This window comes from Arthrobacter sp. 2RAF22 (assembly GCF_052115325.1).
Taxonomy (GTDB): domain Bacteria; phylum Actinomycetota; class Actinomycetes; order Actinomycetales; family Micrococcaceae; genus Arthrobacter.
Genome location: NZ_JBFRGL010000012.1, coordinates 1 through 56,657, shown reverse-complemented (window position 1 = coordinate 56,657; position 56,657 = coordinate 1). Strand labels below are relative to the sequence as shown.

General features: G+C 64.4%; 54 protein-coding genes (1 of these 54 running past the window's edge). 40 read left to right on the top strand and 14 right to left on the bottom strand.

What is annotated here, in order from left to right:
- The 8 genes from AB4068_RS10975 to AB4068_RS10940 all read left to right on the top strand — a co-directional run.
- Window positions 1-341: the final stretch of a helix-turn-helix domain-containing protein gene (locus AB4068_RS10975; protein WP_253257244.1), read on the top strand. The gene continues 1,195 nt to the left of window position 1, outside the view; 341 of the gene's 1,536 nt are visible here — the last part of the coding sequence; its start codon lies beyond the left edge, outside the window; its stop codon occupies window positions 339-341.
- Window positions 338-793 carry a hypothetical protein gene (locus tag AB4068_RS10970; protein WP_059388418.1) on the top strand — a complete coding sequence of 152 codons (456 nt, stop codon included), beginning with the start codon at window positions 338-340 and terminating at the stop codon, window positions 791-793. The genes AB4068_RS10975 and AB4068_RS10970 overlap by 4 nt, the downstream gene beginning before the upstream one ends.
- A gap of 17 nt (window positions 794-810) precedes the next feature.
- Window positions 811-2,025 carry a metal-dependent hydrolase family protein gene (locus tag AB4068_RS10965; protein WP_059388419.1) on the top strand — a complete coding sequence of 405 codons (1,215 nt, stop codon included), beginning with the start codon at window positions 811-813 and terminating at the stop codon, window positions 2,023-2,025.
- A 75-nt stretch (window positions 2,026-2,100) separates the two neighbouring features.
- Window positions 2,101-2,718 (top strand): alpha/beta hydrolase, encoded by a 618-nt coding sequence (locus tag AB4068_RS10960; RefSeq protein ID WP_307053873.1) that lies wholly within the window; start codon window positions 2,101-2,103, stop codon window positions 2,716-2,718.
- A gap of 154 nt (window positions 2,719-2,872) precedes the next feature.
- Window positions 2,873-3,883, top strand: coding sequence for a LacI family DNA-binding transcriptional regulator (locus AB4068_RS10955; RefSeq protein ID WP_253257245.1), 1,011 nt, complete (start codon window positions 2,873-2,875; stop codon window positions 3,881-3,883).
- A gap of 17 nt (window positions 3,884-3,900) precedes the next feature.
- Window positions 3,901-4,638, top strand: coding sequence for an HAD family hydrolase (locus tag AB4068_RS10950; RefSeq protein ID WP_284764054.1), 738 nt, complete (start codon window positions 3,901-3,903; stop codon window positions 4,636-4,638).
- A 40-nt stretch (window positions 4,639-4,678) separates the two neighbouring features.
- Window positions 4,679-7,069, top strand: coding sequence for a glycoside hydrolase family 65 protein (locus AB4068_RS10945; protein WP_441433381.1), 2,391 nt, complete (start codon window positions 4,679-4,681; stop codon window positions 7,067-7,069).
- A gap of 277 nt (window positions 7,070-7,346) precedes the next feature.
- Window positions 7,347-9,515, top strand: coding sequence for a hypothetical protein (locus AB4068_RS10940; RefSeq protein WP_441433380.1), 2,169 nt, complete (start codon window positions 7,347-7,349; stop codon window positions 9,513-9,515).
- Between the two features lie 18 nt (window positions 9,516-9,533).
- Here the strand turns inward: AB4068_RS10940 and AB4068_RS10935 are convergent, their stop codons facing one another.
- On the bottom strand, window positions 9,534-10,778 hold the full coding sequence (locus AB4068_RS10935) for an FAD-dependent oxidoreductase (protein ID WP_441433379.1): 1,245 nt from the start codon (window positions 10,776-10,778) through the stop codon (window positions 9,534-9,536).
- A 107-nt stretch (window positions 10,779-10,885) separates the two neighbouring features.
- Between AB4068_RS10935 and AB4068_RS10930 the strand changes: the two genes are divergently transcribed.
- The gene (locus tag AB4068_RS10930; protein ID WP_441433378.1) at window positions 10,886-11,362 is read left to right on the top strand and encodes a MarR family transcriptional regulator; all 477 of its coding nucleotides are present in this window, start codon (window positions 10,886-10,888) and stop codon (window positions 11,360-11,362) included.
- Here the strand turns inward: AB4068_RS10930 and AB4068_RS10925 are convergent.
- Window positions 11,305-11,859 (bottom strand): DUF6855 family protein, encoded by a 555-nt coding sequence (locus tag AB4068_RS10925; RefSeq protein WP_441433377.1) that lies wholly within the window; start codon window positions 11,857-11,859, stop codon window positions 11,305-11,307. The genes AB4068_RS10930 and AB4068_RS10925 overlap by 58 nt on opposite strands.
- A 359-nt stretch (window positions 11,860-12,218) precedes the next feature.
- Here AB4068_RS10925 and AB4068_RS10920 point away from each other — a divergent pair, with 359 nt between their 5' ends.
- The 5 genes from AB4068_RS10920 (at window position 12,219) to AB4068_RS10900 (ending at window position 23,489) form a co-directional block, all read left to right on the top strand.
- On the top strand, window positions 12,219-14,465 hold the full coding sequence (locus AB4068_RS10920) for a hypothetical protein (protein ID WP_441433376.1): 2,247 nt from the start codon (window positions 12,219-12,221) through the stop codon (window positions 14,463-14,465).
- Window positions 14,419-15,063 (top strand): hypothetical protein, encoded by a 645-nt coding sequence (locus tag AB4068_RS10915; protein WP_441433375.1) that lies wholly within the window; start codon window positions 14,419-14,421, stop codon window positions 15,061-15,063. Before AB4068_RS10920 ends, AB4068_RS10915 begins: the two co-directional genes overlap by 47 nt.
- On the top strand, window positions 15,060-22,334 hold the full coding sequence (locus tag AB4068_RS10910) for an RHS repeat-associated core domain-containing protein (RefSeq protein ID WP_441433374.1): 7,275 nt from the start codon (window positions 15,060-15,062) through the stop codon (window positions 22,332-22,334). Before AB4068_RS10915 ends, AB4068_RS10910 begins: the two co-directional genes overlap by 4 nt.
- Window positions 22,331-22,852 (top strand): hypothetical protein, encoded by a 522-nt coding sequence (locus tag AB4068_RS10905; protein WP_441433373.1) that lies wholly within the window; start codon window positions 22,331-22,333, stop codon window positions 22,850-22,852. Before AB4068_RS10910 ends, AB4068_RS10905 begins: the two co-directional genes overlap by 4 nt.
- 196 nt (window positions 22,853-23,048) lie before the next feature.
- Window positions 23,049-23,489, top strand: coding sequence for a recombinase family protein (locus AB4068_RS10900; protein WP_441433372.1), 441 nt, complete (start codon window positions 23,049-23,051; stop codon window positions 23,487-23,489).
- 14 nt (window positions 23,490-23,503) lie between these two features.
- Here the strand turns inward: AB4068_RS10900 and AB4068_RS10895 are convergent, their stop codons facing one another.
- Window positions 23,504-24,745, bottom strand: coding sequence for a UPF0158 family protein (locus tag AB4068_RS10895; RefSeq protein WP_441433371.1), 1,242 nt, complete (start codon window positions 24,743-24,745; stop codon window positions 23,504-23,506).
- 187 nt (window positions 24,746-24,932) lie between these two features.
- On the opposite strand from AB4068_RS10895, the gene AB4068_RS10890 reads away from it, so the two are divergent.
- Window positions 24,933-25,604 (top strand): SRPBCC family protein, encoded by a 672-nt coding sequence (locus tag AB4068_RS10890; RefSeq protein WP_441433370.1) that lies wholly within the window; start codon window positions 24,933-24,935, stop codon window positions 25,602-25,604.
- A 202-nt stretch (window positions 25,605-25,806) separates the two neighbouring features.
- A complete protein-coding gene (locus AB4068_RS10885) occupies window positions 25,807-26,223 on the top strand; it encodes a hypothetical protein (RefSeq protein ID WP_441433369.1) in 417 nt (138 codons plus the stop codon).
- A 48-nt stretch (window positions 26,224-26,271) separates the two neighbouring features.
- Here AB4068_RS10885 and AB4068_RS10880 read toward each other — a convergent pair whose 3' ends face one another.
- The 3 genes from AB4068_RS10880 to AB4068_RS10870 are packed head-to-tail and all read right to left on the bottom strand — an operon-like array spanning window position 26,272 to window position 28,474.
- Entirely contained in the window at window positions 26,272-27,552 is a 1,281-nt protein-coding gene (locus AB4068_RS10880; protein WP_441433403.1) for a macrolide family glycosyltransferase, read from the bottom strand.
- Between the two features lie 28 nt (window positions 27,553-27,580).
- Window positions 27,581-28,294, bottom strand: coding sequence for a DNA alkylation repair protein (locus tag AB4068_RS10875; protein ID WP_441433368.1), 714 nt, complete (start codon window positions 28,292-28,294; stop codon window positions 27,581-27,583).
- A 33-nt stretch (window positions 28,295-28,327) separates the two neighbouring features.
- On the bottom strand, window positions 28,328-28,474 hold the full coding sequence (locus AB4068_RS10870; RefSeq protein ID WP_306960266.1) for a hypothetical protein: 147 nt from the start codon (window positions 28,472-28,474) through the stop codon (window positions 28,328-28,330).
- 132 nt (window positions 28,475-28,606) lie between these two features.
- Here AB4068_RS10870 and AB4068_RS10865 point away from each other — a divergent pair, with 132 nt between their 5' ends.
- The 4 genes from AB4068_RS10865 to AB4068_RS10850 are packed head-to-tail and all read left to right on the top strand — an operon-like array spanning window position 28,607 to window position 31,667.
- The gene (locus tag AB4068_RS10865; protein WP_284991101.1) at window positions 28,607-29,410 is read left to right on the top strand and encodes a hypothetical protein; all 804 of its coding nucleotides are present in this window, start codon (window positions 28,607-28,609) and stop codon (window positions 29,408-29,410) included.
- The gene (locus tag AB4068_RS10860) at window positions 29,394-30,143 is read left to right on the top strand and encodes a LamB/YcsF family protein (RefSeq protein WP_441433367.1); all 750 of its coding nucleotides are present in this window, start codon (window positions 29,394-29,396) and stop codon (window positions 30,141-30,143) included. Before AB4068_RS10865 ends, AB4068_RS10860 begins: the two co-directional genes overlap by 17 nt.
- Window positions 30,127-30,774, top strand: coding sequence for a 5-oxoprolinase subunit PxpB (pxpB, locus tag AB4068_RS10855; protein WP_441433366.1), 648 nt, complete (start codon window positions 30,127-30,129; stop codon window positions 30,772-30,774). Before AB4068_RS10860 ends, pxpB begins: the two co-directional genes overlap by 17 nt.
- Window positions 30,774-31,667: a biotin-dependent carboxyltransferase family protein gene (locus AB4068_RS10850; protein WP_441433365.1), complete on the top strand. Its 894-nt coding sequence runs from the start codon at window positions 30,774-30,776 to the stop codon at window positions 31,665-31,667. The genes pxpB and AB4068_RS10850 overlap by 1 nt, the downstream gene beginning before the upstream one ends.
- Before the next feature lie 22 nt (window positions 31,668-31,689).
- Here the strand turns inward: AB4068_RS10850 and AB4068_RS10845 are convergent, their stop codons facing one another.
- Window positions 31,690-32,895: a DUF445 domain-containing protein gene (locus AB4068_RS10845; protein ID WP_441433402.1), complete on the bottom strand. Its 1,206-nt coding sequence runs from the start codon at window positions 32,893-32,895 to the stop codon at window positions 31,690-31,692.
- A 206-nt stretch (window positions 32,896-33,101) separates the two neighbouring features.
- Here AB4068_RS10845 and AB4068_RS10840 point away from each other — a divergent pair, with 206 nt between their 5' ends.
- Complete coding sequence (locus AB4068_RS10840) at window positions 33,102-34,001, top strand: glycerophosphodiester phosphodiesterase (RefSeq protein ID WP_441433364.1); 900 nt, start codon at window positions 33,102-33,104, stop codon at window positions 33,999-34,001.
- Window positions 34,002-34,070: 69 nt separating this feature from the next.
- Here the strand turns inward: AB4068_RS10840 and AB4068_RS10835 are convergent, their stop codons facing one another.
- Window positions 34,071-34,808, bottom strand: coding sequence for a fumarylacetoacetate hydrolase family protein (locus AB4068_RS10835; protein ID WP_059388434.1), 738 nt, complete (start codon window positions 34,806-34,808; stop codon window positions 34,071-34,073).
- Window positions 34,809-34,979: 171 nt separating this feature from the next.
- On the opposite strand from AB4068_RS10835, the gene AB4068_RS10830 reads away from it, so the two are divergent.
- From AB4068_RS10830 to AB4068_RS10820, 3 genes are read left to right on the top strand one after another with little or no spacing between them, the layout of a single operon-like run.
- The gene (locus AB4068_RS10830; protein ID WP_059388435.1) at window positions 34,980-35,468 is read left to right on the top strand and encodes a DoxX family protein; all 489 of its coding nucleotides are present in this window, start codon (window positions 34,980-34,982) and stop codon (window positions 35,466-35,468) included.
- Window positions 35,465-36,217: an AzlC family ABC transporter permease gene (locus tag AB4068_RS10825; protein WP_059388436.1), complete on the top strand. Its 753-nt coding sequence runs from the start codon at window positions 35,465-35,467 to the stop codon at window positions 36,215-36,217. The genes AB4068_RS10830 and AB4068_RS10825 overlap by 4 nt, the downstream gene beginning before the upstream one ends.
- On the top strand, window positions 36,214-36,525 hold the full coding sequence (locus AB4068_RS10820; RefSeq protein WP_441433363.1) for an AzlD domain-containing protein: 312 nt from the start codon (window positions 36,214-36,216) through the stop codon (window positions 36,523-36,525). Before AB4068_RS10825 ends, AB4068_RS10820 begins: the two co-directional genes overlap by 4 nt.
- Before the next feature lie 54 nt (window positions 36,526-36,579).
- Here the strand turns inward: AB4068_RS10820 and AB4068_RS10815 are convergent, their stop codons facing one another.
- Window positions 36,580-37,200, bottom strand: a complete 621-nt coding sequence (locus tag AB4068_RS10815; RefSeq protein ID WP_284991092.1) for a TetR/AcrR family transcriptional regulator — start codon at window positions 37,198-37,200, stop codon at window positions 36,580-36,582.
- Between the two features lie 70 nt (window positions 37,201-37,270).
- Between AB4068_RS10815 and AB4068_RS10810 the strand changes: the two genes are divergently transcribed.
- From AB4068_RS10810 to AB4068_RS10790, 5 genes are all read left to right on the top strand, one after another.
- Window positions 37,271-37,594, top strand: coding sequence for a thiamine-binding protein (locus AB4068_RS10810; protein ID WP_284991091.1), 324 nt, complete (start codon window positions 37,271-37,273; stop codon window positions 37,592-37,594).
- 186 nt (window positions 37,595-37,780) lie between these two features.
- On the top strand, window positions 37,781-38,956 hold the full coding sequence (locus AB4068_RS10805) for an ATP-binding protein (protein ID WP_059388440.1): 1,176 nt from the start codon (window positions 37,781-37,783) through the stop codon (window positions 38,954-38,956).
- Window positions 38,957-39,013: 57 nt separating this feature from the next.
- Entirely contained in the window at window positions 39,014-39,697 is a 684-nt protein-coding gene (locus tag AB4068_RS10800) for an O-methyltransferase (RefSeq protein WP_307052925.1), read from the top strand.
- Window positions 39,698-39,712: 15 nt separating this feature from the next.
- Window positions 39,713-40,216, top strand: a complete 504-nt coding sequence (locus tag AB4068_RS10795) for a GNAT family N-acetyltransferase (RefSeq protein WP_306960729.1) — start codon at window positions 39,713-39,715, stop codon at window positions 40,214-40,216.
- Between the two features lie 91 nt (window positions 40,217-40,307).
- Window positions 40,308-41,198, top strand: coding sequence for a spermidine synthase (locus AB4068_RS10790; protein ID WP_441433362.1), 891 nt, complete (start codon window positions 40,308-40,310; stop codon window positions 41,196-41,198).
- A gap of 85 nt (window positions 41,199-41,283) precedes the next feature.
- On the opposite strand, the gene AB4068_RS10785 is transcribed toward AB4068_RS10790, so the two are convergent.
- Window positions 41,284-42,180: a LysR family transcriptional regulator gene (locus AB4068_RS10785; protein WP_332602548.1), complete on the bottom strand. Its 897-nt coding sequence runs from the start codon at window positions 42,178-42,180 to the stop codon at window positions 41,284-41,286.
- A 129-nt stretch (window positions 42,181-42,309) separates the two neighbouring features.
- On the opposite strand from AB4068_RS10785, the gene AB4068_RS10780 reads away from it, so the two are divergent.
- The 8 genes from AB4068_RS10780 to AB4068_RS10745 all read left to right on the top strand — a co-directional run bounded on the left by AB4068_RS10780 (window position 42,310) and on the right by AB4068_RS10745 (window position 51,575).
- Window positions 42,310-43,686, top strand: a complete 1,377-nt coding sequence (locus tag AB4068_RS10780) for an MFS transporter (RefSeq protein WP_332602547.1) — start codon at window positions 42,310-42,312, stop codon at window positions 43,684-43,686.
- Window positions 43,683-44,426: a 3-hydroxybutyrate dehydrogenase gene (locus AB4068_RS10775; protein ID WP_306960732.1), complete on the top strand. Its 744-nt coding sequence runs from the start codon at window positions 43,683-43,685 to the stop codon at window positions 44,424-44,426. The genes AB4068_RS10780 and AB4068_RS10775 overlap by 4 nt, the downstream gene beginning before the upstream one ends.
- Window positions 44,427-44,471: 45 nt before the next feature.
- Window positions 44,472-45,614, top strand: coding sequence for a GGDEF domain-containing protein (locus AB4068_RS10770; RefSeq protein WP_332602546.1), 1,143 nt, complete (start codon window positions 44,472-44,474; stop codon window positions 45,612-45,614).
- A gap of 166 nt (window positions 45,615-45,780) precedes the next feature.
- Window positions 45,781-47,217, top strand: a complete 1,437-nt coding sequence (locus AB4068_RS10765; protein ID WP_284991082.1) for a GH32 C-terminal domain-containing protein — start codon at window positions 45,781-45,783, stop codon at window positions 47,215-47,217.
- A 46-nt stretch (window positions 47,218-47,263) separates the two neighbouring features.
- Window positions 47,264-48,598, top strand: coding sequence for an ABC transporter substrate-binding protein (locus AB4068_RS10760; protein ID WP_284991081.1), 1,335 nt, complete (start codon window positions 47,264-47,266; stop codon window positions 48,596-48,598).
- 46 nt (window positions 48,599-48,644) lie between these two features.
- On the top strand, window positions 48,645-49,526 hold the full coding sequence (locus tag AB4068_RS10755; RefSeq protein ID WP_059388447.1) for a carbohydrate ABC transporter permease: 882 nt from the start codon (window positions 48,645-48,647) through the stop codon (window positions 49,524-49,526).
- Window positions 49,523-50,446 (top strand): carbohydrate ABC transporter permease, encoded by a 924-nt coding sequence (locus AB4068_RS10750; protein ID WP_284991080.1) that lies wholly within the window; start codon window positions 49,523-49,525, stop codon window positions 50,444-50,446. The genes AB4068_RS10755 and AB4068_RS10750 overlap by 4 nt, the downstream gene beginning before the upstream one ends.
- Window positions 50,447-50,564: 118 nt before the next feature.
- Complete coding sequence (locus AB4068_RS10745) at window positions 50,565-51,575, top strand: LacI family DNA-binding transcriptional regulator (protein WP_441433401.1); 1,011 nt, start codon at window positions 50,565-50,567, stop codon at window positions 51,573-51,575.
- Here the strand turns inward: AB4068_RS10745 and AB4068_RS10740 are convergent.
- Together AB4068_RS10740 and AB4068_RS10735 are read right to left on the bottom strand one after the other, a co-directional pair.
- A complete protein-coding gene (locus AB4068_RS10740) occupies window positions 51,553-51,774 on the bottom strand; it encodes a helix-turn-helix domain-containing protein (protein WP_284991110.1) in 222 nt (73 codons plus the stop codon). The genes AB4068_RS10745 and AB4068_RS10740 overlap by 23 nt on opposite strands.
- A 2-nt stretch (window positions 51,775-51,776) precedes the next feature.
- Entirely contained in the window at window positions 51,777-52,028 is a 252-nt protein-coding gene (locus AB4068_RS10735) for a hypothetical protein (RefSeq protein ID WP_084784450.1), read from the bottom strand.
- Window positions 52,029-52,317: 289 nt separating this feature from the next.
- Between AB4068_RS10735 and AB4068_RS10730 the strand changes: the two genes are divergently transcribed.
- A complete protein-coding gene (locus AB4068_RS10730; protein WP_284991078.1) occupies window positions 52,318-52,968 on the top strand; it encodes a hypothetical protein in 651 nt (216 codons plus the stop codon).
- Window positions 52,969-52,996: 28 nt separating this feature from the next.
- Here AB4068_RS10730 and AB4068_RS10725 read toward each other — a convergent pair whose 3' ends face one another.
- Entirely contained in the window at window positions 52,997-53,632 is a 636-nt protein-coding gene (locus AB4068_RS10725; protein ID WP_284991077.1) for a LysE family translocator, read from the bottom strand.
- A 78-nt stretch (window positions 53,633-53,710) separates the two neighbouring features.
- On the bottom strand, window positions 53,711-55,192 hold the full coding sequence (locus AB4068_RS10720; RefSeq protein WP_284991076.1) for an amino acid permease: 1,482 nt from the start codon (window positions 55,190-55,192) through the stop codon (window positions 53,711-53,713).
- A gap of 288 nt (window positions 55,193-55,480) precedes the next feature.
- Between AB4068_RS10720 and AB4068_RS10715 the strand changes: the two genes are divergently transcribed.
- The gene (locus AB4068_RS10715) at window positions 55,481-56,284 is read left to right on the top strand and encodes an IclR family transcriptional regulator (protein WP_059388453.1); all 804 of its coding nucleotides are present in this window, start codon (window positions 55,481-55,483) and stop codon (window positions 56,282-56,284) included.
- Between the two features lie 224 nt (window positions 56,285-56,508).
- On the top strand, window positions 56,509-56,657 hold a 149-nt coding region (locus tag AB4068_RS10710), incomplete at its 3' end, for a hypothetical protein (protein WP_441433306.1).

Genomic DNA, 56,657 nt, shown 5'->3' with positions numbered 1-56,657 from the left:
ACGTTGCGGCGGCCGCGACGTTCGTCGATGAGGACTCGGTCCTGCTCGTGGCCGAACTGACGCTGCCGCTGCTCATGGCCAGCCCGGACAGAGACCTCGTCATTGCGGCTGCAGGGGCCTTCCTCGACCACCACGGCTCCGTCAGCCTCGCAGCAAGCTCCCTTGACCTGCACCGGAACACCCTGCAGAGCCGGCTAAACCGTGCCCGCGAACTGGGCGTCCCCCTCGACACCCCAGCCAAGCTCTTGTCCGTCCATCTCATCCTCAGCACACTTCGTCGCTCAATCCACAACAAGACGAGCTCCGCCAATCCCGGCTATAACCAGAAAGGACTCCCATGAGTTCCCAGTTCGAAAACTTTGACGATGTCTATGCCGCCGCTCAGGAAACGCCCGGCGTCATCCTGTTCACCGCTTCCGTCGTCGCCGACGCAGGCACCAGCATGGCGCGCATTTACACAAGCCACCCGGGGGTCTACCCCGTGGGCGGAAGGAAGACCCTGGGCGGGGACACCAACCCGGTGTGGCTCGAGCAGGTCCTCAAGGGCCAGCAGCCGTTCCTTGGGGCGGACAAGGAAGCAGTCCGGGCATTCTTCTTCGACTCCGCGACCATTGAGTCGCTCGGTTGCGGCGCCATCGTCAACGTTCCAGTGGTAAGCAACGGTGAGACCATCGGATCCATGAACTTCCTTGCCGCTGAGGGTAGCTACGGGCAGACATCGGTGGATGCGGCCGTGGACATCGCCCAGCGCTCTGTCCCGCTGTTCGAACAAGCGATTGCCACCACTAACTAGGAAAGGAATCTCCACACGTGACCACTACCCCGCCGGGAACACTGACCATCCGGAACGCCCTCATCTTCGATGGCGAGACCCGGAACCTGATCGAAGGCTCCATCACGGTCCGCGAGGGCCGGATCACCGAAGTGGGGCGAGACGTGGAAGAGGCCGGAAAAATCGTTGACGCCGACGGCCGTACCGTGATTCCCGGGCTCATCGATGCGCATTTCCATGCCTACGCGCTCAGCTTGACTGCCGCCAAGAACGAAACGGGGCCGTTGAGCTACTCTGCGCTCGCAGGGGCCCGGCGACTTGGGGCAGCCTTGAACCGGGGCTTCACGAGCGTCCGTGACGTGGCCGGGGGAGACATAGGCCTTGCCAATGCCATCGACGAAGGCTTGTACGCAGGTCCGAGGTACTTCTTTACCGGACCGGCCCTGAGCCAGACAGGTGGCCACGGTGACATCCGGGCCGCGGACGACGGCGGGTGCTTCCATGGCGGCCACATGTGCGAAGTGGTGGACGGCGAGGATGAGCTTCTGCGGGCCGTGCGCAACCGCTTCCGCACCGGAGCCACGGCCATCAAGCTCATGACGTCCGGCGGAGTCATTTCGCCCGTCGACCCCATCAGGGTTCCGCAGTACAGCTCGGCCGAAATCCGCACTGTAACGGAAGAGGCCTCCCGCCGGGGCAGTTATGCGACGGCCCACGCTTACTCGCCCGAGGCCATCCGTCATTCGGTGCTCAACGGGGTGCGCTGTATTGAGCACGGCAATCTGCTGGACGCCGAAACTGCCCGCTTGATGGCTGACAATGAGGTCTACCTGGTTCCGACTTTGGCGACCTACGACGCGATGGCACGGCGCGGCGAAGAAATCGGTCTCACGGAGATAGGGGCGGCCAAGAACCGGGAAGTGCTGAATGCCGGCCGGAATGCCGTCGTGTTAGCACGCGACGCGGGGGTCCGAATTGGATTTGGTACCGACCTCATGGGGGAGCTGGAGGACGAGCAATTGGCCGGGCTCCGCCTGCAATGCGAAGCACTGGGTGTCTACGATGCGCTCCGCTCTGCGACATCGACCAACGCAGCCCTGTTGCGTCGCGATGACCTGGGCCGCATAGCCGAAGGAGCCTTTGGAGACCTGGTCATCCTGGACGGAAACCCTGTCGATGAACCGTCGGTGCTCTGGGACGAAAGTCGCACACGTACGGTCATCAAGGCCGGACAGGTCATCACAAGGCAGTAGCCAGCCGCTAGAGGCGGCCTTGAACCGAGGCCCGTGCGGTCGAACGGGCCGCCGGCCCCCACTAAGCTGTGGCCCATGGAAACTGTCGTCTGGTCCAGACCGGAAAATGAGCGCGCAGGGACGCCGCTCCTGGTGATGATGCACGGATACGGCACGGACGAGCAGCGAATGGTGAATCTCTTTCCGCAGCTCCCCAAAGAATTCACTTGCGCTGCGCTCCGTGGGCCCATGGCGATAGGGGACCACTACGGCTGGTTCCTGCTGGACTACTTCCTCGCCAACGACTTCGCGGACGTCATCACCGCCACTAACAAGGTCTTCGCCTGGATCGACTCCGTCAAGCGGAATCACAGCAGCGTGAGCCTCCTGGGCTATTCCCAAGGCATGGCCATGGCCAGCACGCTTCTGCGTCTCCGTCCGGAAGGCTTCAAAGCGACAGTGGGCCTCTCCGGATTCGTGCTGGAAAACGACCTTCTGGCGCTCAGCGAGTCCTTCGATTCGCCGCCGCCGTTCTTCTGGGGCAGGGACAAAGCCGATCCCGTGATCTTCAGGGATGCCATTGAGCACACCGAGGAATGGCTCAACAAGAACATGGCTCTCACCTCGAGAACCTACCCCGGCATGGGCCATCGGATCGAGGCCCGGGAAATGGCGGATGTGAGCGCGTTTCTGCGGTTTTACGTCCTTCGTTGAAGTGAGGTCCGCGTCACATTCGGGGATGCCGGAAAACAACTCTTGATTGCCAAAATTGTAAGCGCTTACACTCTTCTTCGGCGGTGCAAGGATGTGCCGCCAAATCCAGAAGATGAAAGGGTTGAGGCCGTGTTGAATGGTTAAGGCTCACCGCGTGACAATCCAGGACGTTGCCGTCCTCTCGGGCTTGTCCATCTGCACCGTTTCACGCGCCCTGCGGAACCTGCCGAACGTGTCCGAAAAAGCACAAGCCAAAGTGGCCGACGCCGCAGCCAAGCTCGGCTACAAGGCATCCTCCGCGGCGGCCCGGCTGGCCGGCGGAAATACCGGTTCCATCGCCATCATCACTCCTACCGCCACCGCGTGGTTCTTCGCCCAGGCCGTTGAGGCGGCCGAGGAAGTGTTCGGAGACAGCGGTTTCGACACCGTCCTGATCAGCCTGCGCGGCAAGTCGAGCGTCAAGCGGAAGATCTTTGGCGACCTCCTTGGACTGTCCCAACGCGTGGATGGCGTGCTGCTCCTCAACGTCGATTTGAGCGAATCCGAGGTTGCCCTCCTGGCCGCGTCCGGCCTTGCAGTTGCGAGCGTGGGGATGACTTCCGTACCGTGGGACAACGTAGGGATCGACGACGAACTCGCAGCTTGGCAGGCCACCTCCCACCTGCTGGGGCTGGGCCATTGGGATCTGGCGGTGCTTTCCGGCCGCGAAACCCAGGAGAACTCGGTGTTGACGGCCAGCGACAGGCTCAAGGGATTCAGCCGTGCATTGAAGGACCATCACCTGACTGTTCATCCGGATTTGGTCATCAATTCGGATTCCACGATCGACGGCGGCCGTATAGCCATGAACGAACTCATTGCCCACAGGAGCCTTCCCACCGCGGTCTTCGCACACTGTGACGAGGCGGCGTTCGGGGCACTGATGGCCTTGCGAGAGCACGGGCTGTCCGCACCAAAGAATGTCTCCGTGATTGGAATCGACGACCACCCCATGAGCTGGTTCCTCGGCCTGAGCACGGTGGCGCAGCCAGTGGCCGACCAGGGTGCCTTCGCCGCCAACCTCCTGGTGGACCGGCTCCAGAACGCCGACGCCCCCAACGAACCCTCCCACCATTTCCTTGACACGAAACTCATTGAACGCAAAACCACGCGCCGCCAGCGCTGAACGGACCACTCCCCACCATGACTGATACCCGAGCCACCCAGAAGACCGCCTGGACGGGCGCCACCGCGCTCCTTTTCGACCTCGACGGCGTGCTGACGCCAACCGCCGTGGTGCATGAGCAGGCTTGGCAGGAGCTCTTCGACGGCTACCTGGCCGAAACGGGCCATCCGGACGGCTACCAGGAGAGCGACTACTTCGACCACATCGACGGCAAGCCGCGCTTCGATGGCGTGCGTGATTTCCTCACCTCCCGTGGAATCACGTTGCCGGAAGGACCCACCGACGACGATCCCGCCAACACCAGCGTGCAGGGCCTGGGCAACCGCAAGAACCGGATCTTCAACGAGATCGTGGATTCGCGTGGCGTCGAGCCCTACGCGGGCTCCGTCCGCTTCATCCACGCCGCATTGGAGCTGGGACTCAAGCTCGCCGTCGTGTCCTCTTCCCGCAACGCGCCCGCCGTCCTGAAGGCGGCCGGACTGGATGGCTACTTCCCGGTAGTCGTCGACGGCCAGGTGGCGGCCGCCGTCGGGCTCCCCGGCAAGCCGGATCCGGCCACGTTCCGTTACGCCGCCGAACTGCTGGACGTTCCAGCCGAGGGCTGCGTCGTCGTCGAGGACGCAGTGTCCGGCGTGCAGGCCGGCAGTGCCGGGAACTTCCGCGCCGTGATCGGGGTGGACCGGGGAGCCGGCCACCAGACCCTGCTCGACGCCGGCGCAACGTTCGTGGTCGACGACCTCGATGACCTCCTCTAACCAAGCCGTTTCACCAGAAACAGAAGGAACCCAACAGTCCATGGCACTCATCAGCTCCGACCGGCTGCGCTTCCCCTGCGAACCGTGGAAGCTCGTGGAGAGCATCCACGTTCCCGGCGACGCCGGTACGCTCGAAACCCTCTTCAGCCTCGGCAACGGCCACCTGGGCATCCGCGGTGCCCATTGGGCCGGGGCGGACGCCGAACTCCCCGGCACGTTCATCAACGGTTTCCACGAAACGTGGGACATCAAGCACGCCGAGAACGCGTATGGCTTCGCCCGCACGGGACAAAGGATCGTCTATGTGCCGGATGCCAACAACTTCAACGTTGTCATCGACGGCGAGCAGCTGAGCCTCACAGAGTCCGCGGTGCAGAATTACCGCCGCAGCATCGACTTCGCCACGGGTGTGTACGAATGCGCCGTTACCTGGGAGTGCCGTTCAGGCGCCATTGTCACCACCCTGGAGCGCCGCGCCGTCGGGATCGATTCAAGGGGTTCCCTCGGCATCGAGCTGAGCCTCACCGCAGACCGCCAGGTGTCCGCTGACATCACGTCTTTGGTGATCAATCGGCAGGACCAGCCTGTGGAGGACCACTCGGCCCACGACCCCCGCCGCTCCGGCCGCCACGCTGGCCGGGTGTTGCTTCCGCTCCACCTCCAGGGCTCCGACGGATCGCTGCGCATGGCTTGGGAAACCGCTGAATCCCGGCAGCGCATCGGCATGGCCGTGGACCATTGGATATCCGCCGAAGGCCAGCCCTTCGAAACCGTGGTGGGGGAGGACGAGTCAACGGTCCGCTACGTCATGGCCGTGAATGAAGGCGAGACGTTCCGCTTGGAGAAGAGCGTCAGCTACGTCGTGAACAGCGCCGATGCAAGCGAATCAGACCCGGGCGAGATCCTCGCGTCCGACGCCGAATTGGGCCTCGTGCCGTTTGACGCGCTCCTCGCCGAAGGCGCGGCGCACTACCGGGATTACTGGTCTACGGCGGATATCACCATTGGCGGCCAGCCCGAACAGCAGCAGGCCGTGCGCTGGAGCCTGTTCCAGCTCGCCCAGGCCACCGCGCGGGCCGGCGTCGCGGGCATCCCGGCCAAGGGCGTCAGCGGCTCCGGCTATGAGGGCCACTACTTCTGGGACCAGGAGGTGTACCTCCTGCCGTACTTGACCTACACTAACCCGGCTGCCGCGCGCCAAGTGCTGGAATCCCGCCACGCGATGCTTCCCGACGCCCGGATTCGGGCCAAGGAACTCAGCGTGGACGGTGCACTGTTCCCGTGGCGCACCATCAACGGGCTCGAGGCCAGCGCGTACTACGCCGCTGGCACGGCGCAGTTCCACATCGCCGCCGCCATCTCCTTCGCCGCCAACCGGTACCAGTGGGCCAGCGGCGACGCGAGCTTCCGCGCCGAAGTGGGCGCCGACCTGTTGATCGAGACGGCCCGCATGTGGGCTTCGCTGGGCTTCTTCGGCAAGGACGGCTTGTTCCACATCCACGGCGTCACCGGCCCGGATGAATACACGGCGGTGGTCAACGACAACCTCTACACCAACGTCATGGCCCGCTTTAACCTGCGGGCCGCTGCGGCACTGGAACACCCGGACGTCCCCGACACCGAGCGGATGGTGTGGCAGCAGGCCGCCGCGCGTATGTCCCTTCCCTACGATCCGGACATGGAGATCTACAGCCAGGACAACGACTTCATGACCCTGGAGCCGTGGGACTGGAACACCCCTAAGTCGAAGTACCCGCTGCTGCTCAACTTCCACCCGCTGGTGATCTACCGGCACCAGGTCCTCAAGCAAGCGGATACGGTACTGGCGATGTTCCTGCAGTGGCAGGACTTCACGGCCGAGGAAAAGCAGCGCGCGTTCGACTTCTACGATCCCATCACCACCGGCGACTCCACCTTGTCCGCCTGCGTGCAGGGCATCATGGCGGCCGAGGTGGGCTACTCCGACGTCGCGCTCAAGCACTTCACCGAGGCCTTGTTCATCGACCTGGACAACACGCACCACAACACCGTTGACGGCGTGCACATCGCGTCCACCGGCGGCATTTGGAGTTCCCTGGTGTGCGGTTTCGCGGGCATGCGTGACCAGGGCCAGGTCCCGCACTTCGATCCGCGGTTGCCGGCCGAGTGGGACAGCCTGTCCTTCCGGCTCAAGATCCGCGGGCGGCTGTTGTCTGTCGAGCTGCGCGCGGGGTCCATCAGCCTTGCGCTGGTTCCGGATTCAGGTTCTCCTGGGCTAGGGTCCGACGCCGGTTCCGCACCTTTGGAGGTCAGCGTGCGTGGGCAGCGGGTAGTCGTCGGCGTTGAGACCGTCACTGTGCCGCTCGACGAAGTGCCGGTCCCCGCGCCGTCGGTCTTCCCGAGCCTCTTCCCGACGGCGGGACTTCCGGTGATTGGGAGCGCGCGGGTCTAGGCGGGCCCCCAAGCTCAGCCGGGGGCCCGCAGTCCATCAGCGTCTTTTCGCTGCGGTGGAGCACCTCGGTTCTGGTAGATTGTCGCAAAAATGACGGTGATCCATGCCGTCGGGGTATTTGGGGGTCTCCTTGAGCGTGCGTGGATTAAGGTTCTTGGCTGTTTTCTCTGTCCTGCTTGGATTGCTCACCTCCACGGGGGTTTCTGCCGTCGCGGCCTCCGCCCGCGCCGCCGAGAAATCCCCAGCCTCTGCGCCCATGCGCGGTCCAACGGAACCGGTGGACCCCGGCACCTTTGTGTCGCTTTCACCGTTCCGCGCCTTGGATACGCGTGGCAGTTCGGCTGTGGGTGCTGATGCGCCTGTGTCGTTCCAGGTGGGTGGTGTGTCGGGGATTCCGGCGAATGTTTCGGCTGTGGTGTTCAATCTGACGGTGACGGGGCCGAAGTCGTTCGGGTTTGTGAGTGCGTTTGCTTCCGGTACTGAGCGCCCGAACACGTCAAACGTGAACTTCGGTGTTGGTCAGACGGTGGCGAATTCGGTGACGGTGCCGGTGGGTGCTGACGGGAAGGTGACGTTGTTCAACCGTTCCGGCGGTTCCACTGACCTGATTGCCGATGTCTCGGGCTATTACCTGTCCGGGTCTCCGGTGGTTCCGGGTGCGTTTGCGCCGTTGGCTCCTTCGCGGATGCTGGATACGCGTGGCGGTTCGGCTGCGGGTGGTGATTCGCCTGTGTCGTTCCAGGTGGGCGGTGTGTCGGGGATTCCGGCGAATGTTTCGGCTGTGGTGTTCAATCTGACGGTGACGGGGCCGAAGTCGTTCGGGTTTGTGAGTGCGTTTGCTTCCGGGACTGAGCGTCCGAACGCGTCGAATGTGAATTTCGGGCCTGGTCAGACGGTGGCGAACTCAGTGACGGTGCCGGTGGGTGCTGACGGGAAGGTGACGTTGTTCAACCGGTCCGGCGGTTCCACCGACCTGATTGCCGACGTCTCGGGGTATTACTTGTCCGGGGCTCCGGTGGTTCCGGGTGCGTTTGCGCCGTTGGCTCCTTCACGGATGTTGGATACCCGTCCTGGTTCGGCTGCGGGTGGTGATTCGCCTGTGTCCTTCCAGGTGGGCGGTGTGTCGGGGATTCCGGCGAATGTTTCGGCTGTGGTGTTCAATCTGACGGTCACGGGGCCGAAGTCGTTCGGGTTTGTGAGTGCGTTTGCTTCCGGCACGTTGCGTCCGAATGCGTCGAATGTGAACTTCGGGCCTGGCCAGACGGTGGCGAATTCGGTGACGGTGCCGGTGGGTGCTGACGGGAAAGTGACGCTGTTCAACCGTTCGTCCGGTGCTACCGACCTGATTGCGGATGTTTCGGGTTACTTCATGGGCCAACTCATGCCGCCGGCGACGCCGGTCATCACACCGCCCGCGAGCATTACGACCATCCCAGGAACCAATACCGGGACGGTCAATGGCGGAGGGACTGTCGGTGAAGGGAAATACGATTTCACCATTAGTGAGCCGGGCACGTATCCGGCAAAGGGTTTCGCGTATGCGGTAACTGACGCGCCCGGACCGACGTCAATGCCGGTCAATCTAAGCTGCGACACCCCGCGGGTTCATGAATTCGTTGTGGTCTGTCCGGCCGAGGGGCGGAAGGCAACGGTGACGGTGGGGCCCGCCGACCGCTCTACTTCCTTGAAGGTGTGGGCCTTTGACTACGTCGGCAATGTCAGCTATCCAGCTGACTACGAGTTCAGGGTGGCAAATACGGTGCCCGTTCCAGCTACCGTCCTCCCGATCACTGCACCAAGTAACGGAAGTTGGGTTCCCGTTGCGATCCAGGCCAATGGGACGCCCTATGCGACGGAGTCCTGTCAGGGAGACGCAAGCGCGGGCTACTCTGGGAGCCCTACGAGGAATGCCCTTCAAGTCAACGGCCTTCCTGACCAGTTCGGGACGACTGCGTCGCCTGCTGTAAATACGGCGGAGAGCTTCAGCGTCTCCGGGTGGTTCTGCCCCACCAATCCGGCGCCCGGCGGAAACACCATCCAGTCGCTCATAGCGCAGGTCTCCGACACCGGAGACTTGGCCGCGGCGGTCCGCTTGAATACGGACGGACAGCCTGAACTGGATACTTGGACAACAGGCGGCACCCTCAATCAGGTCCAGATCCTGACAGGACAGACATCAAACCAATGGTTTTTTCTGACCGCGGTCTATGACAAGGTCAACCAGCAATTGCGTATGACCGTAAGCTCCGCTGGCTACTCAGGGACCTGGACCACAGCCGCCGCGACGCAAACCCACCTTCCTTCCACCACCCAGCCGGTGCGCCTTGGTGAGGGCTTCAAAGGACAGATCCTCAACCCCGTCCTGACCCAGGGCATACTCACCAAGGACCAGTTCAGCTGGGTTCAAACTCAATTCGGCCCCGGCACTCAAGGGATTCTCAAATGAGGAACCCCATAGCGCCAGTTACTCAGCAGCGGATCGATTAAGGACGGCAGGCACCGTCTCCGACGCATCCCAGTCGATGTGGTGGCGATAGACCCAGTCGAAGTTGTCGGCCGTCTTCCGGGCGAGTGAGCGGAAGACGGCCTTCAGCACAAGGTCTTCAAAGACGCGCTTGAATTGGCCGCGGATCTTCGGGGCGGCGTTCCGGCGGCCCCATTCCACCACCGATTCCGCCCGGTTCCGGCGTTCGGCCTCGTAGCGGGCGAGGGCGCAGGGGATGTCGCCGGGCGAGGTGCGCCGGAGCGATCGGCCCAGCGCGATGGCGTCTTCGACGGCCATGGAGGCGCCTTGCCCGGACGACGGCGATGCAGCGTGGGCTGCGTCTCCCACCAGCACCAGCCTGCCGCGGTGCCAACTGGGGATGCTCGGAAAATCGGAGGTCGTGTACGGCCGGATGATGCCGTCAGTGGCGGTGATGATCTCGGCCATGGGCGTGCGGTCCCCGGCCACGAGCTGCGTCAGCCAGGACTTGCGGGCACAGTGATCCAGCGCGGCCGGATCCTCCGATGACCGTTGCAGTGGGTTGGCGAACCACCAGATCCTGCCCTCCGGATCCTGCATGTAGCAATAGAAGCACCGCTTGCCGAAAACCATCTTCATGCGTCCCGGTTCGACGTCCAACAGCCCGGCCGGAATCACACCGGACTCGACGATCCCGCCGGTGTTGAGCAGGGGGATATTGCGGGGTGCCGGCGACGAAGGGTCGATCAACGGCCGCACGGCCGAGTGGAGCCCGTCGGCGCCCACCACCAGGTCTCCGTGCGCGGAGGTGCCGTCCGCGAAAACGGCCGTGACGCCGTCGGGCGCTTCCTTCACCGTTGCGAGCCGCTTTCCGTACTCGATGCGGATCCCGCGGGCACCTGCCGCCTCGCGGAACATGCGGTACAACTCCGAACGCGTCATGGTGCGGGCGGTGGTGCCGTCCGGGAGGGACCCGCCGTAGTCAAAGTCGATGAGGTGTTTTCCGGTGCTGCCCAGGTACATGGACATCTTTGGGGTGCTGAAGCCCAGATTGGCAGCTGCATCCTTGAGCTCGAGGGTTTCCAGGGCATCGAAGCCATTGACGGCCACGGTCAGGAAGCCGCCGATGCCGTCCGAGGGTCCGCCGTAGGCCTCGAAAACGGTGGCGTGATGGCCGGCTTTCTGTAGCGAGATGGCTGTGGCCAGTCCGGCGATCCCGGATCCGATGACGAGGCAGTTCAACATGGCAGAGTCCTTTGCGATTTATTTCGTTCGGATGAAAGAAATATATGACTCGGACTGAGGGTCGTCAATCCTTTCGGTGGGACGAAATAATTTGCTAGCCTCGGAGGATGGAGAACCAACCGGGAGTCAGTGGGCGGCGCCAAGACTTGCTTGAGGCGGTCTTTGCCTCGGGACGGGAGCTTTCGACGGCGGCCGTTATGTTCCACACCAAGCTGTCCGAGCTGCGCGGGCTGTCTGCGACGGAGGGCAAGGCGATCGACATCCTGTTGCGCTTCGGACCCATAACGGCGGGGGAATTCGGCGAACGTTCCGGGCTGGCGCCGGCCTCGGTCACGGGATTGATGCAACGGCTCGAGAGCAAAGGCGTGGCGCGCAGGGTCCGGCACGAAGGGGACAAACGAAAGGTCCTGATCGAGCTCGTGGGGGACCAGGTGACTGCCGCGATGCCCCATTTCGTCGATTTCATGGGCGGGCTGGCGGCCCTGCTGGAAGGCTACAGCGACGAGGAACTCCGCGTCATCGCGGACTATTCCTCCAAGGCGGCGCGCATCCAGCAGGACGCGGCGGGCCGGCTGGGTGCCTGAGCCCGGCGGGAAAGCGCACGACGACGGCGGCCGCGCGCCGTCGTCGAACCCCTCCTAAGGTGCTCCCTACTTCGGCGCGATGCCCCGCATGCTGTTGTTCCGCTTCTCGTGGGTGAGTTCGGCCAGGCCAAGGGCTTCCAGGACAGGCCAAGGGCTTCCAGGAGGGGCGGCATGTACATGCCGAAGCGGCCGCGGTATCCCTTGCGCAGGCCGTACCAACCGCCCACCGGATTGCTATCGTCGCGGCCCCAGGCCTCAACGGTGCCTTCGGCGGCAGGCTTGTTCTCGTCGGCGGCGCCGAGCGGCACCCAATGGCCTTGCCGAAGTAGCCAGGCGTGGAGGTCCTCGATGGCGCTCAAATGGTATTTGAGGGTCGTGGAACCCACCTGGCAAACGATCGCGGGCGGGTCAGCTGATTCGTCCCGATACATTGTGTAGTCGGAGGAGCCCGGCGGGGTGGTGAGCTTCCAGGGGTCTTCCTTGGATCCAGCGGCCATGTGACGGTGTCCTTCCTGGCGGGCGTCGCTGCAGGCGTCGCGCGGGTGCTGGCTACACGCTACACAGGGCCGGGCCGAATGTCTGCGGGGCGAAGGGCGGGTGGTAGCCGTCCATCGGATTGACCGTTAGGACGGTCCGACCCGGGCTTCCGGGCCGGGTGCCGGCGCCCTCGGGCGCCTGATGACCGTCGGGGTGTGACCGCACTTGTGGGTCTGATTTTGTAACAAAGCGATAGTGTCCTATGTCTATTGCGGAAACGCGTGGACAACATGTAGCTTTCTCTCAGCATTCCGTGCTTTGGGGGAACGGTTTTATTTTTTGGGGATCCCGCGCACTTCCTTCTCGTGAAAGTAGTCCCGTGGGATCTCGTCCTTCGTTGCTGTTGCGTGCTGTTTGCGGGTTGTCGGTAGTAGCGGGGTTGTTGGCGGCGCCCGGCCCGGCCTGGGCAGGACCTCTGCCCGGGAGCGTCGGCGCCGGCATTGCCGGGCCGGTGACGGAGAGCGTGGCCAAGACCCAGGCCGCCCAAAACAGGACCGATGTCGTGGTCGACGCCCTGACCACCCCGACCGAACAGACCGTGGCACACCCTGACGGGACGTTCACCCGGACCGTGAACGCGGAACCGGCCCGGATGCAGACCGCGACAGGGTGGCAGGATATTTCCACGGACCTGGTCCAGGCCACCGTGAACGGGCAGGCGGTCCTCAAACCCAGGATGACGCCGGTCGATGTCACCCTGGCCCGTGGCGGCAGCACCCAGATGGCGAGCGTCGATGACAAGCGCGGCCACGTCGTGAAGCAGTCCTGGCCCTTCGATCCGCTGCCCGAACCGGTGGTTGCGGGCAACACGGCCACGTACGCGTCGGTGTTGCCGGGGGTGGATCTGATCCAGGTCAGCCACAAGACCGGGGTGTCCCAGGTGCTGAAGATCGCGACCGCGGAGGCTGCGAAGGATCCGCGGGTGGTGCAGATGCGCATTTTCCTGGACGCACAGAACGCCACCGTCCAGGCCGAGCCCGGCGGGGGTCTCTCTGCCACGGGCACGGACACGGGGAAAGCGGAGCTGCGCACGGCGATGGGCCAGTGGTGGGATTCCTCCCAGTCCGGTGCATCCGCTTCGGATCCGGGCGGGCCCGGGATCACCCGGCCGTTTTCCCTGGGACTGGGGTCCGAGAACGGCAAGCAGACCCAGGTCCTGGGGATGAGCGAGATCCTGAACCTGCCGAACCTGCACTACCCGTTGTTCGTGGATCCGGACTGGTCCACGGTGAGGGCCTCCTACCTGTACGTGGACAGCGCGTACCCGACTACCCCTTATTGGAACGGCCAGTACACGGACTCCACCGTGCACGTGGGTTATCTCCCGTCGTACTGGGCGCCGGACGGTGTCTCGCACACCACGCGCGGGTACTACCAGTTCGACACCACGCCGATGTCCGGCAAGGTCATCCTCGCGGCCGTGATGAACGCGACCGAGACCTGGTCCTCCTCCTGCACGGCAACGCCGGTGGATGCGTGGGTTACCGGCGGGATCAGCCCGGGCACGACGTGGAACGCCCAGCCCGGGCTGGTCGCCAAGACGGATTCCAGGACGGTCGCGAAGGGGTATTCATCAGGTTGCCCGGCCGGGACCGTGGGCTTTGACTTGTCCTCGATCAAGTCGACCCTGCAGACTGTCAGCCAGTGGACGGTGTCTCTGTGGGCCGGCAACGAGGGCGACCCGCTGGGCTGGAAGCGGTTCAACAACGATGCCTCGATCATCGTCACCTACGACACTCCGCCCTACACCCCGGGGTTGTGGAATATCAACAACGCCCGCTGGACCGGCGCCCCGTTCGCCTCCACCTACGTCACACGGTCGAACCAACCCATCTACACCCTGACCGTCGGGGACCCGGACGGCGCCCCGGGCGGAAACATCAACATCTGGTTTGCCCTCTTCGACACCCAAAACCCAACCCATTACCTCGGCGGCACAGGCCCGATTCCCGAGCCCGGATCCGGGGGGTACCCGTCGTGGCAAGGCCCCCCGCTCGCCGACGGCGTGTACCAGCTCCAGGCCCAGGCACAGGACTCGAACGGCGTGAACTCCGGTGTGATGCAGTTCTTCTTCGAGGTGAGGACGACGCAGCCGGACCCCCCGACCATCACCCCGGCCGGCCCGGCCCCGGCCTACGATCCGGCGCTTTCCCCTTTCGACGCCACCCACAACGACCCGAAGGGCACCGTCGGGTCCACGACCTATAACTTCAACATCGACGAACCGGGCACGTACCCGGTCCAGGGCTTCGTGTACGCGGCCACCAACAGTGCGGCGCCTACGAGCCCCCCCCACCAACCTCAGCTGCGGCACACGGACGCTGAGTTTCGTCGTTGTCTGCCCCGCCGACGGACGGCACGCGACAGTAACAGTCGCGGCCATCGACTACACCTCCAATCTGACAGTGTGGTCCTTCGACTATGCCGGCAACGTCAACAACCAGACCGCCAGCCACACAGCGGCCACCTACCAGTACACGGTCGGCCACCCGGCAGCCCTTCCCACGGGCGTACTGGCGGTGCCGAATACGACCGGGGCAACCTGGACCGACATCAGGACCCTTAACGGCCCGGCCGGCTCCTGCCAGGGGGCACCTGACCCGAACATCGGCAACGGCACCGCCAAGGCGCTGGAGATCACCGATGCCACCAAGCACGCGGAGACCGCAACATCGGCGGTCGACACTGCCCAGAGCTTCAGCGTCTCCGGCTGGTTCTGCCCGGTGTCCTCGAGCGCACCGCCTGGCATCAGTCTTCAGGCGCTGATCACCCAAATGGCGGGCACCAACTCGCCCGGCGCTGCCCTGCAGCTGGACGGCTTCAACAATCCAGAACTCGATACCTGGATCACTAGCACCACCTCGGAGCAGGTGAAACTGACGGGCTCCCTGGGAACCAGCTGGTATTTCCTTTCGGCGGTCTACGACAAGAACAACCAGCAGCTGCGGATCACGAAGACCCAGAACGGAACCACCGGCACCTGGACCACGGCGACCACGACAACGAACCATCTTGCCTCCACCGGGGTGCAGCCCGTGAAGCTGGGCGGCGGATTCATCGGCCGGATCTTCAAACCCATGATGGTCCAGGGTGTCCTCACCGCGGATCAGTTCATCAACGCGCAGAACATCTATCAAAGCACCGACACCGGAGTCCTGAGATGAGCAAAAACCGAAACGTCTTCAGAATCCCCAAGGCCGGGGTTCTCGCGGTTGCCGCCGCGGTAGTCACCGCCGGTGCCGGATTGTTCGCGATCACGGTCGACCAATCCACCGGGTGGACACCCCAGCGTCCCGATCCAGTCGCGGCGGTGCCGGTCACCCCGTGGACCCCGGCCCTCCAGAACCTGCTCAGCGGGCCACGGCCCGCCGGCGGGACCGGACCATCATCCGCGCAGGCCGGGGCAGGCGCGGAACTGACGGTGAGTCCTGCCAGTCTGACCCGGATGGTGCCGCTGGGGACACCGGGACCGATCGCCAACGACAACGGTGCCGGGAACTTCGCCGCCCTCCCCGGGGTCGCCTCCGGCGCATGGGGCACCACAGGCCAAACGGGCGGCTTTACCTGGAACTACCCCTTCAGCGCCCGGAAGGCCCCCGCCGGCCCGACCCCGGCACTGGCCCTGGCCTACGATTCCTCCACTATCGACGGGCTGACGAGTTCGACGAACAACCAGGCTTCCGTCATCGGCGACGGCTGGTCCCTCGCCGGGGCCGGGACGATCCGGCAGAAATTCGCCTCGTGCATGGACCAGGGCCTGCCGGCCGGCTCCACCTACGATCTGTGCGGCGCCGCCGAGGGCCAGCAGTTCAGCATTTCCTTCGGCGGCCGTTCCGGGCAGGTCATCAAAGACGCTGCCACCGGTAAATACAGGCTGCAGAACGATGACAACACCCGTGTCGAATACCTGACCGACAACACCAACTCGAACGGCACCTTCGACGGCGGGTACTGGAAACTGACCGACACCTCCGGGACCCAGTATTTCTTCGGCCGCAACCACCTCCCGGGCTGGGTCGGCGGGAACGCAACGACGAACTCGGCCGACACGGTCCCGGTCGGGGCAGCAACCCCGACCCAGCCCTGCGCCGCCGCGACCTTCGCCCAGACGCTGTGCCAGCAGGCCTACGCCTGGAACCTGGACTACGTCGTGGACGTCAACAACAACTCCGAGGCCTTCTACTACACCCAGGACGTCAACAACTACACCACCCAGGCCGGGACGGGTCCGCTGAAGAGCTATGTTCGCTCCAGCCGCCTGACCAGGGTGGACTACGGCGTGCGCGCCAACACCGAACTGTCCGCCTCGTCCCCGCTGCGCGTCGAAATGACCTACACCGGCCGCTGCACCGGCGTCACGTGCACCTCAGGCGATGACATTCCGACCGGTCTCGCCTGCGCTTCAACCGGGACATGCTCCGTCTATTCCCCCACCTTCTACAGCGACCAGCGCCTGCAAAGGCTCGCGACCCGCACCAACACGGGCGGTGCCGCGTACCAGGACGTGGACGCCTGGAACCTCGGACACACCATGCCGCCACCGGGCGATGGAACCAAACCGGCCCTTTGGCTGAATTCCGTGGCCCACCAGGGCGCCAATACCTCAACCGGCACCGGCGGAACTATTTCGGACCCTGCGGTGACCTTCACTCCGCAGCCAATGCAGAACCGGGTCTGGCAATACGCAGCCGGGATCGCACCCTTGGACCGGAACCGGATTTCCGGGATCACCACCGTCACCGGCGGCACGATCACCATCGGCTACATGCAGGCCGAATGCTCCCAGACGAACCTCCCTGCATCCCCGGAAACCAACACGAAGCGTTGCTTCCCGCAATGGTGGACGCCCACCGGTTCCGCGGAAGGTCCCCGGATGGACTACTTCCACATCTACCCGGTCGCATCGGTCACCACCGACGCCGGTCCCGGCGCCAACGGCTCCGTGTCCATGGTCACCCGCTACGAATACCAGGGCACCCCGGCCTGGAAGTACGCCGCACCGGCCTTCGTGGCCGGGACCGGCGGATCCCAGCTGACCTGGTCCGTGAACGCGGGCTGGTCCAAAGTCAAAACCATCACCGGCACCGTTACCGGCGGACAGAACCCCTCCAGCATCACCACCTACCTGCGCGGCCTGGACCAGACACCTGCGAACAGCAGCGGAGGAAAGATCTCCGCGACGGTCACCGCCACCGACGGAACCACCATCACCGATTCCCCCTGGCTCGCCGGGGCGCCGGTCGAAACCCAGAAATTCCTCGGCGAGGCCGGCGCTCGGCTCAGCACCACCATCACCACCCCGTGGTCCTCCTCCGTGACCGCGACCGGTTCGGCCGGGACGGACCCGGCCAAGGCCAGGCACATCGGCGTCGCGTCCGTGAAAAAGATCATTGCCAGCGGCACCGGTGCCGGCACCCGCACCACCACCATCACCAACACCCTCGACGACGGCACCGGACGGGTCACTTCCGTGTCCGATTCCGGGGAGCCCGGCGGCTTACCGGGGAGCTGCACAGTGACCGCATACGCGGACAGCACCGGCGCGAACAACAGCGGTCTGAACCTGCTGGCCCTGCCGGCGACCGCGACCACTTACGCCGGGCCCTGCACCGGGACCGGCGCACCGGCCGGAAACATCATCGCCGCCACCGCCACCCTGTATGACTCCTCGATGGCCGCCACACCCGGGGCGCCCGGTTACCAGGCCCCGACCCTGGGCAACCCGTCACGCACCGACACCGCCACAGCGGTCAACGGCAGCGCCGTCGCCATCTGGAAGTCCGGCCCCACCCTGGCCTACGATTCCCTGGGCCGGGTCGTGTCCTCCACGGACAACACCACCGGCAGCGCCCGCACCACCCAGATCGCATACACGCCCGCGACCGGGCTGCCCGCCTCGGTGACCACTACCAACCCGCTGGGCTGGACCACGACCACCGCGTTGGAGGCCGTCCGGGGCAGCAAGACCTCGAGTACTGACGAGAACGGCAACGTCACCAGCTACCAGTACGACGCGTCTGGCCGGGTCACCGGCGTGTGGGACCCGATGCGCCCGCAAGCCACCAACCCGACCCCCACCCAAGCCACCGCCTACACCATCTCCCAGACCGCACCGTCGTCGGTCGCCCGGAGCAGCATCAACAGCCTCGGCAACCCGGTCACCAGTTATGAGATCTACGACGGTCTGGGACGGATCCGCCAAACCCAGAAGAGTTCCCCGAATGGGGGCAGCACGATCGCCACCGACACCACCTACAACTCTTTCGGCGCGAAACTGATCGTCGACAACGACTACAACTTCGCTGCGGCCCCCAGCACGACCCTCATGATTCCCGACGGCACGGCCGTGCCGTCCTCGGACGCCTACACCTATGACGGTGCCGGCCGCCTCATCTCCGATGCCGCCCGGAGCTATCAGAACACCATTCTCTGGACTCGTAACACCAGCTATACCGGCGTGGGTACCATCACGACCACGACCGTGCCCGGCACGACTGCCGGGAACGAGTCCGCGGCCACCACGATCGTGAACGCGGCCGGCAAGACCGTGTCCCGGCTGCTCTTCCACGGCCCCACCCCGACGGGCACCCCGGACACCACCGCCTACGGCTACGACGCACTCGGTCGGATGACTTCCATGCTGGACACCGCGGGGAACCAGTGGACCTGGGCCTTCGATGCCGCAGGCCGGCCGATATCAGCCAACGACCCGGACACCGGCACCACCACCACCACCTTTGACTCGTCCGGTCGTATCGCGAGCACCACGGACGGAGCCGGGAACCTCACCAGCTACAGCTACGACGCTCTGGACAGGACCGTCAGCACCAGCGTCACCCCCCAAGGCGGCACAGCCCACACCCTTACCACGAACACCTACGACGGGGAGAAGAAGGGCCAGCTCAGTTCCGCGATCAGGTTCAACGGACCTAATTACGACCAGCCGGTCAAGACGGCGGTGTCCGGGTACAACGCCGCCTACAAACCCGCCACGACGACCACCACCCTGCCCGGCGGGCTGAGCGGGTACGCCGGGGACTACACGACAACCCGCGCGTACACCACCACCGGCAACGTCGCCACGGAGACAACCCCGGCCATCGGCGGTCTCAGCGCCGAAACCATCTCCAACGACTACGACGATCTTGACAACCTCGGCTCATTCAAAGATCCGAGCAACGCCGTCCTCGTCGCCGCCCAGTACAACGACAAGAACCAGCTCGCCACCTACCAGCAACTCGACCCGAACAGCGCCAGCCCCACGGCCGACACCATGGGCCTGAACCAGGTCGTCCTCGGCTGGGACGCGACCACCGGGCGCTTGGCCACACAGTCCGCCAGCAACCGCTCCAAGGGCGTCACTGCTGACCTGGGCGCCACCAGCTACAGCTACGACACTTCGGGGAAACTCACGGCCCGGGATGTCTTCTACCAAGGCCGGCCCGGGACGCCTGATGACTACCAGTGCTACAGCTACGACTACGCGTCCAGGCTCTCCGCAGCCTGGACCGCAGCAGCCAAGAACTGCACCACCGCCCCGACCCCGGCCTCGACCTCGGTGCCCGGCCTCGGCGGTCCGGCGCCGTACGCCCAGACCTACGCCTACACCCCGGCCGGGGACCGGTCCCAGGTCAAACGCTTCGACAACGCCGGGAACCTCGCTGCCACGGAAAACTACGCCTACCCCGGCGCCGCCGTCACCGCGCCGGGCGCGTTTTCCGCCCAGGCACCGTTCCGGCAGCTCGACACCCGCAACGGCACCGGCGGGATCCACGGACCCGTCGGCCCCGGACAGACCATCAAAGTCAAAGTCACCGGCCAGGGAGGCATCCCCGCCACCGGTGTGTCCGCTGTGGCGATGAACATCACCGTCACGAACCCCAGCTCGAACGGGTTCATTACCGCCTACGCGGGAGACTCCACCCGCCCCGGCACCTCGAACCTGAACTACGGCCCGGGGCAGACGGTTGCGGCTTTCGCGGTCACCCCGGTCGGCGCCGACGGAACGATCGCCTTCACGAACAGTTCCTCGGGCACGGTCGATATCCTCGCGGACACTTCCGGCTACTACCTCGGCGGCGCAACCACCACACCGGGCGCGTTCTCGGCCCAGACCCCGTTCCGGACGATGGATACCCGCGACGGGACCGGCGGGGTCACGGGCCCTGTGGGCCCGGGCCAGACCATCAGGGTCAAGGTCACCGGCCGCGGGGGTCTCCCGGCGTCCGGTGTGTCGGCGGTCGCGATGAACATCACCGTCGCCAACTCCTCCTCGTTCGGGGCCATCACCGCCTTCGCGGGCGGGACTCCACAACCGAACACCTCGAATCTGAACTACGCGACCGGGCAGATCGTCTCCAACTTCGCTATCACCCCGGTAGCGTCCGACGGCACGATCGCGTTTACGAACAATTCCTCCGGCACGGTGCAGATCATCGCGGACACGTCCGGGTATTTCCTGGGCGGCACTGCGACGGTCCCGGGTGCGTTTTCGGCCCAGACCCCGTTCCGGCAGCTCGACACCCGCAACGGCACCGGAGGGGTCAACGGCCCCGTCGGGCCGGGGCAGACGATCAGCGTCAAGGTCACCGGCCGCGGGGGCCTGCCGGCCACCGGGGTTTCCGCGGTCGCGATGAACATCACCGTCGCGAACTCCACCTCCTCCGGGGTCATCACCGCCTACGCCGGCGGGACCCCGAAACCGGGCACGTCGAACCTGAACTACACGGCCGGGCAGATCATCCCCAACTTCGCGATCACCGCGGTCGGGGCGGACGGGACGATTTCCTTCACGAACGATTCCCCCGGCACGGTACAGCTCATCGCCGACACCATGGGCTACTTCAACGGCCCCGTGACCGGCGGCCTGCCCGGGCCGCACCAGCTCCAGTCCATGACCTCCACTCCCGCCACCGGGTCACCCGCCACCAGCACCTTCACCTGGGACGGAGCAGGGCGGATGACCGGCCGGGCAGGGGAAACCCTGGCCTACACTCCGGACGGGAAACTCCTCACCACCGCGGGCAGCAGCACCCTGCCCGCCAACCCGAACCCCTCCGCCGGCGCGGGCACCCCGCCGGCACCCGTGTCGGGGACCGCAGGCAGCACCGGGACCCGGTACTACGACGCCGGAGGGAACCTCGTCGGCATCACCGACGGAACCGGCACCACCGTCACCATCGGCTCCATCACCGCCCACGTGACCCCTGCAGGGGTGAAGACCGCGACCAAAACCTACAGTTTCGCGGGGAAGGCCGTGGCCCAACGCACCGCCGCCGGCGGTTCCGTGAAGCTCGCCTTGATCGTCAGCGACAGCGTCGGCACGGCCCAGACCATCGTGCAAGGGGCCGTCGGCACCACGCCGGTCATCGCCCAGACCCGCTACACCGACCCGATCGGCCTCGCCCGCGGCCCCACCCAGACCGCAACCGGAAACGGCGCGTACTCCACCGCAGGTTCAGGGGTTCTGGGTATCGGGTCAAACGCCGCGAATCCGGCAGGATACGGCGCCGTGAACGGGTACATCGGCGGGCTCGCTGACACCATCAGCACCCTCACCCACCTCGGCGCCCGCGACCTCGACCCCGCCACCGGCACATTCACAAGCCCCGACCCGGTCCTGAAACGCGACGAAGCCAAGAACTTCTCCCCGTACGTTTACGGAGAAGCCGACGCCATCAACAACGCCGACCCCTCCGGACTCATGATCCTGAGTTGGGCCGTCACGGACGGTCCAATCAACGGGGGATGGCATGCGCCAGATGCCGTACCGGACGTCGCTGTACCAAGCGGCCCGTCTGGGCCGTACGCTCCCGGCTACACATCACCAGTACCGGGCTCCTGGCAGTTCTACATCGCCCCCTCATGGACGCGATCCAGCCCAGCCCCCGCGCCAGAGTCCACAGGCGCCTCAAAGAGCATGGACAGTCCATTGGACGTCATCGCAGGGATAGTGGCATCCGGAGGCACGGATCCCAGATACAACAAGGAGTTGGACGAGAATCTCCGCCCCTTCGCGGATATAGCTATGATCGCCGGAAGCGAAGGGATGGCCGGCGAAGGGATGGCCGGCGCAGGCGAAGAGATGGGTGCCGAGGGAATCGGGGTCCGCGGCGCGGAGACCTTTACACCCAAGCTCCCCGAACAGATGCAACAGCGTATGGCGCTCGATTCCCTTTCGCCAACTCTTAGAGCAGACGTCGAGGACACGATCCAACGGGCCGCCTCCGGTAGAACCCGCTTCGATAAACACGACGGCAAGGAATACGAGAACCGCAATGGCCTGCTTCCACCCGGCAGATACCAAGAGTGGACGGTCGCAAAGCCGGACGCCAAACGCGGCCCTGACCGGATCATCATCGAGGGCGATGCCGCTAATCCCAACGCCATATACTACTGGGATCACGTCAACGCACCTGTTCGGATCGGACCATGAGCACGATAGACCTCTCGCAGCCGTTCACCATTCATCTCGGCGTTGACGAGCCCCTGTTCGAGCGTTTCGAGGATGACGCCCTCTTGCGTGGAATGATGATCTTTCGACTTGACCTGACAGACCTTACAGATGACTCAGCGCTAGCGGACTATCTCGCCCAGGAGTTCATGTATCCCTTCAAGACAGCGGGACTTGACGCGGCAGTGTCTCTCATCTCTGATCTTGAATGGTTCGGAAACACCAACGGGTATCTCGTGATTGCCCGCGGGCTGACCAATCCATCGGCCGTCGGGGACTCATTCGTTTCAATCCTTCCGAACATCACCGATCGCTGGCGCACTGGGGGGGCAATCCCGTTCGTTGTCGCCATTGACGGGAAAGGCGAGGAACTCCAGTCGTCGCTGCAGGACGCGAACGACCGCATGGATGAGTTTGCTCGCCTCCCGTGGACTCGCCCGGGAGAAGGCGCCGTGGATGTGGTCATCCACGGGGACAGGAACTTTGAGTCCGACACCTGAACCCGGATTAAGAGACTCAAATAGTAACGACGTGAAATTGCACGCTAAGCCTTTGGCGTCAGTCTGGGGTATACCCCAAAATGACGTCAGAACAGAGTGTCCTGCGTGTCAGATTAGGATCTGTTTTCTTTTTATTGACGCCCGTCCTCCGACGTCTTGGATTTCAATCTGACGAATCTTTGCGAGGACCGGAAACATGACAGGCAGCGCATCGGGTATGCGAGTTTCAACCCGGGCTCAGTCCACTGACAGGCATCAGGCGGACCTGTTGGCCGCGGGCATCCGACGCGACGACCTCGACACGGACCACGGCGTATCCCGGGCCTGGGTATCACGACCCCAGTTCGACCGCGGACTCGATGCAGTGATCGAAGGAGATACTCCCGTCGTCACCACCTTGGACCGGCTCGGGCGCTTCACCCAGCACATGCTCACCTTTGTCGGCGACCGGCCCCGCCGAATCACCGACAGCCAGATTCAAAACGCTATCCGCCCGGTTGAAGGCGGCGAGCCTGCCGCGCAGGTCGCCCGCGGTCTCGGCATGTCCAGGGCAACGTTCCACAGGCGATCGCGGGCTCTTCCCCGCTTACTGGGCGGCCTGTCCGCCGGAAGGGCGACACACTCGCGCCGGCACTGACCGGGCCCGGATTGTCAGCCCACGCGGATGTCATTATCAGCGAGGAACTCGCGGGAGCGGCCCATCTGGCGGTCGGTGGAGAAGGCATACCATTCTTCGCTGAGGTTCTCGCCGTGGACGATGTCGCGGAACCGGGCGAAGGCACCTTTGCCCTCGATCGCGTGCTCAAGACGCTCCCGGAGGCCTTTATCGTGCTGCCGTTCCGCGAAGGCCGCCATGTCCTGCCAGCCGTCCCGGGAATCGGTGCGGTCGATTCGAAGCCAACGCTCCGGTTCTTCCTCAACATCGACGGCGGCGTCCTCCCCGACAATCATCGGGTCGGTGGCGGCGTCGTCGTACACCTGCCCGGTATACAGGTCGAGGTAACCGCCGGATGACAGTCCGGGATCCCCTTCCAACACGACACTGAGCATGTCGAGGTCGACAGGCACCGCCCTGCCTGTCGGCGGCACACCGCGCAGACACGCCAGCAGGTCCTCGGCCAGCAGCTGATCACCGGCGCCGCCGCGCCACCTCAGCCGGTTGATGACCGACAGTGCCACCGGCTCGGCCTCCCCACGGCGCTGCTCCAGGGCCATTGGTATCCCGGCCCCCACCTGCTGCAGAACGTCATCGATATCGTGTCCCATCACCGCTGCGAGGAAACGAGCCGCATTTGCCGCAGCGATGGCTCCCCGCAGTTCGGACAGGTCAATCCTGGGCACCTGCACCTGTTCGGGCCAGGCATGCAGCTGCATAGGGTGCGACTGGCTCGGCTTCCGCGGCGCCCGGCCTTCCCCGTCGTCATCTGCCCACCGGCGCCCGTACTGGTCCGGGATACTGCCCCAACCCCAGTACGGCAAGGGGACGCCAGGGCGAATACCCAACACATCCAACGGGTCCACCTTCACCTCCCCGACCACGCACCGGTGTATCCAAGCGTCACCGAGGTCAAACGTAAACTGAAACTCAGCCCCCGGCTCCAGCGTCCGGACGACCTTGAGAGCAGCAATGTCCATCGGCGCGATGATCGGGCCGCCGGTCGATCCGGCCATCTCAGCTCCCGTCTCTTCATCAGTAATAACCCGGCCATCGGCCAGGGTAAACAGTGACAGGTGCGAGCGGTCCCACCGGGCGAAGGCATCATTGATGGCATTGGCGAGGTCCATGAAGGTATGCGACGGTCCGACCGCGAAGACGCGCCCGGGCCACGGCCACAGCTCCTCCCCGCGACCGCCGAGCAGTTCCACCGTCACCGATAACCAGGTTCGTGCCATGACCCAAGGATGGCACGAGCCGCGACGTGGCCATAACCGTAGCCGCCGGATTCCGCCCATTCCGTCTCGTGAAAACGTCTCCTCCCGAACCACCGCATAACCGATGCTCCCGCATCGACATCCATACCCTCGTCACAGGCGAGCCGGAAGGGCGCCAGACCGCACGAGACTGGATAATGCTCGAGTGATGGCTTTCTTCAGATTCCTCGCCGGTCTTCTTGTCATTGTCGGCTTCGCTGGAATCCTCGTTCTTGGTGCCATGGCTGACGCTGCAGGTAATCCCGGACTCGGACTCGGGATGATCGCCGGGTTGGTGATTCTGATGGTCGTCCTGACGGGCATGGGCTGGTTCCTCAAATCAAGAAGCCGGCGCGCCCTTACGCGGTACCACCAAGCCGTGGCATTGGGTGTGAGCGCTCCAGGCCGCACGCTCCGTGCTGAAGAATCGGAGAGCTACCCGTGCGATGCAGATACGGTGTGGTCGCTGATCCGCCCTGCGGAGAGCGCTGTTCTGTTGTCGAATGCGGCACGTGCTTTCACGGTTCCTGGAACGCCGACGGGGGTCGGGGAACAACAGACCTTCGTCCGAGCGGATGGGTCAGCCGCAACTGTTGAGGTTGTTGAGGAAGCAGCACCGTACTGGGCAAAGACGATAACCGTCGCTCCAACCAAAGATGGCATGGTCCAGACCTACCAGATTGAGCCATCGGAGAGCGGGTGCACTCTCACGATGGGGATGACGGCTACGATCCCGGCGATCCCCGGGTTCTCCAGACGGTACGAGAAGATGTGGCGAAAAGACGCGCGACGTTACCTGTCCCGCGTCAAGGAAACCGTCATATCAGGGGCTGCGCGATAGGAAAGACCATTACAAGAGGAAACCGGCGGGAGTTACCGCACGCAGCACCAATCCATCTGCTGAGCTGGACGCTGCCCACCTACAACCCGGTCTTCGTCGTTTTCTACGGCGTCTACCTGGTCCTTGGGCCTTTCATTGTCGAGCGTGACCCGGGCCCCCTTGACCGGGAACCTTGCGCTGCAGCTTTTCGAACGGATGTACCGTGAACTCCGTCAATGAATCTGCCAAGGTCCTTTCTCTAGGAAGCATCCTCGGCGGTAGAACTCCGACAAATCGTGGCTGGGTCGATGGAATTAACCAGTTGATGCGCCAAATCAGCAGTGCTCGAGATGGAGTTACCTCCAATATCAAAGTCACTGTCGAATTCCATATCCCAGGCAACCTGATAGCACCCGACTATGAAGGAGTGCGCACCGGATATTTCCGGAAGGCGGACTCCCTCATGAAGGTTCAAGTTGCCCTGCCGCCGGAGGCGCCGAACGACGCGCGCCCCGTCCTAGTCGGCTATCTGTGGGCAGCACTTGACGCGGTGGACGCATGGGCCGTTGCAAAGAACCGGAATTTTGACACTCTTGCGCTAAGAGAGCTGGTGGCCGCCGTGGAGTCGGCCAATGGCTAAAGCTACTGCGCACCTGATCGATCCAGGAGCAAGCTCGCCCGCCTACACTTACGCAGCAGTCGATGAACCGAGGAACCCCTCAATGGCGTCGGCGGCCGCGGGGGCTCCGCCGGACCCGCGGACGCGGGCACTCATCGCCTCGAGCTTGCCGCGCACTACAGGGTCGCCGCTGACGTCAAGGACAGTTTCCCGGATCAGTTCGGGGGAAAGCCCCTCCAGGGGGAGCCGTCGCCCGAGTCCCAGATCCTCCACCCGGCGTGCATTCGCGCCCTGTTCGGGCTGCAGCGGGAAGGCAACCAAAGGTACCCCGAAATAGAGCGCCTCCATGGTCGAGTTCATCCCGGTGTGGGAAAGGAACGCATCGGCGCGGGCTAGGACTTCGAGCTGCGGAAAGAACGGCCGTACCTCAATGTTGTCCGGGATATCCCCCAGCTCGGACTCCTCGACGCGCTCTCCGATTGCCATGGCGACTTGCCAGTCTGTGCCCGCAAGTCCTTCCAGGCACATCCTGAAGAAATCCGGCCGGTCATTCAACGGGGTGGTGCCCAGCGAGATGAACAACAGCGGCCTGTCCTTGGCCCGGGGCCGCCACGCCTCCTCGTTGCCCCGTGCGCCAAGGCATGGACCCACGAAGTGGAACCTGCCGTCGAAAGTCTCTCCCGAGGGCTGGAATTCCCTCGGGATGAAGGAGATGTTCAACGACGCAGGAGGTCCGCCAATGAACTGCAAATGGCCCACGCCCTGCTCCGCGGCGAAATCATGGATCCGTTGGCCAACCTGTGTCCAGGCCTCGATCATGCCCGGCGGCGGCGGGCCCGGCATGAGGTCCCGCATCGAGAAATGTTCATTGGTGGCGTAGCTCGGTAGCAACGCAATATCGGGCAACGCCAGCTTCGCGGCAGCCATCTTCCCCGAGAGCGTCATGGCGTCGTAGGCCACCCCGTCCGGCGGGTCCTCTGCGAGCCGGGCCAGCAGCGCCGGGAATTCCTCCCTTGCGCCCTTGAGAATCCGATCGAGCAGTCCAGACATCATTCCGGACGGCATTCCCGCGAACATCCCCGACATCGGTGACGGACCTCCACTAGCGGGCGCTGCGCCGCCCTCTCCAGGCGCTGCGCCGCCCTCCGCCAAACGCTCGCGTGGCGGGAGGAAGGCCGCCAGGTCCTCTCCGCTGGGAAAGAACACGGCACCGGCGGCTTCGACCGCTTTCGCGTACTTTGCCGACGTCGCATAGGTGACACGGTGGCCCCGGCGAACCAGCTCGGCGACCACCGGCAAGGTCGGGTTCACATGGCCCGCCGCAGGCAGACAGATGAAGGCTACGTGCATCACGCTACTCCCGAGAACAGGGGATCCTTCATTGGGAAAGGTCGGTGCTGTGAACGCTGCGCCGCCGCGATTTCAGCCCGGTCTCCAACTTGGTCCGCACCTCGCGCTTCACCCGGGCGGCAAGCTCAGTCTCATGCATTTCCAGGAAGGTTCGGACTGCGCGCGGATCCCACAGCACCAAGGACCGCAACGCCCAGCTGACTGCCTTGACCACGGTGTCGTCGCGATCGTTGATCAAGATGCCGACGACGCCGAGCGTCCGCTGCGTATCTCCCGTTCCCCAGCGTGACCTCGTGTTGAGCACCGTTGTGGAGACAAGCGCTATGCGCCGCCACCAATGATCCGGGCTCCGCGCCCAGCCGTCGACGTCGGCGTCCGAGATGAGCCCTTCGCGCCACGCGGGTCCCACCAAAACGGTCGCAAAAGCATCAGCCTGCCCCCACGTAGTGATGCCTTCTCCCAAGTGTTCAAGCCGGGCCCGCGTCAGCTCAGCGAAAGCCGCCTGGTGGGCGTTGATGAACTCCCAGCCCTCCCAGTCAAAGCCCGCTTGGACGAGCCCTTCGGCGAGATTGAAGACGACGGCCGCGTCCATCGTGGCGATTTCCGCGGAAACCCTGCGGCGGACGGCGCGGAAGCTCGCGGCGTCGTGCTTCTCCAAAGCGCGCAATTCCTCAAGGACGCGCGCCAACAATTGCCCCGGTTGAGTATCCCCCGGAGAGACGAGCACCCCGTGCGAAGCCACTTTCGGCCCCCCGATTTCGCAGCCTCAACGCTACTATGCGGGGGCGTCGTCGGTATCCGGCCCTTCGGCAGGTTCCTGGCTGTGAAGGCCGGTATCGTGCGACACCCAACCCTCCGTTTCCCCTTCGGCAGGGGCGTCGCTGTGATGGCGGACTTCGTTCGGATCTGGTGCCTTGTTCATTCCGGATGCTTCCTGTCCTTCGTTGGACTGTTCCCGCGAACGCCTTAAAGTCTACGCCGGGGAGGGGGCGTGTGGCCTAGGCTAGGCAAGGAACTACCGAACGAATTCAACGGCTGAATGCAGAGGTGAAGAATGGCAAAGCGACCCAACCAGGCAGTAAAGATTGCGCAGGAAACGGCCCACAACGCCATGTTCGACGCCAGCGGCAATGCCAAACCCGGTGTCCACAACGTGCTGCTCCGGGCCGTCGAGGTCCAACGTCCCCTTGTCCTGGCCAACCTGCGCCGCCTGCAACGCAAACACCCTCAGGCCACAGCGGCGCAGCTGGCCGCCAAACTGGAGCGCGACTACCTCGCCGCAGTCACCGGCGGGGGAGCCGCCGTCGGGGCAACCGCCGTCGTGCCCGGCATCGGCACCGCGGCCTCGCTGGGCCTTTCCGCGCTTGCCACCATCGGGTTCCTGGAAGGAACCGCTCTGTACGCCGCTTCCTTGGCCGAACTCCACGGAATCCGCCTCACCGATCCGGACCGTGCGCGAACCATGGTCATGGCCATCATGCTCGGCGAGGAAGGCACGGCCCTGCTGGGTGCCCTGAGCGGACAATCGCTCGGCAGAGGCAAAGGAATCACCCAGGCCTGGGGCATGACCCTCACCAAGAAGCTGCCCGGCGGAGGATTCGGGGTCATTCGCGATGCCATCCAGCGCGCCTTCCTCAAGCGGCTCGTTAAGCGCCAAGGCGCGGCCTTCCTCGGCCGGGCCCTGCCTTTCGGCGTGGGGGCCGTGGTGGGCGGAGTCGGAAACCGCGTCATGGGGCGTGCCGTAGCGGCCTCGGCGAGGGAAGCATTCGGTCCCATGCCGGACTTCATTCCGGGCGAGCTGCTCCCAGCCGCCCGCCAGAACGCGCTGGAAGGCGGGAATAGTGGATCTCAACGCTGATTCGGGGGAGTCGTTCGGCTCCTGGACCATGGGGAACGACGCATCAATGTTCCGGATCGTCAGCAGCGCCAACGTCGCCTGCGGCTTCCACGCCGGGGACCCGGTGACCATGCTGGACAGCTGCCGTGCCGCCTTCGAGCTCGACGTCCGGGTGGGCGCCCACGTGGGCTACCGGGACCTGCACGGCTTCGGGCGCCGATCGATGAACATGTCCTTCGATGAGCTCTTCGGCGACGTCCTCTACCAGCTCGGTGCCCTCGACGGCATGGCCCACGCGGTGGGCGCCTCCGTGGACTACGTCAAACCCCACGGTGCCCTGTACAACAGGATCGTCAACGACGTCGAGCAGGCCGAAGCAGTAGTGGCTGCGATTCACGCCTACGATCCCGGGCTACCCGTCCTTGGCCTGCCGGGCTCGGCGCTGCTGCGCCTCGCCGAGGAATCCGGCCACCCGGTGTTCCGCGAGGCGTTCGTGGACCGCGGCTACATGCCGGACGGAACGTTGGTGCCGCGCTCGCAGGAAGGCGCGGTGGTGCACGACGCCGGCGCGGTAGTCGAGCGGGCTGTGCGCTTTGCCGTGCGGGGCGAGGTGCTGGCCGTGGACGGCACAGTGGTGCGGGTTCAGCCCGATTCGTTGTGCATCCATGGCGATACCCCGGGTGCTGTCGAACTGGCGGCGGCGGTGCGCGCCGGCCTCGAGGAAGCTGGAGTGGAGATTGAATCCTTCGCTTGAGCGGGAGCTTTTGCCCTGCGGCGACAGCGCTTTCTTGGTGGAACTGCCCGAGCTGACCGCCGTCGTCGCGTACTACCGCGGGCTGACCGGGCCCGGCGCTTCGGTTGGCAGTTCAATGCCGGAGGGGATCATCGACGTCGTGCCCGCCGCCCGCACTGTCCTGGTCACCTTCGATCCCGAAACGATCCGTCCTTCCGACGTCCGCGACTGGCTGGAGTCCGCAGAACCGGCATACGACGTCGCCAGCTCGGGCCGCGAAGTGACCATCGAGGTCTCCTACCGTGGCCCGGACCTTGCCGAAACGGCACAATTCCTCGGCATGAGCGAGGCCGAAGTGGTCAAGCTTCACACGAGCTCGGAGTGGACTGCCGCATTTTCCGGCTTTGCGCCCGGCTTCGTATACCTGGTCACCACGCATGAGCGGCTCCGCGTTCCCCGCCGGAACACCCCACGCACCGCCGTGCCGGCTGGCTCTGTTGGCCTCGCGGGCGAGTTCAGCGGCGTCTACCCGCGATCCTCTCCGGGCGGGTGGCAGCTGATTGGAACCACGACGGCGGCACTGTGGGACGCGTCCAAGGCCGAGCCCGCGCTGATCCGGCCGGGTGACCTGGTCCGATTCGTGGAGGCCTGATGGGGATAGTGGTGGTGAACCCCGGCCCCCTCACCTTGGTGGAAGACCTTGGCAGGCAGGGCTGGGCTTCCTTGGGGTTGAGCCCTTCCGGCGCGCTGGACCGGCAATCGCTTCGCCTTGCCAACCTGCTGGTGGGGAATCCCGCGGAGGCGGCAGGGCTGGAGATATTGCTGGGTGGGCTTCGCCTGCGGTTCGTCACGGCGTCGACGATCGCGGTGGCGGGTGCCGAGGGAATCGTGAGACTCAACGGGGCCGAGATTCCGCTGAACCAAGCCGTCCGGGTGGCCCCAGGCGCCGTGCTGGACTTCGGTTCCCCTCTGTTCGGACTGCGATATTACCTGGCGGTACAGGGCGGCATCGACGCGCCAAAGCTCCTCGGTTCAAGCAGCACGGACATGCTCTCCGGTGAAGGCCCAGCGCCGTTGACATCGGGTGAGCAGCTAGGAATCGGGCATGTTTCGGCGGGCAATGGCCTGGTTTCGGGTACGGGTTCGGGGACCGTTAACAATGCGCATGTCCTCCCTGCCATCCGCCGCGCTCCTGATCCGGGGCGCGCCATCACAGCCCGCGTGGATCGCGGCCCCCGGGCGGACTGGTTCGACCCCGACTCCTGGCGCCGCTTGGTCAGCCAGGAATGGACCCTGTCGCCCGATTCCAACAGGATCGGTGCCCGGCTGGTGGGCCGCCCGCTCACCCAGGCCCGGCTTGAGGAACTGCCCAGCGAAGGCATGGTGCTCGGCGCACTGCAAGTGCCGCCGTCGGGCCTTCCCACGGTATTCCTGGCAGATCATCCCGTGACGGGTGGCTACCCTGTGATTGCCGTGGTGCGTCGCACGGACCTGGACTTATTGGGCCAAGCCCGCCCCGGCCAGCGGATCCGTTTCCTCGGCTGAAGGTCCCCTCCACCGGACTGCGTCAGCCGAACACCAAGTGCGCTACCGTGAAGATCGCGAGCCCGGCCAGCGACCCCACTACGGTGCCGTTGATGCGGATGTATTGCAGGTCCTTACCTACCTGGAGCTCGATTTTTTGCGAGGTTTCCTCGGCATCCCAGCGCGCCACGGTGTCCGTGATGACCCCAGCGATATCGGAACGGTACGTTTTGACGAGGTACCCGGCAGCATCACCGATCCAGGCATTGACCTTGCCCGCCAGCTCGTCGTCGTTGACAAGCCGCGAACCGAAGTCCCGGACGGCGCTCTTGAAGCGCTGTGTCAGTTCGCTGTCGGGATCGTCGACGGCGGTGAGCAGCGCGTCCTTGATAGTGCCCCACGTGCGGGAGGCAAGTTCGCGGACCTCGGGATCGCCGAGGACCTGGGTCTTGATTGCCTCCGCGCGGGCGATCATTGCGGGATCGTGCTGGAGATCCTGGGCAAGATCACCGAGGTATGTATCGATCGATTGGCGCACTTGATGGTCGGGATCCTGCTGCACCGCCCGGACGAACTTGGAGATTTCGTTGTAGACCCTGTCTCCCACGATGTCGTCCACGAAGGAAGGAACCCAGAGGGGCGAACGGTCGGACACGAGCCGGTTCACCGTGGAGTGGTTCGCTTCCACCCAATCAGCCGCCCGGTCAACCAGCAGATCGACGAGTTTGTGGTGGTGGCCGTCGGCAAAGATCCGTTCGGCCATCCGGCCTACGGGCGGTCCCCACGGCGGGGTGAGCAGGTGCTTGCGGACCATGCCCTCGATCACTGCTTGGACGTCGTCGTCGTTCAGCACGGTGAACGCCCCGCGGATCAGTGCCGAACCTTCCTTGGCGATGCGCTCCGGACCGCCGGGGGAAGCGAGCCACGTGCCGGCTTTCCGGGCGATGTCGATGCTCGCGAGCTTCTCCTGAACCACCTGCTCGGACAGGAAGTTGGTCTCCACGAATTCCCCGAGCGAAGCGCCGATCTGGTCCTTGCGCCGCGGAATGATGGCGGTGTGCGGGATTTTCAGGCCCATGGGGTATTTGAACAGCGCAGTGACGGCGAACCAGTCGGCCAGCGCTCCCACCATGCCGCCCTCGGCAGCGGCCCGCACGTATTCCAGCCACGGATACTGCCTCTGCAGGGCGAAAGCGGCCGTGAAAACCACCGCCATCACAATCAGGAGCGCCAGCGCCACCGACTTCATCCGACGCAGGGCAGCCGCCTTTTCGGCGTCGCCGTTCCGTTGCCCGACGCCGGACCCAACCGTGGAGCTGTTCCCGGCACCTGCGTTCCGGGTGGCCTCCGCCGTCAGGTCGCTATCGCTGTCCGTCACCGGGATTTGTTCAGAGTTCACCTGCATGTGCCCAGCGTAGCCCCGTCGCTGTCATGGACGTGGGCTACCGTGTCCCCATGACGAATGACGAGCCCGGTCGCCCAGACCAAAGCACGGAGCAAAATACGCGGCCCATGGTCTACGCCCACCGCGGAGCCAGTGCAGCATTTGCCGAGCACACGCGTGCCGCCTACCTGAAAGCAATCGCCGACGGCGCCGACGGCGTCGAGTGCGACGTCCACCTGACGCGGGACCAGCACGTTGTCCTGCTCCACGACGCGAACTTGGACCGCACCTCCGACGGTACCGGTCCCGTGGCCGAGAAGACGCTCGAAGATCTGCGGCAGCTGGATTTCTCTTCCTGGAAGGGCGCCCGGATTCCGGACCAGTACGGCGCAAAATCGGACCAGCTCCTGACGCTCCCGGAGTTGCTGGAGATCCTGCGTGGTGCCGGCAGGACCATTGGCCTGGCTATTGAACTCAAGCACCCCAGCCCGTACCAGCTCAAGCTTGAAGACCGCGTGCTGGAGCTTCTCGGCCGGGAAGGGTGGAACGCGGAGACCTCCATGCTGGACAACATCCAGGTTTCCTTCATGAGTTTCAGCCCGGATTCGGTCAAGCACCTGCTCCAGTTCGTTCCCGCGGAGCACATTTGCCAGCTCGTGGACGACGTCACGGTGGAAGAAGTCCGCGATGAACTGGGCCTGGGAGTCATCACTGGGGGAGCCGTGGCCAACGTGATGAAGGCAGCCCAGCAGGAGGGCGAACGGATCCTCGACGACTGCGAGGTTGGACTCGCCGGCCCGGGCATCGACTACGTCCGCAAGCATGCCCGCACCGTCCAGCGCTGGCTGGAATCAGGCCGCCGCTTCCGGGTGTGGACCGTTGACTCGGAGAACGATGTTGCCCTCTGCCAAGGCCTGGGCATCCACGAGATCACCACGAACAAGCCGGCGCAGGTCCTCGCCCAGCTTTAGGCACCACGCGCACCCAACTAGCTCGCAATTGTTGTCGTTTAGGGGCTCCAAAACGACAACAACTGCGAGTCAGATGACCGTGTTGCTGAGGGTTCCGATGCCGCCCAGTGTGATGTCCACCCGGTCGCCGGGCTGGACAGCCACGAAGGTGTTCGGAGCTCCCGTCATGATGATGTCGCCGGGCTCCAAGGTCAGCCATTCGGTGACATAGACGAGGCAATCCGTGATGGAGGATGGCAGGTTGAAGGACCCGGACCGGGCCTTGACCTCGCCGTTGACTACTACCTCGGTGCTGACGTTGTCCGGGTCCTCGATCCCGGTTTCGATCCACGGTCCGAGCGGCGTGTAGTTGGTGCCGGACTTGCCCTGGAAGAGCTTTTCGTCGACGTGGTTTTGATCCACGTTGGTGACGTCGTTGACCACGGTGTAGCCCAGGACGTGGCTCAAGGCGTTCTCGGCAGTGAGCTTTTCCGCCCGCTTTCCGATGACGGCGGCCAACTCGCCTTCCACGTTCACCGTGCCCGCGTTGCGCACGGCCACGATGCCGTCACCGGGTCCGGCGATGCTGTGGACGGACTTGTGCCAGGCCTGGATGGGCAGTACGTGGTTGTTGTTGCCCAGGTTGTGCCCGATTCCGAGCACCACGGAAGGCCGGACCGGGGCGAGGAGCTCGGCGTCGTCCGCGGAACTGGATTCTCCGGTGAAGGATAGGACCTCGGCAAAGGGATCCTCGATGTGGTCCCAGCGTCCATCGCGCAGGACAGCGTGCTGGGGGCCGGAAGGGGTCTTCAGTCGGGCGATGCGCATGGAACTCCTCGTTGAATTTCTTGTGGCGGTGGACTGTGGCGGTGGACTGTGTCAGGCACGGCCTAGAAAGAAACATACATCATACTGAACTGAGTCCAATATTCTGAACACATAACTCAGTCCGAACCCTTCCGGTTACCGCGCTGGGCAGGGCTGTGGTTGCATGAATACATGCCTTTTTCATGGTCCGCCCGGACAACACAGACAATCTCCGCGGCGGCCATGAGTGCACTGTTACTCGTCAGTGCCAGGAAGCACTTCCGGCAGCCGAAATTCTTCGCTCCCGTGGTCCCGGACTATCTCTGCCGCGAGGACTACGCAGTCGGGCACGCTGAAGCCGGCCAGGACAAGACCAAACCAACCGCACCGCACAACGGCGCCTTGGCGGTCATGTCCAGGGAGGAATGGATCGCGGTGAGTGGACTGCTTGAGGCGGTTGCCGCCGTCGGACTCCTCATTCCTGCCACGCGTAGGGCTGCAGCCCGCGGCACTACGCTGATGTTCACGGCGTTCCTGGCCGGCCACGTGGACGCGCTCCGCCGCGCCTACTCGCCTACAGGTTCGGTGTCCGCTCGGCGGATCCACACACTGCGGCTGCCCTTGCAGATCCCTCTGATCCTGTGGGCATGGAGCTTGGCCGGAGCGAAACGGGGCGCATGAAACTCCTCGAATCCCCGGCGGTGAAGGTGGGCCTCTCCATCAGCATTGCAACGGGTCTCTACGGCATCTCGTTCGGGGCATTGGCCTCGGCCTCGGGGTTCAGTTTCTGGCAGACCATGGCGTTCAGCCTGCTCATGTTCAGCGGCGGCTCGCAGTTCGCCTTCATCGGCGTCGTGGCTGGCGGAGGTTCCGGCATTGCGGCCATGACAGCGGCCGCGCTGCTGGGGTTGCGCAACGGCATCTACGGGATGCAGATGAACGCGCTGCTGCGTCCCAGCGGTTGGCTCAAGTACCCGCAAGCCCACATCACCATCGATGAATCCACGGCCACTGCCTCGGGACAAAGCGATTCCGACGAACAACGCCGCGGCTTCTGGACAGCCGGACTCGGCATTTTCGTGCTGTGGAACATCTTCACGGCTGTGGGCGCACTGGCCGGCGATGCCTTGGGCGACCCCAAGCAGTGGGGTCTCGACGGCGCCGCCGTGGCAGCGTTCCTCGGCCTTCTTTGGCCGCGGCTCAAGGGCCGTGAGCCGTGGGCGATCGCCGCTGCTGCTGCCCTGGCGACCATCATTGCGGTCCCGTTCGTTCCGGCTGGGGTGCCCATCCTCGTGGCCGCCGTGGTGGCCGGAGCCATCGGCTGGTTCAGCCACGGACGCAGCGACGAAGGGATGGAGCCCGACGTCGATCCCTACCCGCGCGGCCATTCCAGTGCTGACGCTTCCAGCCGCGAAAGGAACGCCGAATGAACCTCTGGGTTTGGATCCTCATTGCCTGCGGACTGGCGTACCTGACGAAACTTTCGGGCTATTTCGTGCCGGCGAAACTGCTGCAGAGTCCCCGGATGATGCGTGTGGCCGGCACCATGACCATCGGACTGCTGGCATCCCTGACCGTGGTCAACGCGGTGGCGTCCGGGCAGTCCCTGGCCTTCGACGCCCGGTTCGGCGCGCTGGCTGCGGGTGCCGTCGCACTGTGGCTCCGTGCCCCGTTCCTGGTAGTGGTCATCGTCGGGTCGGCAGCGGCCGCTGGGCTCCGGCTGCTCGGCTGGCGCTGAACCGCGACGCGCGGTTCCAACCATGCCGCGGCGCGCAACGTCGTCGTGCGCTGGTTACTGGAAATTCATCCCGGGGATGGGGGTCTGCTGCGGCAGCGGACGCGACGGGCGCTCGGTGCGGATGGCGTCCTCAAGGAGGGCAACAGGCCGTTCCCAAGCGCGGGACCCCGGCTCCATGGTGTCCACGGCGCCGATCAGCATGGCAACAAGGCGCACCATGTCCTCGATGGAAATGTCCCGGCGCAAAGAACCCTGGCCCTGGCCGCGGCTAAGAAGTTCAGCCATGGAATCGATCAAGCCGCCCGTGATGCCCACCAGGAGTCCACGGCGGCCGGCGACGGCGCCCAGCAGGTTGGCGTCTTCGCTGGCAACCTGCACTACGGCGTCGATCACGTTGATGAGCCCGACGGCGGCATCCATGCCCGCGAGGGACTCTTCCACGACCGGGTCGACATGAAGCCTGAGTTGCCGCGACAGGGCGGCCAGGACGAGTTGTTCCTTGTCAGCGAAGTTGCGGAACAGTGTAGCCGGGCCAACACCTGCGGTGGTGGCGATCGTCTGGAGTGGAACCTCCGGGCCCAGCTCGCGGAAGCACTGGCGCGCCGCCGTGATGATCTTGTCTACATTGCGCGCAGCATCAGCTCTAAGTGGCTTGCGTTCCAAGGGCCGGTCCATGCTGCTCACAGTAGCAACGGAGGGGCTCCAATCACTTTTGTGACATTCTTGCCCGTGAAAGACTGGATTCATGTTGCTTGCCTTTTCAGTCGCCCCGTCCGGCCAGCCCGCTGCTGGCGCCGCATCCGTTGATGGCTCGGTGCACGATGCCGTTGCCGAGGCCGTGAAGATCGTCCGCGAATCCGGGCTTCCCAACCAGACGGACTCGATGTTCACCACCATCGAGGGTGAGTGGGATGAAGTGTTCGACGTCGTCAAGCGCGCCACCGAGGCGGTGAGCAAGTACGGGAGCCGGGTGTCCCTGGTGATCAAGGCGGATATCCGGCCGGGATATGCGGGGGAGATTACGGGCAAGGTCGAGCGGCTCGAGAAGGCGATCGCCGGCGGGGAATAGGCCCTTCGGCGGCGCGCAGGTTCCACACTCGGACTCAGCCGGGAGTCTCTGATGCCTGCTTGTTGTTGATGGCAATCGCCTCCGATGACTATTGAAACGCCCTTGAGTCGGGAGCTTAAGCTAACAAAATGCGATGCGCGATAACAAGTATTGTTATAAGTTCGCATAAGTTCGTATACTCACTCCATGGATCCTTCATTGAACCCATTCGCGCCAGGCTCTGGCGTGCGACCCCCGGAACTCGTTGGACGCGACAGTGAGATTAGGGCATTCGATCTGCTGATCGCTCGGACGCGGTCCAACACAACTGGGGATCGCGGAATGGTCCTCTCGGGCCTGCGAGGGGTGGGTAAGACGGTCCTGTTGAATGTCTTCGCTGAGCACGCCCGGCAGAACGACTGGCTCGTAATCCAGCTCGAAGCCCAGCCAGGGGAAGCCGGTAAGGGTGCGACGCGCGCGAAGCTAGCACGCGAACTTGAAGTTGGTGCTCGGCGGCTTCGGGGCAAGCCCGCTTGGGCCTATCTAAAAGAGTCGATGGCTAGTATTGGCAACATCTCCGCCAGCCTCGGCGCTACAGGCGTTTCGGCCTCCGTGACCACGAATCAGGGCAGGGCCGATTCGGGGAATCTCGACATCGATATTGAAGAGCTGGTCGAAGATGTATCCCTGGCCATGCGCAAGGCCCGGGCTGGATTCGGCCTATTCATTGATGAAATGCAGGATCTGGACGAGGAACTACTGACAGTCCTTCTGTCGGTTCAGCATCTCGCCGGGCAGAGGGGATGGCCCTTCTACATCGTCGGTGCAGGTCTCCCCAACCTTCCAGGCAAGATATCAGAGGCCAGGACTTACGGAGAGAGATTGTTTCTCTACAAGACCATCGGCCAGCTCACCGAAGAAGCGGCCGCAGAAGCCCTCACCCTGCCGATCAGCAGGCTAGGCGCATCGACGGCACCCGAAGCATTGTCGATATTGTTGTCCGCGGCCAACGGATACCCCTACTTCCTCCAAATTTATGGGCGTTCCGCGTGGGACGAGGCGCCGGACAAGGTCATTACCGCCGAGGACGCCCAGGTGGCGGTCCGGTACGGAACAAGCGATCTTGACCATGGTTTTTTTGAGGCTCGATGGCAGCGTGCCACTCCTGCTGAACGGGTATACCTGAGGGCGATGGCTCTTGACGGTGAACAGCCTTCGTCCACGGGCGAAATTGCCGCGAGGCTGGGGAAATCTACGAACAAGCTCGCGGTCATTCGGCAGCGACTCATTACAAAGGGCGTGGTCTATGCGCCCGAATACGGATCGATTCAGTTCACGGTCCCGGGAATGGCTGGCTTCATTGAACGCCAGACGGAAGGCTGAGAGGGTCTCCGCTGCCGGTCCTTCCCTCCGGCCCGTGCCCGGTGCCAGACTGGGGCCATGTTTGAACACAAGGCCCAGCCCGGCTGGGTGGCCGTGGAGGAATACTTGTCCAACGCCGTCGTCCGCCCGAACGCCGCGCTCAAGCATGCGGTGCAGTCCGCCCTCGACGCCGGGATGCCGCCTATCGAGGTGGCGCCCAACGCCGGCAAGCTGCTCAAGATGCTGGTGCAGTTGTCCGGGGCGCGGCGCGTGCTGGAAATCGGCACCTTGGCTGGCTTCAGCGCGATCTGGATGGCCCAGGGGCTGCCCGACGACGGCCGCCTCGTCACGTGCGAATACCTCCCGAAACACGCCGAAATCGCCCGGGCGAACGTTGACATGGCAGGGATCGGCCACAAAGTAGACATCCGGATCGGCCCGGCTCTGGAGACCCTTGCGGCGCTGGCCGAAGATCCCACGCGGGACGGTCCATTCGACTTTGTCTTCATCGATGCCGACAAGGAGAACGATTCCAACTACCTGGACTGGGCCATCCGGCTCGGGCGGCCGGGGACGGTGATCGTGATGGACAACGTCATCTGGGAGGGTGCCATCCTGGATCCTTCCATGGACGAGGTGAACGCTCCGGGCATCGTGGGGGCTTTGGAGATGATGGGCAAGGATCCGCGCCTCGACGCAACGGCCATCCAAACGGTTGGATCCAAGGGATGGGACGGCTTCGCGATAGCCCGCGTGGTGTGACGCTAGGCTGAGCGAATGGAATTTACCCTCCGCCCGGCAACCGTGGACGACGCCGAGCCCCTGACCCGCATGCATGTGGCTGCCTGGCGGGAAAGCTACGGGCACCTCTTGCCCGAGGAGTTCTTCGCCTTCCGTGAGGCCACCATCAACACGCGGATCGAGAGGCAGCGGGAAGCCTTGGAGGGCTCATACAAACCGATGCTCGCCCACGACGCCGGCGGCGCCTTGGTGGGCATCGCCTTCGCCCGCGAGGCCCCGGAGGAGGACCGGCCGTGCGAGCTGCAACTGCAGGTGATCTACACCCTGCGTCGCGTGCACGGTTTGGGCGTGGGGCAAGCATTGGTCGACGCCGTGATCGGCAATTCTGCCGCCTTTCTTTGGGTGCTCGAAGACAACCCGCGGGCCCAGGCTTTCTACCGCAAGAACGGCTTCCGGCCTGACGGAACACGCCAGCTCTTGCCGCCCGAATGGCACGAACTGCCGGAGATCCGGATGGTGCGTGCCGCCGTCGGGGGCTGACCGCAAGGCTGCGGCGCACCGCCGTCGAGGGCTGACCGCAAGGCTGCGGCGTCAACTAGGGTTGAAGCATGACCGGAAGAGGGCGGCAGTAGTGGCGAAGCGTGGCAAGGGCAGGGGAGCCGGGCAAGCTGCCGGGGTCATCGAGGTGCCCGCGGGCACCAAGCCGAACGGTCCCGTGGAGGGCGTCTACTACATCGACACCGGCGACTGCGAACTGGTTGCCGACCCGGACAACTCCAACGGCTGGCTCCTGAAGATCAACGGTGTCATGAGCTCGCATATCGATGTTGCAGAGCCGCTGTTCCTGGACTTCGAGTACATGCGCTGGATAGCCGCGCTGGTTGAATCCAAATGGCCGCCCGCATCCAAGCCGAAGTTGCGGGCCTTGCATCTTGGCGGCGGAGCATGTTCCCTCGCCCGGTACTTCCACGCCGCCTACCCGGACGCGCGCCAAGTGGTGGTGGAACTCGACGGCAAGCTGGCCGACTACGTGCGCGGCTGGTTCGACCTCCCGAAGGCCCCGCTGCTTCGAATCCGGGTGGGCGAAGCCAGGGAAGTCACGGAAAGCCTCACGCCTGACACCCGGGACCTCATCATCCGGGACGTCTTTGCCGGTGCCCTCACCCCGAGGGCGCTCACCACCCGCGAATTCAACGACCACGCGTCGAGGGTGCTGGCGCCGGGCGGGCTCTACGTGGTGAATTCCGGAGATGCGCCCGACCTCAAAAACGCCCGCGAGGACGCCGCCACCATCGCAGACACCTTCGCGCACACCATGATCATCGCCGATCCCGCGATGCTCAAGGGCCGGCGGTACGGGAACATGATCATGGCCGGCAGCCACGAGCCTTTCGGCGACGATCCGCAACTGGCCCGGAAGCTCCTCGGCGGGGCGGTTCCCGCACATATCTGGAACGACGCGAAAGTCCGGGCATTCGCCGTCGGCGCGCAGATCCGGCACGACCCGCGGCCAGCCGCCTGACCGTCACTCACCGAAGGGCTCAGATGTGAGCGAGCGTCCGCCGGGGAAGGCTTATATGTGAGCGAGCGTCGGCCGGGGAGGGACTTTAGCGGCGCGCCAGAAGCAGCTCGCGGTGGGCGGCCGTCTCCTCTTGGAGGGCGTGCACGACGGCGGCGACGGCGGGGCGACGCATCGAGTCAGGCCGCAGAACCATCCAGTAGGGGAGCAGCTCGGCGAAATGCGCGGGCAGCAGCCGCACCAGGTCCGGGTGCCGGTCCGCCATGAAGCACGGCAGGAAGCCGATGCCGGCCCCGGCACGCGTGGCCTCCACGTGGACGAAGACGTTGGTGGAGCTCAAGCCGTCGCGCATGGACGGGACCAGCCGGCGAGGGGCATCGAGATCGTCCACTTGCAGCATGGAGTCCACGAAATAGACCAGCTGATGCCGCGTCAGCTCCTCCACGGTTCCGGGTACGCCGTGAAAAGCCAAGTACTCGCGCGAGGCATACATTCCCAGCATGTACTCACCCAGCAGCACAGCCTCGGCCCGGTGCACCTGCGGTTCGCCCACCACCACTTCCACGTCCAGGCCGGAACGCTGCTGGAGCGCCCGGCGGGTCACGGTGATGATCTCCACGGTGAGGCCGGGATGCGATCGGCGCAATCGCGCCACAGCGGGTGCCGCGATGTAGGCGCTGAAACCGTCAGTTGCGGTCATGCGCACGACGCCGGCAATGGGGTCCGGCGCACGGTCCTCCGGTCCCAGCGTGCCCACCGCCGCTTCGATCCGCTCTGCAACGCCCACGGCCTCGGCTCCGAGCTCCGTGATTTCCCAGCCGCCGGCCGCCCGCGCGAGGACCCGGCCGCCGAGCGCCTTTTCGAGCGCGGCGATCCTGCGGGAAACGGTGGTGTGGTTCAGTCCCAAGGCTTGGGCCGCCGTCGTGAACTTACCTGAGCGCGATACTGCGAGCAGGACGAGGAGGTCATCGGGATTCGGATTCATATCTGCAATTCTGCACACACTTGGTGCCATTTTGGCCATTGAAGCAGCACTGATGTGCGGCAATACTCATTGGAGCATTTCGTGTTGTGGATCACAACGCGTGTCAGTGTGGACACTAAGGAGATGGACATGAGCGTAGGACAACGCTCCGCAGCAGGGGCCGCCACCGGCAAAGGCGCAGGCCTCAAGAAGATCGTCGCCGCCTCGATGGTGGGCACCGTGGTGGAATGGTACGAATTCTTCCTCTACGCCACGGCCGCAACGCTGGTTTTCGGCAAGTACTTCTTCCCGCCCACGGGCAACGACCTCGACGGCATCATCCAGGCGTTCCTGACCTACGCGGTGGGCTTCGTGGCCCGGCCCCTGGGCGGCATCGTCTTCGGCCAGATCGGCGACAAGCTCGGCCGCAAACCCACGCTGCAGCTCACCATCGTGATTGTCGGCGTGTCCACCTTCCTCATGGGCTGCCTCCCCGGCTTCGCCGACCTCGGTTTCTGGGCGCCGGCCATGCTCGTGGCACTCCGCTTCATCCAAGGCTTCGCGCTGGGCGGCGAATGGGGCGGCGCGGTGCTGCTGGTGGCAGAACACAGCCCCAAGGAATCCCGCGGATTCTGGTCAAGCTGGCCGCAGGCCGCGGTTCCCGTCGGGAACCTCCTCGCCACGCTGGTCCTCTTCATCATGTCCACCACCCTGAGCAGCGCAGCCTTCCTCGGCTGGGGATGGCGCGTGGCCTTCTGGCTCTCCGCAGTGATCGTCTTCGTGGGCTACTACATCCGCACCCACGTGACCGAGGCCCCGATCTTCCTCGAAGCGAAGGCCCAGGTGGAGAAGGAACAAGCCATCAGCTACGGCGTCGGCGAAGTCATCCGTAAGTACCCCAAGGGCATCCTGCAGGCCATGGGACTGAGGCTCGCCGAGAACATCATGTATTACCTCGTGGTGAGCTTCTCCATCGTGTACCTCAAGAGCGTGGACAAGTACGACACCTCGTCCTTGCTGCTCGCCCTCCTGATCGCGCACGTTGTCCACTTCGTGGTCATCCCGCAGATCGGCCGGTTGGCAGACGCGTGGGGCCGCAAGCCGGTTTACCTGATCGGTGCCATCAGCGGTGCCACCTGGCCGTTCTTCGCCTTCCCCATGTTCGACACCAAGAATCCCGCGGTGATCGTTGCCGCCGTGACCATCGGCCTCTGCCTGCACGCCTTCATGTACGCAGGGCAGCCGGCCATCATGACCGAGCTCTTCCCCACCCGCATGCGCTACTCAGGAGTCTCCCTTGGCTCGCAGGTCACCTCGATCTTCGCCGGTTCGCTGGCCCCGCTGCTGGCGACCCAGTGGCTCAAGGACACCGGATCCTGGATGCCCACGGCAATCTACCTGGTGATCTCCTGCGCGATTACCGCCGTCGTCGTCTTGACGCTCAAAGAGACCCGCGGTGTGGCGCTGGAAGACGTTGACAATGCCGATGCCGTTCGTCACGGCCTCCCCATGGGTGCCCGCGCATGAGCCTCGAGGGCCGCAAGGCCCTGGTGACCGGCGGGGCGGGGGGCATCGGAGCGGCATGTGCCACGGCCCTCGCCGCGCGCGGCGCGAAGGTTGTAGTGGCCGACGTCGATGCCGCCGGAGCCGCGGCCCTCGCCGACAAGCTGGGCGGCACTGCCTGGGGCGTCGACTTGCTCGACACGGAGGCGCTCGCCGGACTCAGCCTGGATTGCGACATCCTCGTGAACAATGCCGGGATCCAGAAGGTCGCTCCCATCGAGGAGTTCGAACCGGCGGACTTCCGCCGCATCCTGACCCTCATGCTCGAGGCCCCTTTCCTGCTTATCCGGGCTGCACTCCCGCACATGTACGCCAACGGATTCGGCCGGATCATCAACATCTCCTCGGTCCACGGGCTGCGGGCCTCGGCGTTCAAGAGCGCCTATGTCTCGGCCAAGCACGGGCTCGAGGGGCTGAGCAAAGTGACGGCCCTCGAGGGCGGCCAGCACGGCGTCACCTCCAACTGCATCAATCCGGGATACGTGCGTACGCCCCTCGTCGAAAGGCAGATCGCGGACCAGGCACTGCTGCACGGCATCCCCGAATCGGAAGTCCTGGCGAAGGTCATGCTGACGGAGTCCGCCGTGAAGCGCCTCGTAGAGCCCGAGGAAGTCGCGTCGCTGGCAGCGTGGATAGCATCCGACGACGCCGGCATGGTCACCGGGGCAAGCTACACGATGGACGGGGGTTGGTCCGCCCGCTAACCCGCCCCTCGATGTCGTAGGCTGGTGCGCACGAGGGGAGCAAATATGGGTCTCGATCCGGCCAGCCTGAAGATAGCTCTGGGCATTGTCGCGTCTACGCTCTGCCTGCTGTTTTTCGGATCGTTCCGCCGGACCCGCTCCGCGTACAGCGGCTGGTGGTGCCTTGCCCTCGTTTTCCTGCTCTCGGGGAATATGGCGTACCTGCTCGCCGGGACTCCCCAGCAAATCTGGGCGGGGCCACTCGGCAACGCTTTGCTGGTGGCCGGGGCGTTCAGCGTGTGGGCCGGCTCGCGTTCCCTTCGCTTGCTTCCAACGCCGCGATGGCAGCTTCTCGCCGGACCCGTTGCCACGGCGGTGGCCGCCTCGCTGGAGAACCCGGCCACCAACGCATGGTCCGGCGGACTGGTGTATTTGGCCATGATGTCCTTGGGCATGGGTCTGGCAACGGTTGAACTCTGGCGGTTGAAGCCCAGCGTTTCACAGGCCCACCGCTCCTTGGCGCTCGCCGCAGGAGTATTGGCGTCGTTCTTCCTCTGCCGTGGAATCGCCTATGTCCTGGAAGGTCCCGACGGCCCGGACTTCGGCACCTATCTCAGCTCGGCAACCACCAGTGTGGTCACTATCGTGCTTCTGGTCACCGTGTCCTTCAGCATGACTGCGCTGAGCAACGAGCAGCTCATCAACGGGCTCAACGAACGCGCCACCCGGGACGGCCTGACGGGGCTCCTCAACCGCACCGCCTTCATGGAGCTGGCCACCCAGGAAATCAACAGGCTGCACTCTGCGGGGTCGATCTCCACCCTGATCCTCGCCGACCTCGATCATTTCAAGGCCCTCAATGACAGCCATGGCCACGCCGCGGGCGACACTGCCATCCAGGCCTTCGCCGCCGCGTGCCAGGCTTCGGTCCGCCACACAGACCTCGTCGGAAGGTATGGCGGAGAGGAATTCACCATTCTGCTTCCAGGGGCCGACCTGGAGAGCGCGGAAATCATTGCCAACGAAATCAGCCGCCGTCTGGCCGCGGCAGAACCACCGGACGGCGTCACCTTCCCGACGGTGAGCTATGGCATTGCTCCCAGCACCCTCGCCAACGCCGAGGTGGACCATATGATCGTGGCCGCCGACAAAGCGCTCTACCAGGCCAAGTCCCTCGGACGGAACCGCGCGGTCTGCGCAACTTCCTGACTGCGCACCGCACCGCCGTCGTGCGCTGACTAACGTCGCGCTGAGCCGATCCTGCACCGCTGGGATCGGTCCGCTAAACCAATCTGCTTAAACGCTTGATCAAAAGTGTGACCTCGGTTACGCTTGCAGTGATCAAACGCTTTAGCAGAAATGGACATCAACGCCGATGACTTACTCAGTCTTCTTCCAACCCACCGATGGATGGGTCGGAGACGTGATCCCGTTCCAGAAAGACGGGGAGTTTTGGCTTTTCTATCTGCACGAGGTGCGGAACGACCCGAAGCCGGGAACGTCCTGGAATCTCGTGACCACCAAGGACCTCACGCGATTCGAGGACCATGGAGTGTCGCTGCACCATGGCGGAGAGGGCGAAGCGGACTTCAACGCCTACACGGGCAGTGTTGTGTGCGACGAGTCCGGGATGCACCACCTGTTCTATACCGGACAGAATCCCCGGCACCTCGGCTCCGACGGGGCGCCGCTGCAACTCGTCATGCACGCCACGAGCACGGACGGAATGCTGACGTGGATCAAGCATCCGGAACTGACGTTCGGCGCCCCGGCCGGCTATGAATCCGGCGACTGGCGCGATCCCTTCGTTTTCAAGGACGAGGCCAGCGGCCTGTGGCGGATGCTGCTGGCCGCGCGGCACGCGGACGGCCCGGACCGCCGTCGCGGGCTGATCGCCCAATGCGTTTCCCCGGACCTGATGGATTGGGAGCATACCGAGCCGTTCTGGGATCCCCGCCGGTACATCACGCACGAATGCCCGGACGTTTTCGCCTGGGGCGACTGGTGGTACCTGGTCTATTCGGAATTCTCCGAGTCCTTCACCACCCGCTACCGCATGGCGAAAAGTCCCGATGGGCCTTGGACCGTGCCGCCGCGGGACAGCGTTGACGGCCGCGCCTTCTATGCCTCGAAGACGGCCGAGCGGGACGGTCGCCGGTTCTTCTTCGGCTGGGTCGCCGGCAAGGAGGGCAACCACGACGACGGCGCCTGGCAGTGGGCGGGCACGATGTCCGTCCTCGAGGCCCGCCAGAACGACGACGGCACCCTCGCTTTTTCCCTCGCCGACGAACTCGTCGAGAGCTTCTGGGACGACATCCCGGTATCCCTGGGGGATGACTTTCCGCTGGTACTGCATGCTCCAGACGGGTACACCGCCATGGTGTCCGATGAGGTCCTCCCTCGCCAGTTCTACGCCCGGGCGGTTTTGCAGATCGAAGCCGATACCAGCGAATGCGGCCTGCTGCTCCGCTCAAGCGCGGACGGAGACGAGTCCTACATCATCCGCCTGGAACCGAAGCGCGGCCGCATGGTGTTCGACCGATGGCCCCGCGAAATCAGCGGCGACGCGCAATGGCACGTCTCGGGGGATGTCCCCTTCGAGATCGAGCTGGAACGCCCCTGCGAGCTGGCCTCCGGAGAGCACACCCTCGAACTTGTCGTCGACGGGGACCTCTGCGTCGCCGTCGTCGACCGGCAGGTCGCCCTCAGTACCCGGATCTACGGGCTACCGGACGGCCGCATCGGCGTATTCGCCGGTGAAGGCACCGCAACTCTCACCGATCTTGAGATACGTAAGCGCACAGACAACTAAATACCCAGCGCCAGACCTCCGTTCAAATCAAAGGAGATTTTCCCCCATGAAGAAACTCTTAAGAACGGCCGCCGTAGCAGCGGCCGCAGCCCTCGCCCTCTCCGCCTGCGGCGGTGGAGGCGCCGGCAGCGCCTCCAACGTCAACCCCACCGGGGACATCAAACCGCGGCAAATCTCGTGGCTGCTGTCCCGGCCGGCAGACGGTGCAGTCATCAACGTCATGAAAAAGGTGGCCGACGAGTACGCCCAGACCCATCCCGGCTTTTCCCTCAACCTGATCACCACCCCTGACCGACCCTCCTACATCCAGAAGTACGAAACCCTCGCTGCCGCGAACAAGCTCCCGGAGCTGTTCGACACGGACGCCACGCCCTTCGCCCAGCAACTCGCCAAGCAGGGCAAGATGGTGGATGCCGAGAAGCTGCTCAAGGACCTCGGTGTCTACGACAGCTACCGGACGAACGCACTGAATTACCAACGCTTCGACGACGGATCCCTCTACATGGTCCCGTTCCAGTTCGAGCTCGAGTACTTTTGGTACAACAAGGCTCTCTTCCAGCAGGCTGGAGTATCAGTGCCGAAGTCACTCGACGACATCCCCGCGATGTGCACGGCCCTGCGCAAGGCCGGGATCACGCCCCTTGCCCTTGACGGCCAGGACCAGTGGCCCCTTGAGCGCTACGTCTCCTACCAGCCCTTCCGCGACGCCGGACCCGACTTCGTGCAGAAGCTCAAGAAGGGTGACGCGAAGTTCAGCGACGCCACCGGCCAGAAGACAGTCAACTGGATAAGCCAGCTCGGAGGGGCCGGTTGCTTCCAGGACGGCTTCTCCTCGCAGGGTTACTCCGACGCCCAGAATCTCTTCACCTCCGGCAAGGCCGCCATGTACAACATCGGTACCTGGGAACTGCCCAGCCTCGCGACCGACAAGCTGAACCCGGCGGTGCGTAACGACGTCGACTACTTCACGCTTCCGGCCACGCCGAGTTCCGCGACGGCCGCCAACGAGTACGTGGCAACCTCAGGTATCGGCATGGCGGTCAACTCGAAGACCTTCGACCCGCTCGTGAGCGACTTCCTGAAGTTCGCCCTCGCCAAGTACCCCTCGGAATACGCGGCCACGGGCGCCCTCTCGCCGACGACGAATGTCCAAACGACGATTCCAGCCAACGCCACGCCGCTGTACAAGAAGGCGATCGACCAGGCGAAGGATCTCGGATCGAAGCTCGCGATGCCTTGGGACACGCAGCTTGATCCGACCACCAACAGCAGGCTGCAGCAAGAGCTCGTGCTCTTGGCCCAGGGCAACGTCAAGCCTGCGGAGTTCACCAGCACGATGGATAGCACCATCGCACAGAACGCTCCCAAGTTCTTCAAATAACACGCAGCGGTGGGGGGCCCAGGCCCCCCACCCGAAAGGCCCTCCCATGCTTCCCAATCGATCACGACTCTCGGTCTTGGTCTTCCTGCTCCCGCCGCTGCTTCTCTACGGCGTTGCAGTGCTGTTCCCGATCCTGCAATCGCTATTCCTCAGCTTCTTCTCCTGGAACGGCATCAGTGACATGGAGTTCGTGGGCTTCGCGAACTACGTGCACATGCTCACCGGTGACGGCGTGTTTTGGCGTTCCTTCTTCAACGCCCTCGGCTACCTCGCCATCTGCCTCGTCCTCCAATTGGGCGGCGCGTTGTTCGTCGCCAGCCTCCTGACCTCGCTGCGAAGAGGCCGCGAGCTCGTCAAAACCCTGTATCTCCTGCCTGCGGTGATCTCGACGGTGGCCATCGCCTTCCTTTTCGTACGGATCTACTCGATCGATCCGGTGGGTCTCCTCAACCAAGTCCTCGGCTGGATCGGCCTCGGCAGCCTCGAGCGCCCTTGGCTTTCCGACGTCAATACTGTCCTCGCGGCAGTTTCGGCACCCGAAGGCTGGCGGTTCACGGGACTCTACATGCTCATCATCTACGCGGCGCTGCTCGCCGTCCCGCAGGAACTTGAAGAAGCGGCACGCCTGGACGGCGCCAACAGATGGCAGCTGTTCACCAAGATCAGGTTCCCCCACATCAGGCCGGTGTGGATCACCACCACCATCATGGCCACAACCTACGGCCTGCGCGGATTCGATATCCCGTACCTCATGACCAACGGCGGTCCCGGCCAGTCCTCCGAGCTCCTGACGACGTACATGTACAAAACCGCATTCACCAGCACCGACTTCGGCTACGCCAGCACCATCTCGGTCTTCATCGTGGTGGAGTGCCTCGTCGCGGTCGGATTCATCTTGCTCATGCTCAAACGAAAGGCTGACGCATGACCGCGCAAACAGCCCCGGTTAACCGGCCGATCCCTGCTCCACCAAACAACCCGGCCCCGCCAAGCCCGCCGGCGCCCCGACGTCGGCGGCGTAAACCAAACGTCTTCCGAAGCTTGTCGAGGGTGCTGATCGTCCTCATCGTCGTGGTGCAGGTCTACCCCCTCGCCTGGCTGTTCCTCACGAGCCTGCGCAATGAGCACGACTTCGCGACCGGTGATCCTTTTGCGCTGCCGAGCTCGATCAGCTTCGACAACTACGTCCGTGCGTTCCAGACCGGCAACCTCGGCCAGAACATCCTGAACAGTTTCATCGTCACGATGGGCGCTAACCTCCTGATCGTCCTTCTCGGGATGATGGCAGCCTATGCCTTGCAGGTCCTCGGATTCCGGTTCAGCAAATTCGTCCGGGGCCTCTTCCTGATCGGCATCATCGTGCCGGTGCAGATCGCGCTTGTGCCGCTGTTCATCGACTACTCGTCCGTGAACCTGCTGGACACCTACCAATCGATGATCATCCCCCTGGCGGGGTTCGCCCTTCCCATGTCGATCTACCTCTTTTCGTCGTTCTTTGAGTACATTCCCCGCGAGACCTACGAGGCAGCCTCGTTGGACGGCGCCGGCCCGTACCGGATCTTCGGGCTGATCACCCTTCCGCTCTCGACCAACACGGTAGTGACGGTGGTCCTGGTGAACAGCATCTTCATCTGGAACGACTTCATCTTCGCGAACACGTTCGTGCTTTCCGAAGGGCTCAAGACCATCCCACTGGGGCTGCAGAACTACATCGGAGCAATGGGCAAGGTCGACTGGACCGCGACATTCGCCGCTGTCTGCATCACCATCACTCCTTTGCTGCTCGTGTTCCTCGTCCTCAACAAGGCGATGATCCAGGGCCTCGAGAGCGGGGCGACGAAGGGGTGAGAAAGCCGCCACTGGATAGACTGTGGGAGGAGGGCCAATGACGTCTGAAAAAAGCTTGAAAGAACCCGAGGTGAACCCCTCGCATCCATCGACTCCGAGGGCGAGTCATCCGGTGACGATGCGGGAGGTAGCGGAAGGGGCTGGAGTCTCCGTTGCCACGGTTTCCCTCGTTATCAACAACAAGAAAGACGCCAGGATCGGCGCCGCGACCCGCAAACGCGTCCTGGACACCATCCGCGAACTGGGGTACCGCCCGAACGCCCTCGCGAAGAACCTCGTGAGCGGCAGTTCACGGTTCATCGGACTCGTCGCTGACGCGATCGCCACAACCCCCTTCGCTGGGCAAATCATCCACGGCGCCCAGGACGAAGCGTGGAAACACGGATTCGTGCTGTTGGTCGCCAACACGGAGGGCGACGAGCCCGTGGAAAAAGACGCCATCTCGATGATGCTCGAGCACAAGGTTCGCGGCATCCTGTACTCCACCTGGTTCCACCGCCCAACCAAGATCCCCGCTGCGTTGAGAGAGACTGACTTCGTGCTGGTGAACTGCTTCTCCCCGGACTCCGACGCCCTGGCGGTGGTCCCGGACGAAGTCCACGGCGGACGGGAAGCCACTGAAATCCTTGTGCGCAAGGGGCACCGACGGATCGCCTTCATCAACGCCACGATTCCTGCTCCGGCGAAGGACGGACGCCTCCAGGGCTACCGGGAAGCGCTCGAATCTGCTGGAATCGCCTTCGATCCGCACCTCGTGTTCGACGCGTATCCTGACCAGGAGGGCGGCTACGGAGCAGTCGAGGAGCTCCTCAAACGCGATGTCACGGCAGTCTTCTGCTACAACGACCGTATGGCCATGGGCCTCTACGACGGGCTGAAGCAACGGGGGCTGTCCATTCCCGAGGACATGGCCGTGGTGGGGTTCGACAACCAGGAAGTCATCGCGGCGCACATGCGGCCGCCGCTGTCCACCGTCGCGCTGCCGCACTACGAGCTTGGCGCCGCGGGCGTGCGCTTGCTGCTCGGCGTTGACGAACCGGCGGGCAGCCCTGTGGTAAAGCTTGAATGCCCGCCAGTGGAACGCGACTCGGTTGGACCGAATACCCTTACGGCTCCCCGGGTGCCTTAGGCTCAGCCTCGTCCACCGCCGAGTGCTCAATGTAGGATTCCACCGCCGACTCCGGAACGCGGTATGACCGCCCGAACCGCACGGCGTGGATGGCGTGCGAGTTCACGAGGCGGTAGACGGTCATTCTGGATACCCGCAGGGCCTCGGCAACCTCGGCGATCGTCATGAACCGGTTGGCTGGAACGCCGGCGGCGGACATATTCACCAGGGCCTCCTCAATTGGCGGTAGTCGTAGTAGACCAGGGTGCCGCCCCTCGGCACGACGGTTCTCAAGCCAATCGATGGGCCTTTGATGACGGCCACCACCCCTTCCTGGGACCCGTTGAAGGGGTCGTCGCCAGCTACGTAGTCGCCCACCTTGAAAGGGGAAGCAGTGCTTTTGGCCTGCGTGGCTGCCCTGGTAAATATCTGGCAAAGTCGCGAAGCCAGCGCATGGCGGCGCTGCTTGCGCATCCGAGCAGCGTGCCTTGAGTAAGGATCGAACATCGGAATCACTCCTTTGCAAGTCGCGATCTTCCAACGGTAGGCGTGGACCACACGCAACACATGAGTGACTTGCACCCGTTATGGCCCACGGGCCACTCACGTCACTTGGACCACTACTCGGACAAGGACCCCAGGGCGAGCAAGTGGTGATCCGAGTAGTCCGGTCAAAAGACGAGTAGGGGTTACGCATGCCAGGCCGGGCGAACAGTCCATACGCTCAAGGCAAATGTTCCGTCAGGTCTGGGAGGGGGGAACAATGCGACGAGCGGCAAAAGCAGGAATTGTCGTTGCAGGTGTGGTGGCGGTCGGGCTGGCAGGGGCGATCACCCTCAACGCGACGCAGACATCATCTACCTCGATTGCCGGCGCCCCGCCGTCAGCCACCGTCAGTGCGGCAGCTTCTGCGCCCGGTCCCGCCAAGACGCCAGCCACGACGCCGAGTGCCACCGCTTCAGCGTCAGCCGCCGGCGCCTCTGCCAGCGCTTCCGCTAGTGCTGCGCCTTCAAGTCAAGCCCCGGTCCCTGCTCCGACGACGAGTGCCAAGCCCGATGCCCCCGAGCCGGCGCCAGCTGCGCCGGCTCCGGCTCCCGCGGTTCCCGCTCCTGTGCAGCAGGGCCTCGACGCAGCGGGGATCCAACGCATCAAGGACAGCTGCAGCGCCCGGCTGCAAAGCGATGCCGCCCACTCCTCAATTGTGACCGGAACGGTGGTGCCCCGGCCATTTTCAGTGGTCTCCATCGCGTTCTCCGGGAACCCGGTGCAGTCAACGGCGGCCTCCGGCCTAGCGTCGTACGACATCCTCATGAAGGTCACCCTCAAGCTGGTTGATGGTCCTGCCCAGGACAGCGTGCGGGTTTGCCGGGTCTACGACTCGGACTCGCACGTGGATTGGCTTCCCGCCGGCTGAGTCCGCGGTTGCTCCCCGTCCTGCGGCCCTAAGACTTGGCGCCTGTGAGCGCCAGCGTCCCGCCGAGCCCGATCATCATGACGCCCCCCATGGCACCCAGGGTGGAGATCCGCCGCGGCGAGCGGGCAAACCAGTGGCGTGCCGTGCCCGCTGCGAGGGCCCAGATGCTGTCGGAGATGAGGGCGATCACCAGGAAAACAGCTCCGAGTTCGGCGAGTTGAAGCGGAATGCTGCCGCTCGAATAGTCCACGAACTGCGGCAGCACAGCCACGAAGAACACGATCGATTTCGGGTTGCTCGCACCGACGATGAAACCCTCGCGGATGAGCCGCCACATGGACCGCGCCGGCGCTGGACCAGTCGCCGTCGAACGCCCGCCGCGGTGGCGGATCGCCTGCACCCCGAGGTAGACCAAATACGCTGCGCCCCCGAACTTGATGATGGTGAACAGCACGATCGACTGCGCAAGGATCGCGCCGAGCCCCAGCGCCACGGCAATGATCTGCGGAACCATGCCGAGGGCGTTTCCGAGCACGCTCAGGAGCCCGCCTTTGCGGCCAAGGGCGAGGGAACGCCCAATCACGAACAGGACGCTGGGACCGGGGACTGCGATGAGGACCAGTGCGGCCAGCGCAAACGCCAGGAGGTTGGTGAACGGAACCATCCCTGATGATAGCGCTGGCCTGCGGTGACGGTCGATGGCTCGTGGCGCGCCGCCGCCGTCGTCGTCCTCCTCAAGGCACTATGGGCGCTCGGCGACCATGGGAATCGAGGCTGTTTCGTCGACGAGGTCGGCGCGCAGGCGCCCGCCGCCGCGGACCCAGAGCTTGTAGGCCAGCACCAGCAGTCCGAGCCACACGGCGCCTACGTACAGCGCCACGCGAGTGTCCTCGAAGACGCCAAGGATCACGATCACCAGGGCCATGAAGGCGATGGTCACCACGGACGCGGCGGGCCACCACGGCGACGCGAATTCCGACGCCGGAAGTCCCTTGCGCTTGATTTCGCGCTTCATGGCGACGTGGGAGGCGAGGATCATGACCCATACCCACACTGTCGCGAAGGTGGCGATGGATGCGATCACGAGGAACACGTCCTCGGGGATGACCGCGTTGAGCACCACGCCCACCAGCAGGATGCCGCCCATGAGGACCACGGTCATCCAAGGAACACCATGCCTTGAGATCCTGCCGAAGCTCTTCGGAGCGTGTCCCTGCTGGGAAAGCCCGAAGAGGATGCGTCCGGCGCCGAAGATGTCGCTATTGATGGCTGACAGTGCCGAGGTGATGACCACGGCATTGAGGATGTGGGGCGCCGCGGGGATGCCGAGGCCACTGAAGATCTGCACAAACGGGCTGCCGTTGTTCCCGATTTCATTCCAGGGGAACAAGCTCATGAGCACCCCGAGCGTCAGGACGTAGAACAGCAGCACACGCACGGGGACGGTGTTGACAGCCTGCGGGATGACCTTCTTGGGGTCTGCGGCTTCGCCTGCGGTGATGCCGATCGTTTCGATCCCGCCAAAGGCAAACATGACGACGGCGAACGAGGCCAGGAGCCCTTCGAAACCGTTGGGGAACAGGCCGCCATGGTCAACGAGGTTCCCCAGCCCCGGTGCCACGCCGCTGTTGCCGGACTGGAAGCCGAACACGATGATCGCAGCCCCGCCCGCAATCATCGCGATGATCGCCACGACCTTGATGAGCGAGAACCAAAACTCGAGCTCGCCGAAGACCTTGACGCTCAGGAGGTTCATGGCTCCGAGGAGGAGGATGATCGCGAGGACCCAGATCCATCGGTCCACCTGCGGGAACCAGAAGCCCATATAGATACTGAATGCCGTCACGTCCGCGATCGCCACGATGGCCATTTCGAAGACGTAGGTCCAGCCGGTGATGAACCCGGCCAGCGGTCCGAGGTAGCGGCTGGCGTACTGGCCGAACGAGCCTGAGACGGGGTGGCGCACGGCCATTTCGCCGAGGGCACGCATCACCATGAAGACGGCGGCGCCCCCGATCATGTATGCGAAGAGAACCGATGGGCCGGCCTTTTGGATCGCGGACGCCGAACCGTAGAAGAGGCCTGTCCCGATGGCCGAACCGAGCGCCATGAAGCGGATGTGGCGGACATTGAGGCCGCGGCTGAGAACGGTTGTTACCGCGCCTTCGACGCCTTCGACGACTTTGGCGGCCGGCGTCCTGACGGCTGTTGGGGCTTGCTGCATACGAATACCTTCTCGTCATTGGGAGGGGTGGACTGTTAACCAGCAGACCATTCCGCAGCATGCTGTGATGGGCCTCACGGGACATCGTTGTCTCGGTTCTCAGACGCTGCGCCGTGGACTGGTTGTTTCATGCACAAATGTCTGGTATTCCAGACACCTTAATGTTCTGATTGGCTTTCCGATCCGCTCGGTGGGGCGCACGCTTAAGTACGGGATCCCGGACACCCGCCTTGCCAGCTTTGTGGCAGAAGGGCGGGCCGGGCATTACCGTGCACTCGAAGAGGAGCCATGACCACACAGCCGTCCACCCAAGGCCGGGCCGCTTCCAAAGTCCCGGCCGCCGAGAACACCCTGCGCATCCTGAAGTTGCTCGCGTCCCGGCGTGGCCCGATGGCAGCGTCCAATATCGCCACGGCGCTGGGCTTGCCCCGTTCCAGCGTCTATCACTTGCTTGGCGTCATGGAGGCCAACGGCTTTGTCCTGCACCTTCATGAGGAGCAGCGCTACGGGCTGGGGATCAGCGCCTTTGAACTCAGTTCGGCATACTCGCGGCAAGAGCCTTTGTCCCGGCTCGGCCGCCCCATGCTCGCCGCCCTCGTGGATGCGATCGGCGAGAGCGCACACTTGGCCGTCCTGCACGGCCGCGATGTGCTCTACATCGTGGAGGAGCGGGCCAAGAACCGCCCGTCCCTCGTGACCGACGTCGGGGTCCGGCTTCCCAGCCACCTCACGGCCAGTGGCCGCGCGATCCTGGCCGCCCTGCCAAAATCGCAGGTCAGGGCCCTGTACCCGAATGCTGCAGCCTTTACGGCCCGGCATGAAATGGAATCGCCCATCATGAAGTACTCGGCCCTGTCCTCGCATTTGGACCAGGTCCGGCAGCGCGGCTACGCCACCGAACACGGCGAAGTCACGCCCGGCTTCGGTTCTGTGGCCGCCGCCGTCACCGACCATCTGGGATGGCCGACGGCGGCAGTCGCCGTGACATTCCTCGAGGACCGGGTGCCGGTGGAGGAGTGGCCCGCACTGGCCGCCCGCATCCAGAAGACAGCGGACGAACTCTCGATCCGCATCCACGGCCGCCCGTCCTAGCCCGCCGCACCCAACCCCGCCCTGCTCACCAACCCGGCGCCTAGCCCAACTGACTCGCAGTTGTTGTCGTTTTGGGCCCTCAGAACGACATTTACTGCCAGTTAGTTGAGTCTGGTATTCCGGACAGCACCCTCCATAAAGCCATTCCAAGACCCTTGCGGAGGGGCTCTACTGGATACAGAAGGAACTTCCACCTAGCAACCTCCAGAGACGAAGGAGTCATCATGGCACCCGCTGATTTCACTACCGGAGCCCGTCCGGTCAAGGCCGCGCGCGGCACGGAGCTGACCGCGAAGAGCTGGCAGACCGAAGCGCCGTTGCGCATGTTGATGAACAACCTGGACCCGGAGGTCGCCGAGCGTCCGGATGACCT

What these genes read in the sequence shown, in the direction of transcription:
- AB4068_RS10780 (WP_332602547.1), top strand. Translation starts at nt 42,310, where the DNA reads ATGAGCGTAGGACAACGCTCCGCAGCAGGGGCCGCCACCGGCAAAGGC.
- AB4068_RS10750 (WP_284991080.1), top strand. Translation starts at nt 49,523, where the DNA reads ATGACCGCGCAAACAGCCCCGGTTAACCGGCCGATCCCTGCTCCACCA.
- AB4068_RS10770 (WP_332602546.1), top strand. Translation starts at nt 44,472, where the DNA reads ATGGGTCTCGATCCGGCCAGCCTGAAGATAGCTCTGGGCATTGTCGCG.
- AB4068_RS10755 (WP_059388447.1), top strand. Translation starts at nt 48,645, where the DNA reads ATGCTTCCCAATCGATCACGACTCTCGGTCTTGGTCTTCCTGCTCCCG.
- AB4068_RS10830 (WP_059388435.1), top strand. Translation starts at nt 34,980, where the DNA reads ATGCCTTTTTCATGGTCCGCCCGGACAACACAGACAATCTCCGCGGCG.
- AB4068_RS10845 (WP_441433402.1), bottom strand. Translation starts at nt 32,895, where the DNA reads ATGAAGTCGGTGGCGCTGGCGCTCCTGATTGTGATGGCGGTGGTTTTC.
- AB4068_RS10765 (WP_284991082.1), top strand. Translation starts at nt 45,781, where the DNA reads ATGACTTACTCAGTCTTCTTCCAACCCACCGATGGATGGGTCGGAGAC.
- AB4068_RS10865 (WP_284991101.1), top strand. Translation starts at nt 28,607, where the DNA reads ATGGCAAAGCGACCCAACCAGGCAGTAAAGATTGCGCAGGAAACGGCC.
- AB4068_RS10900 (WP_441433372.1), top strand. Translation starts at nt 23,049, where the DNA reads ATGACAGGCAGCGCATCGGGTATGCGAGTTTCAACCCGGGCTCAGTCC.
- AB4068_RS10760 (WP_284991081.1), top strand. Translation starts at nt 47,264, where the DNA reads ATGAAGAAACTCTTAAGAACGGCCGCCGTAGCAGCGGCCGCAGCCCTC.
- AB4068_RS10960 (WP_307053873.1), top strand. Translation starts at nt 2,101, where the DNA reads ATGGAAACTGTCGTCTGGTCCAGACCGGAAAATGAGCGCGCAGGGACG.
- AB4068_RS10720 (WP_284991076.1), bottom strand. Translation starts at nt 55,192, where the DNA reads ATGCAGCAAGCCCCAACAGCCGTCAGGACGCCGGCCGCCAAAGTCGTC.
- AB4068_RS10895 (WP_441433371.1), bottom strand. Translation starts at nt 24,745, where the DNA reads ATGGCACGAACCTGGTTATCGGTGACGGTGGAACTGCTCGGCGGTCGC.
- AB4068_RS10935 (WP_441433379.1), bottom strand. Translation starts at nt 10,778, where the DNA reads ATGTTGAACTGCCTCGTCATCGGATCCGGGATCGCCGGACTGGCCACA.
- AB4068_RS10880 (WP_441433403.1), bottom strand. Translation starts at nt 27,552, where the DNA reads ATGCACGTAGCCTTCATCTGTCTGCCTGCGGCGGGCCATGTGAACCCG.
- AB4068_RS10730 (WP_284991078.1), top strand. Translation starts at nt 52,318, where the DNA reads ATGCGACGAGCGGCAAAAGCAGGAATTGTCGTTGCAGGTGTGGTGGCG.
- AB4068_RS10800 (WP_307052925.1), top strand. Translation starts at nt 39,014, where the DNA reads ATGTTTGAACACAAGGCCCAGCCCGGCTGGGTGGCCGTGGAGGAATAC.
- AB4068_RS10805 (WP_059388440.1), top strand. Translation starts at nt 37,781, where the DNA reads ATGGATCCTTCATTGAACCCATTCGCGCCAGGCTCTGGCGTGCGACCC.
- AB4068_RS10825 (WP_059388436.1), top strand. Translation starts at nt 35,465, where the DNA reads ATGAAACTCCTCGAATCCCCGGCGGTGAAGGTGGGCCTCTCCATCAGC.
- AB4068_RS10890 (WP_441433370.1), top strand. Translation starts at nt 24,933, where the DNA reads ATGGCTTTCTTCAGATTCCTCGCCGGTCTTCTTGTCATTGTCGGCTTC.
- AB4068_RS10775 (WP_306960732.1), top strand. Translation starts at nt 43,683, where the DNA reads ATGAGCCTCGAGGGCCGCAAGGCCCTGGTGACCGGCGGGGCGGGGGGC.
- AB4068_RS10970 (WP_059388418.1), top strand. Translation starts at nt 338, where the DNA reads ATGAGTTCCCAGTTCGAAAACTTTGACGATGTCTATGCCGCCGCTCAG.
- AB4068_RS10815 (WP_284991092.1), bottom strand. Translation starts at nt 37,200, where the DNA reads ATGGACCGGCCCTTGGAACGCAAGCCACTTAGAGCTGATGCTGCGCGC.
- AB4068_RS10870 (WP_306960266.1), bottom strand. Translation starts at nt 28,474, where the DNA reads ATGAACAAGGCACCAGATCCGAACGAAGTCCGCCATCACAGCGACGCC.
- AB4068_RS10745 (WP_441433401.1), top strand. Translation starts at nt 50,565, where the DNA reads ATGCGGGAGGTAGCGGAAGGGGCTGGAGTCTCCGTTGCCACGGTTTCC.
- AB4068_RS10905 (WP_441433373.1), top strand. Translation starts at nt 22,331, where the DNA reads ATGAGCACGATAGACCTCTCGCAGCCGTTCACCATTCATCTCGGCGTT.
- AB4068_RS10945 (WP_441433381.1), top strand. Translation starts at nt 4,679, where the DNA reads ATGGCACTCATCAGCTCCGACCGGCTGCGCTTCCCCTGCGAACCGTGG.
- AB4068_RS10850 (WP_441433365.1), top strand. Translation starts at nt 30,774, where the DNA reads ATGGGGATAGTGGTGGTGAACCCCGGCCCCCTCACCTTGGTGGAAGAC.
- AB4068_RS10785 (WP_332602548.1), bottom strand. Translation starts at nt 42,180, where the DNA reads ATGAATCCGAATCCCGATGACCTCCTCGTCCTGCTCGCAGTATCGCGC.
- AB4068_RS10910 (WP_441433374.1), top strand. Translation starts at nt 15,060, where the DNA reads ATGAGCAAAAACCGAAACGTCTTCAGAATCCCCAAGGCCGGGGTTCTC.
- AB4068_RS10925 (WP_441433377.1), bottom strand. Translation starts at nt 11,859, where the DNA reads ATGGCCGCTGGATCCAAGGAAGACCCCTGGAAGCTCACCACCCCGCCG.
- AB4068_RS10740 (WP_284991110.1), bottom strand. Translation starts at nt 51,774, where the DNA reads ATGTCCGCCGCCGGCGTTCCAGCCAACCGGTTCATGACGATCGCCGAG.
- AB4068_RS10930 (WP_441433378.1), top strand. Translation starts at nt 10,886, where the DNA reads ATGGAGAACCAACCGGGAGTCAGTGGGCGGCGCCAAGACTTGCTTGAG.
- AB4068_RS10725 (WP_284991077.1), bottom strand. Translation starts at nt 53,632, where the DNA reads ATGGTTCCGTTCACCAACCTCCTGGCGTTTGCGCTGGCCGCACTGGTC.
- AB4068_RS10820 (WP_441433363.1), top strand. Translation starts at nt 36,214, where the DNA reads ATGAACCTCTGGGTTTGGATCCTCATTGCCTGCGGACTGGCGTACCTG.
- AB4068_RS10835 (WP_059388434.1), bottom strand. Translation starts at nt 34,808, where the DNA reads ATGCGCATCGCCCGACTGAAGACCCCTTCCGGCCCCCAGCACGCTGTC.
- AB4068_RS10810 (WP_284991091.1), top strand. Translation starts at nt 37,271, where the DNA reads ATGTTGCTTGCCTTTTCAGTCGCCCCGTCCGGCCAGCCCGCTGCTGGC.
- AB4068_RS10840 (WP_441433364.1), top strand. Translation starts at nt 33,102, where the DNA reads ATGACGAATGACGAGCCCGGTCGCCCAGACCAAAGCACGGAGCAAAAT.
- AB4068_RS10795 (WP_306960729.1), top strand. Translation starts at nt 39,713, where the DNA reads ATGGAATTTACCCTCCGCCCGGCAACCGTGGACGACGCCGAGCCCCTG.
- AB4068_RS10950 (WP_284764054.1), top strand. Translation starts at nt 3,901, where the DNA reads ATGACTGATACCCGAGCCACCCAGAAGACCGCCTGGACGGGCGCCACC.
- AB4068_RS10735 (WP_084784450.1), bottom strand. Translation starts at nt 52,028, where the DNA reads ATGCGCAAGCAGCGCCGCCATGCGCTGGCTTCGCGACTTTGCCAGATA.
- AB4068_RS10715 (WP_059388453.1), top strand. Translation starts at nt 55,481, where the DNA reads ATGACCACACAGCCGTCCACCCAAGGCCGGGCCGCTTCCAAAGTCCCG.